This is a genomic window from Streptomyces sp. NPDC052225 (assembly GCF_040679615.1).
In the GTDB taxonomy this organism is placed as follows: domain Bacteria; phylum Actinomycetota; class Actinomycetes; order Streptomycetales; family Streptomycetaceae; genus Streptomyces.
On the sequence record NZ_JBFAVD010000029.1, the window covers coordinates 1 to 56,232 of the forward strand.

The following is a 56,232-nucleotide window of genomic DNA, read 5'->3' on the forward strand; positions in this document are numbered from 1 at the left end:
TTTGGTGTGCTCTCGGTCCCCCCGGGCGCCGGCGCGGCGGCGGGCGGGGGGGTCTGCGGTGGTGTGCGGGGGGGCGGCGCGGCCGGCGCCGCGCCCCGGCCCCTTTCCCCTCACACCTGGTCGACGGCGATCGCGTCGTAGTCGGTGTCCGGCGTGGGCACCTCCACGTCGAAGCGGGCGTTCGGCAGGTAGAGCCGCCGCCCGTACGCGGCGATGGTCGTCGGGATCCGGAAGAGCGGGTCCGTGATCCGGGCCACGGCGACCCCGCGCGTGCCGGCCGCGTCGAGCCGGAACACGTCGATCGCGTTCTGCCACTGCTGCGCCACGTACATCAGGCGCCCCAGGAGCAGGATCCCGTCCCCGTTCGGCACGGTCGCCCCGCCGAGGTCGACGGCGCGTGCGACGCCCGTACGCGGATCGACGCGCATCAGACTGCCGCCGCCCGCGATGGTGTTGACGACGATCAGCGCCCGCCCGTCGGGGGTGCGCGCGATGCCGTTGGCCGTGAAGTCGGGGCCCTGCTCCCAGTCGCCCTTCAACGGCAGGGTCCACACCCGGCCGGGCTCTCCGTGCCGGCCGAGCGCGAGCCCGTACAGCTGCGGCTTGTACGAGTCGGTGAACCACGCGGCGCCGGGCGTGAGGACCACGTCGTTCACCATCGTGCCGTCGGATCCGACGACGTACGTCTTCTCGATCCGGCCGTCGCGGGCCGACGCCACACGGATCTCGCGGCTGGTGCCGCCCGCGAGATAGAGCCTGCCGTAGTCGTTGATCTTGAGTCCGGCGGTGGGATGCGCCGCGCCCAGGCCGGTCGGGACGACTGCGCCGCGTCCCGTGGCCAGCGAAGCGCGGTACAGGTCGCCGCCCGCGAGGGAGCCGAAGTACGCGTACGGGGCCGTGCCGATGGCGATGCCCTCGGGCTGGAATCCGTTCGGCAGGGGGAAACGGGTGGGCCAACCGGCCGCCGTCGTACGGGAATCGGCCGCGCGGGCGGTGCCCGCGGCAATGCCCAGGAAGCCGGCCGCCGATGCGGCCATGAAGCTTCTTCGTGCGAAGGAACGGTGCATGGAGCGTCCTTCCGCGAGGGGCCGGAGCGGCGTTGCCGCCACCCGGCCGAAGGGTCAACAGACGCTCATACCCCACCACATGACCCATCTCCCCGCAGGCTTTGGCCGGTTTGTTGGGTGACATCGGTTTCCAGCCGAATTGCAGGGGGTTCCCCCTTCAACTTGATTTCAAACGCCCTTGGGAAATGAGGGGTTTACGAGTGGGCCGAGCCGTAGCAGGGTGAGCCCCGACGAGCGCGGCACAGCACGGACACACCCGTACGACCAGACAGGGCGAGGGGAGCTGTGGAGCGATGACCGACCAGCACGCGGAGCCGGCGCGAGGCCCGGGAGCCGCGGGTCCAGGACCGGACGGATCCGGTTTCACCTATCGCGGAGCCGAGGAGGAACTGATCGTCGTCGCGCGGCCGGAGGCCCGGCTGCGCGCCCAGACGGACGGGGTCCGCTCGGCCGCGGGCGCCGATGTATCGGCGCTGAACATGTTCCTCGGGGACGAACAGCTCGCCCTGGAGCCGCTGTTCGGCAGCGAGGAGCGGTTGCAGGGCGTCACCGAGGCGTCTGCGGCGGGGGCCGACTTCCCCGATCTGGCGCTGTTCTACCGGGTGCGCGGCGGCGCCGACCGCGCGCAGGAGCTGCGGTCACGGATCGCGGCGCTGCCGGAGATCGACACGGCGTACGTGAAGCCGGGCGCGGTGCCGGCCGGCTCGGCGGCCGAGTTCGACGAGGCCCGGCGGATGAAGGAGAAGTCGGCCGCGACGCCCGACTTCTCGGGCAGGCAGCGGTACCTGGGCCCGGCGCCCGAGGGCATCGACGCGCAGTGGGCGTGGCAGCGGCTCGGCGGCAGCGGCGAGGGCGTCACGGTGATCGACGTCGAGGGCGCCTGGCAGCTCGGACACGAGGACCTGTCGGCGAAGCTGGCCGGCGTCGTGGTCGGCACACCGATCGCGGACGTGGCGTGGCGCAACCACGGCACGGCCGTCCTCGGGGTGATCGGCGGTGACCGCGACGCGCGCGGGATCACCGGGATCGCGCCGGAGGCCGTGACCGCGGCGGCGTCGTTCCAGGGCATCGGCACGGCCGCGGCGATCCACGCGGCGGCCGAGCGGCTGAACCCGGGCGACATCGTCCTGATCGAACTGCACCGCCCGGGACCGCGGTTCGACTTCGCGCCGCGGGACGACCAGCGCGGCTACATCGCCCTGGAGTGGTGGCCGGACGACTTCGCGGCGATCTCGTACGCGACGGCGAAGGGCATCGTGGTCGTCGGCGCGGCGGGCAACGGCGCCGAGTCGCTCGACGACGCGGTGTACGAGCGCCGCCCGGAGGAGTTCCCGGCGTGGTGGCACAACCCGTTCAACCCGTCGAACCGCTCCTCCGGCGCGGTCCTGGTGGGCGCGGGCGCGCCGCCTCCGGGCACGCACGGCCGCGACCACGGCCCGGACCGCTCGCGGCTCGCGTTCTCCAACTACGGTGCCCGCGTGGACGCCCAGGGCTGGGGCCGCGAGGTCACGACGACCGGCGGCTCCTGGAACGGGCCCGGCGATCTCCAGGGCGGCGCCGAGGAGATCGCCTGGTACACCGACACCTTCTCCGGCACCTCGTCCGCCTCCCCGGTGGTCGTCGGCGCGCTGGCCGCGCTCCAAGGCATGCTCAAGGCCGGCGGCCGGCGCCCGATGACGTCGCAGCGGGCCCGCGAGGTCCTGCGGGCGACCGGCTCACCGCAGCAGGACGCCCCCGGCCGGCCCGCCTCGCAGCGGATCGGCAACCGGCCCGACCTCAAGGGAGCGGTCACGAACCTGCTGCCCTCGACGGTGGGCTCGGGCCAGGCCGAGCGGTACTGGGACGAGCTGATCCCGTATCCGTCCGAACTCCCGCCGCGGCTACGGCTGTTCGTGGCAGGCACCTGGCGCAACCTGAACCACCCGTCCCCCGAGATCCGGCAGGCGGTCCACTCCGCCTTCGCGGGCGGACAGCCGGACGTACGCGTCTGGTTCTCGGACGACGAGATCGTCGGCCTGGTGGTCACGGGCTGACGTACGGCACACACGACCACGACGACACCGCTACGACGACACGACGAGAAGGGGTACCCGCATGAGCACCACCCCGCAGATCGGTCAGCAGCAGCAACAGCAGCCCTATGGGCAGCAGCAGCCTTTCGGGCAGCAAGGCCAACAGGGCCGGCAGCAGGGCCTTCAGCCGATTCCGCGCAACGCCCAGCAGGGCCAGCAGCAGGACATCCAGGGTCCGAGCACCATGCCGCCGCAGTTCGGCCAGCAATCCGGACAGCAGCTTCCGCAGCACCTTCAGCAGCAGCTCCAGCAGATGGGCCAGCAGCAGCCCTTCCAGCAGCTGCTGCACCAGATGGGCCAGCCCGGCCAGCAGTCCGGCCAGCAGCAGTCCGGCCGGCAGAGCGAGGTGCCGCAGGCCGAGGTCCCGGAGGTCTCGACGCGGGCCCTGGTCACGGGCGTCGCGCAGAACTTCTTCGACTACGTGCAGCCACTGCCCGGTCAGGCCGAGCTCCTGTACCTGTTCGTCGACAACGCCTGGCGCGTCCTGGTGAACCCGGTCGACGAGACGCACCAGATGGTCCAGCAGGCGTTCGCCTACGGGCAGCAGGTCATCGCCTTCTACGACAGTGCCGCCAACCCCGGTCTCATCGTCGGCGTGGCCATCACCCGCTGACGTGATCCGACCGCGGCGCCGGGCGGGAGAGACGGCTACCCCGCCCGGCGCCGCTCCCTGTCAACTACCGCTGCCGCAGGCGAACTCGGCAGCCGCCCAGTCCCCGTGGTCCCCGGTCTTCGACCCGTTCGTGTCGGTCACCTTCAGGTGGACGTGGCGCGCGCCCGTCACGTCGACGTCGACCGGCACGGTCGCCGAGGCGCCCGTCACCTTCGGCGAGGTCCACAGCACCTTGCCGTCGGCCTCGACGGAGAAGGCGACCTCCCCGTACCCGTTGATCTCGTCGTCGATCCCGACATCGGCGGTCAGCTTCGTGCACTGCCCGCCGAGGTAGACCTCGATGTCGGAGTCGGCGTGCACACCGATCCCCTTCGCGTACGTCTTCCCGGCGAGGGTGAGGGGGTGGCCGTCGGTGGCGCCGGACTCGCCGTTGCTGCGGTCGCGCTCGGCGGGCCCGTAGCCGTTGGTGGACCTCAGCCACACGAGGTCGCTCGCCCAGGCGTCACCGGTGGGCGGTGGCGGCATCACGGAGACCGCGAAGTGCCCCTGGGCGGTGCGCTGTTGACCGGCGGCACGATAGCGGGCGGTCGCGGTGAGCGCCTGCTCCCCCGCGGTGGCGCCGGCGGCCGGGGTGACGGCGACCTCGACGCGCCGGGTGGTGCCGGCCGGGATCCGGTCGACGGTGACGGCGTCGCCGACGCGCCAGCCCTCGGGTGCGTCGACGGTCACGGCGACGTCGGTGGCGTCGCGGGTGCCCGCGGTGACATCGACGGCGACGGTGCCGCTCGCACCCGCGCCCAACTCCTGCCCGGTCGGGGCCGCGACGGCCGCGACGGCGCCCTGGACGGCCCCGCCCACGGCCGCGGTGTCGCGCAGGTCGAGGGTGAAGGCGCGGCCGGTGGACAGCTTCCCGGTCTTCACGAGGACGACGCCGCCCCGCTCGTCCCGGTCGTAGAACCACCCGCTCCCGGCCCTGTCGTACGCGCTCCTCGAGTCGAGCCGCGCCAACTTCTTCCCATCCAGCTCGACTTGGGAGGGCGCGTCACCGGTGTGCACGGTGAACGCGTACGGCCGTGCGCTCTGCTTCCCCCGGTACGTCCCTTCGCTCGCACCGATCCGGACCCGCACGTCGCCGGGGCCCGACCTCGGGGCGGTGACGTCGGCGCGCTGGGTCGCGTAGGCGCCGTCGCGGTGTGCGCGGGTGACGCCGTCGTCCTCGTACAGGCGGAAGGACGAGGACCCTTGCGGGTACACGTCCCAGGCGAGCGGCGAGTCCGCGTTCCGGTCGGCGTACGAGCGGATGCCGGGCCACATCGGGACGGCGGCGCCGCCCTTCACGAACAGCGGCAGCGTGTCGAGCGGCGCGCTGTAGCCGTCGACCGTGGTCGGGCCCTGGTAGACGCGACCGGTCCAGTAGTCGGTCCACGTCCCCTTCGGCAGATAGATCCCGTCGCGGACGGCGGTGTCCTTGTAGACGGGCGCGACGAGGAAGTCCTCGCCGGTCAGGAACTCGTACTTGGCGGCGTCGGTCGCGGCCTTCGGGTCGTCCGGGTATTCGAGGGCGAGCGGCCGTACGGCGCCGACGCCGGTCTTCGTGGCCTCGTACGCGTACGAGTACAGGTACGGCAGCAGCGACTCGTGGAGCTTCTGGTACTTCCGGTTGATGGTGGTGTACGGCTCGCCCTGCCGGAACGGCTGCTTGTCGCTGGCCGCCCAGCCGTCCATCGTCATGGTCACCGGCAGCAGCGACTTCCACTGCAGATCGCGTACGTACGTCTTGGGGCTGCCGCCGAAGATGCCGTCGACGTCCCCCGTCGTGTAGGCGAGCCCGGACATGGTCGCGCCCGCGTAGGTGGGTATCTGCCAGCGGATGTACTCCCAGGACCCGGACTGGTCGCCGGACCACTGCACGCCGCAGCGCTGGGCGCCGGCCCAGCTCTCGGGGGCCCAGGTGAAGCCGCGGGCATCGGAGTTGTCCTCGATGCCCTGGTACGCGGCCTTGCAGCCGTCGAGCGCGAACTTGTATCCGGCGCCGACCCAGGCGACGTCGAGCTTGGCGACGCGCTGCCCGGCCTTCACCTGGTCGGCGATCTTGTCGATGCCGTCCTCGGTCCACAGGCCGAGCTGGGTCTTGTTGGCCTGGAGACCCTTCGCCGTCTCGGCGAGGTTCTCGTAGCCGCACCCGTACCCGTCGTTGACGAGCATCCAGCCGAGCGGCATGTCGTGCTCGACGTACTGGTCGGAGATCTTCACGGCGTCCAGGGTGTGGCGCTCGCCGCGGTTGGCGTTGTGCAGGTAGCAGTCGGCGTCGCCGATCTCCAGGCCGTAGACGGGCGGCAGGAACGGTTTGCCGGTGAGCTTCGTGTACTGCCCGATGACGTCCTTGGCGCTGTCGGTGCCGCTGCCCGCGAAGTAGTACGCGTCGAAGCGGCGCTCCTCGGCCGCGGCGGTGACGGGCTCGCCGAAGGTGTAGGTGTTCGGGGCGAAGGTGTTCCGGAAGACGCCGTACCCAGCCGAGGAGAGGTAGAAGGGAACGGAGTTGGGGTGGCCCCCGTCGTTCCAGTTGTAGTCGACCTCGGCCTCGACGGTCTGCCCGCGCAGGCTGGTGTTGCCGCGCCCGTTCTGCATGCCGACGCCGTAGAACTGCTCGTCGGCGCCGCGCCCGAGGCTCTGGGTCGTGGAGTCGGCGGACCAGCTCAGGGGCGCGCTCTCGGACCACAGCCGGGTCCCGTCGTTCCTGAACAGGGCGAAGCGCAGCGGGGACTTGTACGCGCGCAGCGTGACCTGGTCGCTGCTGAGCTCGTACCGGTCGCTCTTCTCCTTCCAGCGGGTGGCGGGCGGCGCGCCCTGCGGCAGGACGATGGCGTCCCCGGCCGGGTCGGTGAACTTCCCGTCCGGCGCCACCTCGATCCGGAAGCTCTCCCCGGACACGAAACTGACGCGGGCCTCGGCGCTCCCGGCGTCGAAGGTGTAGCGGGACCCGTCGGGGTGGAAGCCGGTGATGTCGCCGAGGGAGCCGCTCTCGTCGGCGGCCTGCGCGGGGTGACCAGGCCCGAGGAGCGCGGCGGCGAGGCCGAGCGCTGCGAGGGCGACCAGAGATCTGAGACGTCTACGGCTGAACGTGCTCAATGCTGATTGCATGGGCAGTGTTTAGCGCAGAAATGAACACGGCGCTAGGGTACGAGAAAGCCCCTCCGGCGATTGAGGAGCGGGGTCCGGGGCAGAGCCCCGCGACCTCAACTCCTCCCACCAGAGGGGCTGTTCACGCCGGAGAAGACCTACAGCGCGACCCCGAGCAACGCGTCGACGGCCCGGGACACCACACCCGGCGCCCCCTCGTCCGCACCCCCGTCGACGGACTGGGCGGCAGCCCAGCGGTCCACGGCGGCCAGCGCGGCCGGCGCGTCCAGGTCGTTCGCCAGCGCCGCGCGGATCTCCTCGACCAGGCCGTCCGCCGGGATCCCGTCGGGCCGCGACACAGCGGCCCGCCACGTGCCGAGACGCTCCACCGCGTCGGCGAGCACCTGGTCCGTCCACTCCCAGTCGGCCCGGTAGTGGTGGGCCAGGAGCGCGAGCCGGATCGCGGCCGGGTCGACGCCGTCGCGCCGCAGCGCGGAGACGAAGACGAGATTGCCCTTGGACTTGGACATCTTCTCGCCGTCGAGAGCGACCATGCCGGCGTGCACGTACGCCTTGGCCATCGGGAACTCGCCGGTCAGGACCTGCGCGTGCGAGGCGCCCATCTCGTGGTGCGGGAAGGCCAGGTCGGATCCGCCGCCCTGGACGTCGAAGCCCATGCCGAGGTGGTCGAGGGCGATGGCGACACACTCGATGTGCCAGCCGGGGCGCCCCCGGCCGAGCGAGCCGCCGTCCCAGCTCGGCTCGCCGTCGCGGGCGGCCATCCAGAGCATCGGGTCGAGCGGGTTCTTCTTGCCCGGACGGTCCGGGTCGCCGCCCCGCTCGGCGGAGAGCAGCCGCATCGCGGCAGCGTCGAGGTTCGAGACGGACCCGAAGTGCGGGTCGGCCTCGACGGAGAAGTAGATGTCGCCCTCGAGTTCGTAGGCGGCACCGGCGTCACGGAGCCGCTCGACGAGCGGCACGATGCCGGGTATCGCCTCGACGGCGCCTATGTAGTGCTGCGGCGGCAGCATCCGCAGGGCGGTCATGTCCTCGCGGAAGAGGGCGGTCTCGCGCTCGGCGAGACCCTCCCACTCGATGCCGTCGCGCACGGCCCGCTCAAGCAGGGGATCGTCCACGTCCGTCACGTTCTGGACGTAGTGAACCTGCCGCTTGGTGTCGAGCCACACGCGCTGCACGAGGTCGAACGCGTTGTAGGTCGCCGCGTGACCCATATGGGTCGCGTCGTACGGCGTGATGCCGCAGACGTAGATACGGGCGACGGGACCGGGGTCAAGGGTGACGAGCCCACCGGTCGCGGTGTCGTGGATCCGAAGGTCGCGGCCCTTGCCAGGCAGGGCGGGGACCTCAGAAGCGGGCCAGGCATGCATGACATGAGCCTAACCGGACGGTGCTTCCGTATACGAACCGGACCTGGTCCGATGGCCGACGAGGCCCTCTTGCGCGGCCGGACGGCACGTGTCAGCCCTCGACCGTGGCGCGGATGGCGTCCGAGAGGCCGAAGTGGCGTATGCCGTGCAGCAGGTGGGCGCGCAGCCCGCACACGAAGTACGTCCAGCCCTGTGTCTGGCCCACGGCGCGGGCCGCGCCCTCGATGCCGTCGCCCATCGGCTGCTCGGTGATGGTGAGCCGGGTGGCCCCGGAAGCCTCGTCGGTCTCCGCCAGATCGATCGTCACGTCGCCGCCGGGCCAGCTCCAGGAGATCAGCCGATCCGTCTCGATCTCGCCGATCCGCACCTCGAACGTCGCGTCGACATGTCCGAAGCGCCAGGTCACGGTCGTGCCCGGAATCATCGGGGCGGACGCTTCCGCGACGAAGAAACTCGACAGCCCCTCGGGGCTGACGATGGTGTTGAACACGTCCTTGACCGGGCGGTCGATCCGGTCCTCGACAATCAGCTTGGTCATGTCCTCGAACGTAGCGCCGCCCACTGACAACCGCCCCCGGGCACCGAAGAACCGCAGGTCAGATCGGCGGCCACGGGATCGCGGGCCACTCGCCGCTCGGCTCCCGGTGCCTGCCGCTCTTGAGCAGGCCGGCCACCCGTTCCCGTACGGCTTCCAGCTCGGCCGCCGTGATCAGCTCGCCGAGCCGCACGGCCAGGGGTTCGCCGTCCGCCAGGCGGGCGCTGAGCGCCTCCAGGGCCGCGCTCGCCTCCTCGGTCAGCGGCTCCCCCGCCCAGCCCCACAGCAGGGTGCGCAGCTTGTCCTCGGTGTTGAAGGTGACGCCGTGGTCGATGCCGTACAGGTGCCCGTCGGCGTCGACGAGCAGATGGCCGCCCTTGCGGTCGCCGTTGTTGATCACCGCGTCGAGGACGGCGAGGCGGCGCAGCCGGGCGTCGTCGGCGTGCACGAGCAGCGCCGTGCGCCCCTCGCCGACCTCCGCGAAGCCGATCGCCTTCCAGCCCTCGCCGGGCTCCTCGCCCTCGACGAGCGCGAGCAGCTTGTCGCCCTCGTTCCCGCCTTCGGGGCCGTCGATCCACAGCTGGCACATGCCCTCGCCGTACGGCCCGTCGCGCAGCACGGTCGGCGGCACGAGCCCCCAGCCGAGCGCCTCGGAGACCTCGTACGCGGCGACCTCGCGCTGCGCGAGCGTGCCGTCCGGGAAGTCCCACAGCGGGCGCTCGCCGCGCACCGGCTTGTAAACGCACGTCCCCTCGCGGTCCTCGTACGTGACGGTGCACAGCAGGACGGCGTTGGACGCCTCACGGATCTGCCCCTGCACCTTCAGCTCCCCGCGCGTGAGCAGCGCGAGGTCGTCGCGGTCGCTCACGCGCCGCGCCGGTATCCGTTCTGGCGCGGACATACATGTCCCTCCGGGTCGAGCGGGAGACTGCACAGGGGGCACGGCGGGCGGCCGGCGTTCACGACGTCCAGGGCCCGCTTGGCGAAGGCGCGGGCCTGCGGCCCGGTGAGGCGGACGCGCAGCATCGGCGGCCCGTTCTCCTCGTCCTGGAGAAGCCTTTCCTCGGCCTCGGCCAGGTCCTCCTCGGAGTCGGCGTCCAGCTCGACCAGGGCCTGCGCCTCGACGATCATGCGCTGCTCGTCGCCGTCCCAGGCGAGGGCCATCGTGCCGACGCGGAACTCCTCCTCGACAGGGCTCTCCAGGGGCGCCGTGTCGGAGATGTCGACGGGCGCCGTGGCGGGGACGGGAGCGGCGCCGCCGCTGCGCCGCACGACCTCGTCGAGCAGCTCGTCCATGCGCTCCGCGAGCGCGGCCACCTGCGTCTTCTCCAGCGCCACGCTGGTGACGCGGGATCCTGCCGTGGCTTGCAGGAAGAAGGTGCGGCGCCCGGGCAGCCCGACCGTACCGGCCACGAAACGCTCCGGAGGGTCGTAGAGGAACACCTGACGGGACACGTCCTGTCTCCATGAGATCGGGGGGTCGACTGGCTTACCGGTGCTTCACCCTACTGCGGCCGACGATCACGGTGCGCCCGCGCCGCCCCCGACGGGTGCGTCCGGGCCCGGCGGCTCCGCGCGCGGCGCCAGGGACGCGAAGTCCCCGGTGTCACCGAGGCGAACGAGAAAGGGGCGCAGTCGCGTGTAACGGATGACGGTGATGGAACACGGCTCTACAGAGATGCGTTGAAAGAGGTCCAGATGAAGCCCGATGGCGTCCGCCACAAGGGACTTGATGATGTCGCCGTGCGAGCACATCGCATACACGGCGTCCGCGCCGTGGTCCCGCTCCACGCGCGCGTTCCACTCGCGCACCGCCTCCGCGGCCCGGTGCTGCATCTGCCGCATCGACTCGCCGCCGGGGAACGCGGCGGCCGTCGGGTGCTGCTGCACGACCTCCATGAGCGGTTCGTCGGCGAGTTCGGAGAGCTTGCGGCCCGACCAGTCGCCGTAGTCGCACTCGCCGATCCGGTCGTCGGTGTGCGGGGTCAGTGCGGGCCGCGCGGCGAGCAGCGGCGCGACGGTCTCCTGACAGCGCTGCAGGGGGCTGGTGACGACCTCCGCGAGGGGCACGTCCCGCAGTCGCTCGGGCAGGCGCGCGGCCTGCGCGGCGCCGCGCTCGTCGAGCGCCACGCCGGGGGTCCACCCGGCGAGCAGACCCGCGGTGTTGGCGGTGGACCGTCCGTGCCGGACAAGGATGAGCGTGGGCATGGGAGCCAGCCTAAAGCTCCATCGACGTGCGACCCCCGTACCCCCTGGGAAGAATGCCCCTCATGATCGTCGACTGCGCCATCTACAAGGACGGCCGCCGGACCGAGGGCCCGGGGGACTTCTCCGACGCGCTCGACGAGGCGCGGGCGGCGGGTGACGCCTTCGTGTGGATCGGGCTCCACGAGGCGACCGAGGACGAGTTCGACCGGGTCAGCCAGGAGTTCGGGCTGCATCCGCTCGCCGTGGAGGACGCCCTGAAGGCGCACCAGCGGCCGAAGCTGGAGGTCTACGACGACTCGCTGTTCGTGGTCCTCAAGCCGGTCGTGTACGAGCCGAACAGCGACAAGGTGTCCACCGGTGAACTGATGCTCTTCCTGGGCGACTCGTTCGTGGTGACGGTGCGGCACGGCGAGGGCGCGCCCCTGAAGACCGTACGGCAGCGCCTTGAAGCGGAGCCCGACGTCCTCAAGCAGGGCCCGACGGCGGTCTTCTACGCGATCGCCGACGCCACCGTCGACCACTACCTGGAGGTCGCGAACGAGCTCCAGACCGACCTGGAGGAGCTGGAGGCGGAGGTCTTCTCGCCGGACGGCGGCGGTTCGCGGGACACGGCGTCGCGGATCTACACCTTCAAGCGGCAGATCCTCGAATTCCGGCGCGCCACCGGGCCGTTGGCGATGCCGCTGGCCCGGCTGGCGGGGGTCGGGCCGTGGGGGCTCGCCCCGGTGCCGTTCGTCAACGAAGAGGCGAAACCGTTCTTCCGTGACGTCAACGACCACCTGACGCGGGTCAACGAGTCCGTGGACAGCCTCGACCGGCTGGTGTCGGACATCCTCTCCGCGCACCTGGCGCAGATGAGCGTGCGGCAGAACGACGACATGCGGAAGATCTCCGCGTGGGCGGCGATGGCCGCCGTGCCGACGATGATCGCGGGCATCTACGGCATGAACTTCGACCACATGCCGGAGCTGCACTGGGTCTGGTCGTACCCGGCGGTGATCATGCTGATGGCCGTGCTCGAACTGCTCCTTTTCCGCCTCTTCAAGCGACGCGGCTGGCTCTGACGGCCTTCTGGGTCACGCGAACTCCACGGACGTGGTCGCCGGTCCGCCCAGCGCGTCGCGGCGCTCCGGCATCTTCAGGGACACCATGCGCCGCCAGCCGCCGAGGCGCTCGTACGCGTACACGGCGTGGATCCCGGCGGCGAGCACGGCCGCCTTCGGCTTCGGCCAGCCCAGGATGCGCCCCATGCGGTCCATCACGGCGAGCGAGACGTCCCGGTAGACGGCGATCTCGGCGAGGGCGCACGCGCGCAGGGTGCGCTGGATCGTGCGGCCGTGGCCCGCGTAGGCGAAGCGGAGCAGTTCCTCGTGGCAGTAGGCGAGGTGGTTGTCCTCGTCGTTCGAGATCATCCGCACCGCGCGGCCGATGTCGGGGTGGCGCGCGAAGTGCTTGCGCAGCAGCTCCATCTGCTCGGAGGCGCGCTGTTCGGTGACGCGGCTGTGCGCCAGGTACGTGACGATGTCCTGCACCGTGAGCGGCTCGTCGCGCTTGAGCCGCTCGTGCGCGAGGCCGATGCCCTGCCGCTCCAGGAGCATCGTGTAGTCGGCCTCGTCGGGTACGGGCACCGGCTCCAGGCCGCGCTTTTTCATCAGGGCGTTGAAGATGCGCCCGTGTTTGTCCTCGTCGGCGCCGTGCCGCGCCACCTTGGGGGCGAGGGCGCGCTCGCTCTCGGGGACGAGCGCGGCGATCCGCCCGTTCTCCCAGCCGCCCTGGGCCTCGCCGCCGGCCGCGATGGAACAGAACAGCCGGAACGACTCGTCGTCGTCGAGGATCTCCTGGAACAGACTCTTGGCCGACAGCATCGTGTGTCCCTCCGTGCTCCACGCGGTTTTCCGCGGGTCCGCAAAGAACGAGTCAAATGCGGTGCATGGATCGGGGCAACATGTATGCGGGTCAACTCGGCCGAACGAAGGACCCCGGGCGAAGAGCCGGGCCGTAACCGCTCGCGCGGTGACGCGTTGTGTTCCGTGACGGCCGTGGCGGGGAAGACCCCCCGAGCCCCCACCACGGCCGCTGAAACGTCCTCCCCAGTGCTACGCCAGCCCGGCGCGCTCCACGGCCTCGACGCCCGCGCGCAGCGAGGCGAGGCGCTCGTCCAGGGTGAAGCCCGCCGGAGACAGCGTCAGCGTGGTGACGCCGGCAGCGGCGTAGGCCTGCATCCGCTCGGCGATCCGGTCCACGGAACCGAGCAGCGTGGTGGAGTCGATGAGCTGGTGCGGGATCGCCGCGGCGGCGCCGTCCTTGTCGCCCGACAGGTACTTGTTCTGGACCTCGGCGGCTTCCTTCTCGTAGCCCATGCGCTGGGCGAGCTGGTTGTAGAAGTTCTGCTTGGCGCTGCCCATGCCGCCCACGTACAGCGCCGTGTACGGGCGGAAGCCGTCGGCGAGCGTGGTGACGTCCTTGTCGTCGCCCACCGCGATCGGCACGGTCGGGCAGACGTCGAAGCCCTCCATCGTCTTGCCGGCCTTCTCGCGGCCCGCGCGCAGGTGCGCGATCGCGGTGTCCTCCAGGTGCTCGGCGGACGGGAAGATGAGCAGGGCGCCGTCGGCGATCTCGCCGGTCTGCTCCAGGTTCTTGGGGCCGATCGCGGCGATGTAGAGCGGAATGTGCTCGCGCTGCGGGTGCACGGTCAGCTTCAGGGCCTTGCCCGGGCCCTCGGGCAGCGGCAGGGTCCAGTGCGCGCCTTCGTAGGAGACCCGCTCACGGCTCATCGCCTTGCGCACGATGTCCACGTACTCACGGGTGCGCGCCAGCGGCTTGTCGAACTTCACGCCGTACCAACCCTCGGAGACCTGCGGTCCCGAGACGCCGAGGCCGAGGCGGAAACGGCCGCCGGAGAGCGTGTCCAGGGTCGCGGCGGTCATCGCCGTCATCGTGGGCTGGCGGGCCGGGATCTGCATGATGGCCGAGCCGACGTCGATCCGCTCGGTCTGAGCGGCCACGTACGAGAGCACGGTCACCGTGTCGGAGCCGTAGGCCTCGGCAGCCCAGCACACCGCGTAGCCGAGCTTGTCGGCCTCCTTCGCGACGGCCAGATTGTCGGTGTCCATGCCCAGGCCCCAGTACCCGAGGTTGATGCCGAGCTTCATTGACCACATCCCCTTAACGCCGTGCGGATCCGCTGGTTTACCCATCGGTAATGTCTCTCGCCGGGCACCCTAGCGCGGCGGGTCCGGCGACAGATATCCACAGGGGGCCCGATCCTGACCTTGGGCCAGTAATCTCAGCGCCCATGGAGCAGAGGCATCTCGGCCGTACCGGCCTGCGCGTGTCCCGGATCGGACTCGGCACCCTCACGTGGGGGCGGGACACCGACGAGCACGACGCCGCCGACCTGTTGAAGACCTTCTGGGAGGCGGGCGGCTCCCTCGTCGACACGGCCGACGTGTACGGGGACGGGGAGTCGGAGTATCTGCTCGGCCGGCTCGTCGAGGGCCTCGTGCCGCGCCGTGATCTGGTCATCTCCACGAAGGCGGGCAGCGTGCCCGACCCCGAGCGCCGCTTCGACGGCTCGCGCGGCCACCTGCTCTCCGCGCTCGACGCGTCGCTGGCCCGGCTCGGCACGGACTACGTCGACCTGTGGCAGGTCCACGCGTACGACACGGAGACACCGCTCGACGAGACGTTGCAGGCCCTCGACATCGCGGTCAGCAGCGGGCGGGCACGGTACGCCGGAGTCTCGAACTTCTGCGGCTGGCAGCTGGCGAAGGCGGGCACCTGGCAGCTCGCGGCGCCGGGTGTGCGCACGCGTCTGGCCAGTACGCAGATGGAGTACTCGCTGCTGCAACGCGGCGTGGAGCGGGAGGTGCTGCCCGCCGCGCTCGACCTGGGGATCGGGCTGCTGCCGTCGTCGCCGCTGGGCCGCGGCGTGCTCACCGGCAAGTACCGCGGCGGTACGCCCACGGACTCGCGGGGCGGCTCCGACCACATGGCGCCGTTCGTCGCGCCGTATCTGGACGAGGCCGCCGGGCACATCGTGGACGCGGTCGCCATAGCGGCGGACGGCCTCGCCGTGACACCGCTCCAGGTCGCTCTCGCGTGGGTGCGGGACCGGCCCGGGGTGGCAGCGCCGATCGTCGGCGCGCGCAACGCGCAGCAGCTCACGGCGGCGTTGTCAGTGGAGGCCCTTAGTCTTCCTGACGAGATCTGCCAGGCGCTCGACGATGTGTCGGCGCCCGTGCACCGCTATCCCGATCAGGACTGGAGCACGTTGTGAGTACGGAGTCCGCTGCCGCGGAGAACGAGTCCGGGGCCGGCCCCGACGCCGGGCCGGACGAGACACCTGCCACCACGGAGACCGAGAGCGCCGAAGCCACCGTCGCTGAAGCCACCGCCGGCGAGGGCACCGCCGAAGACGCGGCCCAGCCGTCCGAGGCAGAGGCCGAGTTGGCCGCGCAGCGGGAGCTCCTGGAGCGGATCGCACAGCGCAAGGCCGCCAAGGAAGGCCCGATCGACGCCGGCGCGAAGCTGAGCGGCACGGCCGCCGACCTGCTGGCCGCCGTACGGGCCGTGGAGAGCGGGGAGAAGCCGGCCGCCGCCGTGTTCGCGGAGCCTGCCCCCGAGCCGCGCCGGGTCGTCACCGCCGAGCCGGTGCGCAGGCCGCAGCCGGTCACGCCCGCCGTCGAGGCCGGGCCCGACGGCGAGACCGTGGCCGCGGTGCGTGCCGTTCTCGGTGAGGGCGGGGCGCCGGACGCACTGGCCACGTCGGCCGCCGCGACGCTGGGTGAGAGCGCCGACGAGCAACTGCGGGCGGACCCCTGGCAGTTGCTGCGGGTCGCCGGTGTCCGTCCCGAGCAGGCCGACGGTTTCGCGCGGGCGCTGCTCGGCGCCGACTGCGCGCCGGACGACGAGCGCCGGGGCCGCGCCCTGACCGTATGGCTGCTCGAACAGGCCGCCGTCGCCGGACACACGGCGCTCGACCTGCCCGTGCTGACCGAGGCGCTCGGCAAGCGCGGGGTGGCCGACGCGGACGACGCCGTGCAGAGCGCCGTGGCCGAGGGCGACGCGCTGATCTTCCAGGACGCCCTGGAGGACGCCCCCGCCCCTGAGCCCGCCGAGGGCGAGGAGGAGGCCGAGCGGCCCGTACGGGTCCTGGTCGGCCTGGAGCGGTACGCGCTTGCCGAGGAGAGCCTCGCCGACGGACTCGCCCGGCTGATCAACTCGGGCCCCAAGGACGGCGGTTCGCTCGACGAGAACTGGGAGGGCGCCGCGGGCGCCGCGCGCGGCTCCACGGCCGAGCTGATCCGGGCGATCGGCGGGCACCGGCTCGTGCTGCACACCGGCGGGGAAGCCGCCCGCGCGGAGCCGATCGGTGCGGCGGCGGCCGCGGCCCGGCTCGGCCTGCGGGTCTGCGTCGCCGCGCACGGCACGGACGGGCGGCGGCGCGCCGCCGAGCTGCTCGGGCCCGACGCCCCGGAGAGCGCGGCGGCCACCGTCGCCGGGCTGCTCTCGGGCACCGAGGGCCCCGCGCGGGACGGCGAGGGAGCGTTCGCCCTTGACCTCCTGGTCGTCCTGGACGCGCCGCAGTTGGACGTGGAGGGCGCGGCGATGCTCGTCGAGCTGCTCGCGGACGGCTGCACGCTCGTGCTGAGCGGCGACCCGGGCACCTTGTGGTCGGCGGGACCCGGCCGGGTCTTCGCGGATCTCCTGGCCGCCGCGATCTGCCCGCGCATCGCCTCGCGCACCCCGGACCCGGGCCCCATCGGCGAGCTCGTCTCCGGTATCGGCATCGGTGAGCTCAACCAGGTGGAGGCGCCCGGCAAGGAGGTCGTGATCGTGCCGGTGCGGGACGCCGCCGAGGCGATCCACCGCACCGTGCAGCTCGTCGCGGACTCGGTGCCGCGGGCGATCGGCGTGCCGGCCGACCAGACGCAGGTGATCACTCCGGGACACGGCGGCGCCGCGGGCACGCGTGCGCTGAACGCGGCGCTGAAGGAGCGGCTGAACCCGGGCCCCGGCCGGTTCGGCGGCTTCGACCCGGGCGACGCGGTGGTGTACGTCCCGGCGCCGGGGCGGATCCGTCCGGGCCGTGTCGTCGGCGCCGATGCGCAGGGGCTGCGCCTGGAGTGCGACGGCGAGCCCGTCCTCGTACCGAAGGACCAGGTCGAGCAGGCCGTGCGGCACGGGTGGGCGGTGACCGGGCACCAGGCCGTCGGGCTGCGCTGGCCCGCGGCCGTGGTCGTGCTGCCGGGCGACGCGACGCAGGCGCTAAGCCGGCCCTGGGTGTACACGGCGTTCGGGCGCGGTGAGCGGCATCTGTCGGTGGTGCACGGGGCGGACGCGGCGCTGCCGCGGGCCGTCGCGGAGGTGGCCGCGAAGCCGCGTACGACCCGGTTGCCGGTCCTGGTCCGCGCCCAGGTGCCCGGAGCCTAGGCACGAAAAGGGCGTCTCCGTGGCGGAGACGCCCTTTCCCGCGGGACGGTCGCGGGACTGCCGGTTACCGGTCCACTTCCTCCAGCGTCTCGGCGTCCGTGATGTCCACCTCGTCCACCTCATCGACCTCGTCCGACACGTCGTCCAGGTCGTCGTCGAAGACCGCGCTCACGTCGAAGCGGCAGACGACTCTCTGCGGGTCGGCCTGGTCGAAGGGTGCGTCCAGCCACTCCCCCGGCTCCGGCGGGTCGTCGGACGCCGTGACCCACAGCGTGGAGTCGCCCTCCTCCAGGCCGAACTCCTTGTGCCGCGAGGCGATCTCGTCCGGTTCGAACTCGCCGAACAGGACGCCGAGGGCGGCGTGCACACTGCTGCCGGCCCCGGTCTCGGCGTCGGCGTCCAGGTCGGCGACCCGGCCCGCCTGGGCGAGGAGTCGCTGCGGTTCCACCACGGCGTAGTCGCGTCGGATCAGCACGCTCAGTGCGTTCGGTTCCTCCGGCCCGGTGTACGGGGGCAGCGAATCCTCGCCGCCGGGGATCTCGAAGGGGGTGACCTCGTCATAGCGGTCATAGAGGAGTTCGTCGTACTCCTCGGCCGCCGCGGCGAGTTCGTTGAACGCTTCGTAGACGGCCGGGTCGTCCTCTCCCGACCTGCGCTCGACAGCCGCCAGGTGGCGGTCGAGCGCAGCCTTGACCGCCTCGGCGGCGGCGCGTACCTCGGCAGCGGTGGGCTGCGCAGCATCAGACATAGTGCAGACGCTATCCGTACCGGGCCCGTGCCCGCACAATAGATGCGATGCCGGAATACGAATTTGTCGACGTGTACGTACCGCGCGGGGTCTCCCGCAAGGAGGCGACACGTCTGCTGACGGACCATGCAGAGTACGGACACTGGGAGTTGGACCGATTGAGCCTGCGCCGCGACGGCAGTCGTCGCGTACGCCTTCGCCGACGGATCATCCGCCAGGTGCGGGCCACATGGTGACCTGAACCTGACGGGTCGGCGACCGAAAACGGAGCGGGCCCCGCCGATGCGGGGCCCGCTCCGTTCGTACCGCTGGTGCGGTTCAGGCTGCCGTCACGCGGCGGCCCTGGCACGCCGGTAGAGCACCGCGCCCGCGAGCAGTGCGCCCGCGCCCACCGGGATGACCGCGCCGATCGGCAGCGAGCTGCCGGTCATCGCGAGCTGGGACTCGCCCTTGGGCTGGGTGACGGTCTGCGTCCCCGGCTTGTTGGGGGTGTCCGTTCCCGGCTCGCCCGGGGAGCCCGGAACGCTGCGGTCCGGCGGCGTCCCCGGGTTGCCGGGGGTGTGCGGGTTGCCCGGGTGCTCCGGGCCACCCGGCGGCTGCTCGTGGCCACCGGGGGGCGTGGTGGTGCTCCCGCCGCCGTTCGAGCAGTCGTTGCCGGAGGCCGGGTTGCCGACGCCACCGACGTTGATCGAGTTCCCGCACGCGTTGACCGGCACGTCGACCGGCACCTGCACGTGGTTGCCCGAGCCGACGCCCGGCGAGTCGCTGGTGTGACCGCCGGCCTGCGCACCGCCGCCGGACGGCTGCTGCGACCCGCTGCCGCCGTCGTCGGAGGTGTTGGCGCAGCTGTTGCCCGCCGCCGGGTTGAGCAGCCCGATGACGTTGACGGTGTTGCCGCACAGGTTGACCGGGACGTCCACCGGGACCTGGACCGCGTTGCCGGACACGACGCCCGGCGAGTCCGACGCACTGCCGTTCGCACCGGAGTCGGCGTGCGCGTAGCCGCCGGTGACGGCGAGTACGCCGGACGCGGCGGCCACGGTGATCAGGCCTTTGCGCATGACCTGTCGCATAGCTTTCCCTGCCTTAGAACTTTGCCTAAGCACCTTCTGGAAAAGCGCGGGGGCGGTGTGCCCCCGCGCCGAATGCCCGATCGGCCCCGGAGTGCATGGCGCGTACTCCGGGGCCGACGGACTCAGACCCTCAAGGGGTGAGGCACAACAGCGTCAGCTGTTGGTGCAGGTGTTGCCGAAGGCGGGGTTCAGCAGCCCGATCACGGAGACCGTGTTGCCGCAGACGTTCACCGGCACGTGCACGGGCGCCTGGACGACGTTGCCCGAGAGCACGCCGGGAGACTTCACGGCGGCACCCTGGGCACCAGCGTCGGCGACGGCCATACCCGCACCAGCGAGAACCAGGCCACCAGTGGCAGCCGCAGCAGCGACGACCTTCTTGATCATTATTCCTCCTTGTTGGCAAATGCAGTCCCAGCCGCGGACTGCACTCCCTGTAACGAAGAGGAACGTATGGGGCTACGAGCGTATGGTTCCTTTCACTCTTTTCAGTCAAGTACGCACGTGCGGACGATTGTTGGGATGCCGCGCCTCAGGACGCGTCGATGAACCGGTCGAGCACGCGCACGCCGAACTTGAGGCCGTCCACCGGCACCCGCTCGTCGACGCCGTGGAACATGCCCGCGAAGTCCAGCTCGGGCGGCAGTTGCAGCGGCGCGAAGCCGAAGTTGCGGATGCCGAGCTCGACGAAGGACTTGGCGTCGGTGCCGCCGGAGAGCATGTACGGGATGGCCTTGGCGATGGGGTCCTCGGCGACGAGCGCGGTCTGCATGGCCTCGACGATCGCGCCGTCGAAGTCCGTCTCGACCGCCTTGTCGCTGTGCACGTCCTCGCGCCGCACGTTCGGGCCGAGGATGCGGTCGAGATCGGCGAGGAACTCCTTCTCGTGGCCGGGCAGATAGCGGCCGTCGACGTGCGCGGTGGCCTCGCCGGGGATGACGTTCACCTTGTAACCGGCACCCAGCTGCGTGGGGTTGGCGGTGTTGCTGAGGGTGGCGCCGATGAGCTTGGCGATGCCTCCGAGCTTCGCGATGGTCTCCTCCATGTCCTCGGGGTCGAGCTCGGTGCCGAGCGCGTCGCCGAGTTCGTCGAGGAAGTGGCGGAGCGTCTTGGTGACGCGGACGGGGAACCTGTGACGGCCGAGGCGGGCGACGGCCTCCGACAGTTCGGTGATCGCGTTGTCCCGGTGGATCATCGAACCGTGCCCGGCGGTGCCGGCCACGGTCAGCTTCATCCAGTGCATGCCCTTCTCGGCGGTCTGGACGAGGTAGAGCCTGCGCTGCTCGTTCACGGTGAACGAGAACCCGCCGACCTCGCTGATCGCCTCGCTGACGCCCTCGAAGAGTTCCGGGTGGTGGTCGACGAGGTGATGCGCGCCGAAGACGCCGCCCGCCTCCTCGTCGGCGAGGAACGCGAGGACGATGTCGCGCGGGGGCTTGCGGCCGGTGCGCAGCCGGTCCCGCACGACCGCGAGGGTCATCGCGTCCATGTCCTTCATGTCGACCGCGCCGCGGCCCCAGACACAGCCGTCGGCGACCTCGCCCGAGAAGGGGTGATGGGTCCAGTCCGCCGCGTTGGCGGGCACGACGTCGGTGTGGCCGTGGATGAGGAGCGCGGGCCGCGTCGGGTCCTCGCCCTCGATACGGGCGACCGTGGACGCGCGCCCCGGGTGCGATTCGAAGATCTTCGGTTCGAGGCCCACCTCGGCGAGCTTCTCCGCGACGTACTCGGCGGCCTTGCGCTCGCCGGGACCCGAGTGGTCGCCGTAGTTGCTGGTGTCGATCCGGATCAGGTCGCGGCAGAGGTCGACGACCTCGTCCTGACCGGAGACGGCCCTGCCCGTGCTCGGCTCGCTCACACTTGTTCCTCTCTCCGTGGGGGTGCCCCTGTGGATGTCCCCATCCTCTCTCCCCGGCCGTCCGCACCCAAGGCCGGGCGCCTCTCGTCACGCGCCGTTCACAGCGCCGACCTGCGGAAAGGGGGTGTGATCGAGGCACTCCGAAACCCTGGTAATGTTCTCTGTGTCGCCGCGGGAAACACCCCGCACAAAGCGGCAGACACCTTGTCCGGGTGGCGGAATGGCAGACGCGCTAGCTTGAGGTGCTAGTGCCCTTTATCGGGCGTGGGGGTTCAAGTCCCCCCTCGGACACAGAGAAAGACCCCAGCCTAGCTGGGGTCTTTTGCGTTGCCCGTGGTGGCTGTCCGGCGGGCGAAGACCAAGGGGCGGGCCGTGCGGAGGGACGTGGTCAGGGCTCCTAGGAGGACCGCGTCGTCGCCTGTTGTGGTCGGCTCGACTCGGGGGCGCAGGGGCGTGAGGCGGTGGAGGGTTTCGGTGACCGTCGTGAGGAGGAGGTCGGCGGCGCGGCCCACGCCTCCGCCCAGGACGACCAGGTCGGGGTCGAGGACCGCCGTGACGGCGGCTACGGCGAGGGCGAGGCGTTCGCCTTCCTGGCGTACGGCGGTGGTCGCGGCCGGGTCGCCGGTGCGGGCGGCGTCGAAGACTCGCTTGGCGGTGAGGGGGCCCCTCATGCCGAGGGCGCGGGCGGCGCGGACCACGGCGTCGGCGGAGACGGCGTCCTCCAGCATGCCGCGGCGCGGGGCCTGACCGGAGTCCGGTACGCCGTCCAGGGGCAGGAAGCCGATCTCTCCGGCCGCTCCGTGGGCGCCGAGGAAGAGTTCGCCGTCGGCGACGACGCCCATGCCGAGGCCGGTGCCGATGAGGACGTAGACGAAGAGGCGGCTGCCGGCGCCCGCGCCGAACGTGTATTCGCCGAGGGCGGCAAGGTTGGCGTCGTTGTGGACGGAGAGCGGGGTGCCGAGGCGCTCGCGCATGCGTTCCACGAGGCCGGGGCGGCCCCAGCCGGGCAGGTTGACGGCGTAGCGGACGCGGCCGGTGTGGCGGTCGAAGACTCCGGGGGTGCCGACGGCGGTGTGGACGATGTCGGTGGGGGTCAAGTGGGCGTCGGACAGGGCCTGTTCGGCGCAGGCGACCGCCGTGTCGGCGACGGTGGTGGCGGCGCGGCCGCGGTTGGGCACCTCGGTGCGGGCGACGATCGTGCCGGACAGGTCGGCGACGGCGGTGCGCAGGCGGGCGCGGCCGATGTCGATGCCGAGGACGTGGCCGGCGCGCGGGTCGGGCTCGTACAGGACGGCGACGCGGCCGCGGCTCTGGGCGTGGGTGCCCGCCTCGCGGACGAGCCCCGCGCGTTCCAGGGCGGCGAGCGCCGAGGAGACGGTGGGCTTGGACAGGCCGCTGGCGCGGGCGAGTTGGGCCCGGGACGCGGGGCCTTCGAGACGTAATCGCTCCAGGAGGAGCCATTCGTTGTTGCTGCGCAGGCGCTGCCGGTTCCAGGGGGGCACGGTCATGGCGCCGTCACATGGCAGGCCGCCGTGTGGCCCGCGTCGACCGGTTTCAGGCGCGGGGTCTCGTGGTGGCAACGGTCGGTCGCGAGGGGGCAGCGGGCGCGGAAGCGGCAGCTGGGGACCGGGTCGATGACGACGGGCGGGTCCGACTTGGCGGTGGCCGCGTCGATGTCGAGGGGGGCGCGGGGGTCGGGGACGGCGGACAGGAGCAGGTCGGTGTAGGGGTGGCGGGGCGCGGCGAGGACGGCTTCGGTGGGGCCGGTCTCGACGACGTGGCCGCCGTACATCACCGCGATGCGGTCGGAGAGGTAGCGGGCGCTCGCGATGTCGTGGGTGATGTAGAGGATCGAGACGCCTTCGGTGGCGCGCAGGTCGGCCATGACGTTGAGGAGGCCGATGCGGATGGAGACGTCGAGCATGGAGACCGGCTCGTCGGCGAGGATGAGTTTCGGGCGGTGGGCGAGGGCCTGGGCGAAGCCGATGCGCTGGCGCTGGCCGCCGGAGAGTTCGTACGGGAAGCGGCTGAGGACCTCGGCGGGCGGGGTGAGGCCGACGGCCTCGACCACGCGTTCCGCCTCCGACTGCCGCTCGGCGGAGGTCAGTTCGGGGCGGTGGAGCTTGAGGCCGCGCAGGATGCCGTGGGAGACGCGGTAGGCGGGGTTGAGGGACGAGAACGGATCCTGGAAGACCATGGGGACGGCGCCGCGGTAGGCGAGGCGGTCCTTGCGGCGGCGCATGCCGCTCAGCGGGCGGCCCCGGTAGCGGATCTCGCCGCGGGTGGGCGGGTGGACCTGGGCGACGAGGCGGGCGAGGGTCGACTTGCCGCTGCCGCTCTCGCCGACGAGCGCGACGATCTCGCGTTCGCCGATGGCGAGGTCGACGTCGTCGACGGCGTGCAGGAGGCTCCGGGTCAGGCCGGTGCCGACCTTGAAGTGGCGGGTGAGGCCGGCCAGTTCGAGGAGCGGGGTGGCGTTCACAGCGGTCACCGGGCCACCTCCGTGTGCAGCAGGCAGCGGGCGCGGGCCGCGCCCACGTCGTAGAGGGCGGGTTCGGTGACGTGACACGCGTCGTGGACGAGCGGGCAGCGCGGGTGGAAGCGGCAGCCGGCCGGCGGCGCGGACAGGTCGGGCGGGCTGCCGGGGATGCCCTTCAGCGGGACGCGCGGGCCGCGGATGGAGGGGAACGCGTCGAGGAGGCCGCGGCTGTAGGGGTGTTCGGGGTGGTCGAAGACGGTGCGGGTCGGGCCGGTCTCGACGACCTGGCCCGCGTACATGACGAGGAGCTGGTCGGAGAAGTGCGAGACGAGGGACATGTCGTGGGTGACGAACACGACGGCGAAGCCCAGGAGTTGCTGGAGTTCCTTGATCTGCACCATGAGGGAGCGCTGGGCGACGACGTCGAGCGCGGATGTCGGCTCGTCCATGAGGATCAGGTCGGGGGTGAGCAGCAACGCCATGGCGATCATGGCGCGTTGGCGCATGCCGCCCGACAACTGGTGCGGGTAGCTGCGCAGATGGACCGGGTCGATGCCGACGAGGTCGAGGACCTCGCGACTGCGGGCACGGATCTCCTCACTCGTGTACGTGCCGTGCGCGGCCATGGCGTCCTTGTACTGGGCGGCGAGGGTGGCCACCGGGTTGAGGGCGTTCATGGCGGATTGCAGGACGACGGAGAAGTCGCGCCAGCGCAGGGCGTTCAGTTCGCGTTCGGTGAGGGTGACGAGGTTGTCGCCGCGGAAGCGGACGGTGCCGGTGGTGATGCGGGCGGGCGGGTTGAGGAGTCCCGCCACGGCGAACATCAGGGTGGACTTGCCGCAGCCCGACTCGCCGACGATCGCCGCGAACTCCCCTGCATGGACGGCGAGTTCGACGTGGTCGACGGCGGTGACGGGGCCGCGGGCGGTGTCATAGGCGACGCTGAGGTCCGTGACGGACAGGAGGGGTTCAGGCATGGGGGCGCCCCTTCTTGACAGCCTTGACCGTCTTGACCGTCTTGACCGGGCGCAGGGCCGGGTTGCCGATCTCGTCGAAGGCGTAGTTGATCAGGGCGAAGGCGACGCCGAGCAGGGCGACGCACAGGCCCGGCGCGATCGACCAGAGGGGCGTGCCGGTCTGGAGGGCCTGCTGGTTCTGGGACCAGTAGAGCATCGTGCCCCAGCTCTGCGAGTTGGGGTCGCCGAGGCCGAGGAACTGGAGGCCCGCGGCGGTGAGGACCGAGTACAGGGCCGCGCCGAGGAAGTTGGCGACGATGAGGGACGTCATCGTGGGCAGGACCTCGCGGACGATGATGTACGAGCGCCGCTCGCCGCGCACCCGGGCCGACTGGAGGAAGTCGCGGCCGCGCAGGGACATGGCCTGGGCGCGCATCTGGTTGGCGCCGTAGGACCAGCCGGTGAGGACGAGGACGGCGAGGATCACCTTCAGGGAGCCCTTGCCCGCGTACTTGGCGAGGATGATCACCAGGGGGAACGCGGGGATGACCAGGACGACGTTCGTGAGCAGGGACAGCAGGTCGTCGGCGATGCCGCCCAGGTAGGCGGCGGAGACGCCGATGACGACGGACAGGACGGTGGCGAGCGCTCCCGCGACGACGGCGATGATCAGTGACTCCCTGGTGCCGTAGATGAGTTGGGAGTAGATGTCCTGGCCGAGGCCCGTGGTGCCGAGGAGGTGGGCGGTGGAGGGGTCCAGGCGTGGGGCGAAGTTCAGTTCGTCGGGGTTGTCGACCGTGGTGAACAGGCCCGGGAACGCGGCGATGAGCGTGAACGCGAGCAGGATGATGGTGCCGGCCAGGGCTTTGCGATTGCCGCGGATTGCATGCCAGAGATTCGCGCCTGCGCCGTTTCGGGGGATCGCCGGTTCGGCGGGTGCCGGTTGCGTCGTGGCTGGGCGCGCAGTTCCCCGCGCCCCTGAAGGGGCGCTCACCTCGCCCTCGCCCTCGGGTCGAGCCAGACCGTCGCCAGGTCGACGGCCAGGAGTGCTACCAGTACCGCCACCGTGAACAGCATGAACAGGGCCTGCATCAAGGGGTAGTCGACGTTCTGGACCGCGTTGTAGAGGAGGTAGCCGACGCCGGGGTAGTTGAAGACGTACTCGATGAGGATCGCGCCGGAGATGACGAAGCCGAGGGACATGGCGAAGCCGGCCAGGTTGGGCAGGATCGCGTTGCGGGCCGCGTAGCCGTACATGATGCGGCGGCCGGTGAGGCCCTTGGCGCGGGCCATCCGGACGTAGTCCTCGGCCAGGGTCGTGATCATGTTGTTCCGCATGGTGAGGATCCAGCCGCCGACGGTCGTGATGAGGAGCGTGGCCGCCGGGAGGATCGCGTGGGACAGGACGCTGCCGACGAAGCCGGGTGAGAAGCCGGGGACGATGGACGTGTCGTAGTTGAAGTTCGCGGGGAGCAGGCCGCCCGTGCCCTCGGAGAAGACGAGGATGAGGAGCAGGCCCACCCAGAAGTAGGGCAGCGCCGACGTGACGACGAAGACGGGCGGCAGGATCGCGTCGAGGGCGCCGCCGCGACGCCAGCCCGCGACGGTGCCGATGAGGGTGCCGAGCAGGAAGGCGAGCACGGTCGTCGTGCCGACGAGGCCGAGGGTCCAGGGCAGGGCGCCGCCGATCAGCGAGGTGACCGGCTCGCCGAGCGTCTGGCCGATGGAGCGGCCCCAGTCGCCGGTGAACATGTGGCCCAGGTAGTCGACGTACTGCACGAACACGTTCTGGTCGGGCTTGAAGCCGAACGACGTCAGCATCTGCTCCAGGGCCTCCCGGGAGACCCGGCCGCGCGTGCGCACCGTCAGCGCGTCGACCGGGTCGCCCGGCATGAAGCGCGGGAGGAAGAAGTTCAGGGTGAGCGCCGCCCAGAGGGTCAGGAGGAAGAACCCCAGGCGGCGCAGGAGGTAGCGCACCGGTCACCTCACCGCCTACTGGGCCGACTTGGAGTACAGGTGGGTGAGCACCTGACCCGTGTCGGGGAAGTTGTAGGCCGCCGGCTGCGCGTACGGGTTGTCCTCGGTGGGCCAGCCGCCGATGTCCTTGGTGTTGTACTGGAACCAGTCCACGGCCTCGACGACGGGGATCACCGGGACGTCGTCGATCATGTGCTGGGCGACGGCCTTGACGATCTCCACCTGGCGGCTCTCGTCGGCGGACGCGTACTCGTTGAGGAGCTTGTCGACGTCCGGGTTCTTGTAGCGCTCCCAGTTGCTGACGGCGTTCTTGCCGAGCGGGGCCGTGTTCGCGGAGTGCAGCGACTGGCGCAGTTCGTAGTACGGGGTCGGCCCGCTGGACTGCTGCGTGTAGTACGCCAGGTCGTAGTCGCCGGTGTACAGGCGGCCGACGTACGTCTGCTGGGCGAGGGTCTGCACGGTGAGGTCGATGCCGACGGCCTTGAGGTCCTGCTTGATGACCTTGAGGGAGGCGTCCCAGTCCGTGTAGCCGGTGATGGAGAGGATCTTCAGTTTGAGGGGCTTGGACGGGGAGTGGCCGAGGCCGGCCAGGAGCTTCTTCGCGCGGGCCGGGTCGGGCTTGTCGAAGCCGGCCTTCTTCACGGCGGCCGCGTCGTAGTACTTCTCGAACGTCGGCATGACGACGCCGGACTGGTTGGCCGCGGGGACCTGGCCGCCGACGCCGATCTTCGCGACCTTCTCGCGGTCGATGGCGTACGAGATCGCCTGGCGGACCTTCAGGTTGCTGGAGTCCTTGTGGGACGGGTCGAGGTTCGGGTAGATCCCGACGTTCAGGACGGGCGGCGACCACGTGTGGTTGTCGGACGACTTGTCCAGGTAGAACTGCTTGATGCCGGGGATGAACTGACTCCCCCACTGCGCCTTGCCGTTGGCGAGGTCGAGGTTGGCGGGGCCGTTGTCCAGGTAGGCCGGGTACTGCACCTTCTGGATGTACGGCTTGCCCTGCTGCCAGTAGTCGGGGTTGGCCGTGTACTGGATGTTGTTCGGTGTACAGGGGTTCACCTCGAACGGGCCGGTGCCGACCGGCTTCCTGTCGACCCAGGTGTCGGGCTTCTTCGCGGCCTCGCCGGCGCCGAAGACGTGCTCGGGCACGATGGCGACCTGGTGGGCGAACGCGTAGAAGTAGGGCTGCGCCGCCTCCTTGAACTTCAGGGTGACCTTGTCGGTGCCGGACGTCGTGACGGACTGGAGCCCGGCGGTGGTCCACAGGGCGTAGAGGTCCGTCGACGGGGTCTTCTTCATGAGGTTGAAGGTGAAGGCGACGTCCTTGGCGGTGAACGGCTTGCCGTCGTTCCACTTCACGCCGGAGCGGATGGTGAAGTCGATCCGCGTCTTGTCGGCGTTCCACTTGTAGCTCTTGGCGAGCATCGGCGTCTCGGCCTGGTCCTTGAGCGCGTTCACGAAGATCAGGGGTTCGTAGACGAAGCCGATGGAGGTGTTGTAGACGGCCGGGTTGAACGGGTTGAAGTTGCACGTCCACGTCTGGCCCGCCGTGTTGGCGATGGTGACGGTGCCGCCCTTCTTCTTCGGGCCGCTGCTCTCCGAGGCGTTGTTGCCGTTGTTGTCGTCGGATCCCTTGTGTTTCGTCTCCGAGCAGGCCGTCGCGGTCACGGCGAGCGCGATGACGACCGCGGTGGCGAGGATGCGCGTGGGCCTCATTCCTGCCAGTCCCTTCATGGGTCTTCTAAGTACGGGGACGCGCGGCCTCGACGGCCAGCGTCAGTGCCCCGAGCAGGGGCGCGTCGTACGGGTGCGCGGCGGGTGCGAGCGGGGGCGGATAGGGCACGGCCGCGTCGAGGGCCCGGCGCAGCGGGTCGTGCAGCGCGTGCCAGGAGCGGACCATGCCGCCGCCGACGACGATCCGCTCGGGGTCGACGGCGATGGTGAGGTTGACGAGGTGGAAGGCGAGTTCGGTGAGGAACTCCCTCGTGGGCACGCCCTGTTGAAGGGCCTTGCCGCTGACGGCCGCCTCCAGCGGGAGGTGGTCGGTGCGGCCGACGTCGTCGAGCCCGCGCAGGTTGTAGCCGATCTCGCCGGACGCGCCGTGCCGCCCGGCGAGGACGGTTCCGTGGGCGACGACGGCGACGGCGAGTCCCGTGCCGAGGTTCACGTACAGGCCCGGGTCGCATCCGGCGAGGGCGCCGGACGCGTACTCGTGGGCGGCCGCGGCCTTCACGTCGGTGGCGACGCGGACGGGCGACCGCGGGAACTCCTTGGCGAGTTCGCGCTCCAGCGGGAGCCGGTCCCAGCCCGGGATGTTCGGTGCGAGGGCCACTCCGTCGGGCCCGGGGATGCCGATGGTCGACACTCCGACGGCCAGGGGTTCGCGGCCGGCGAGGAGGGTGCGGGCGGCGTCCAGGGCGCGCCGCAGGTCACTGTCCGCCTGGATCGTGCGGTCCTGGAGACGGGTTCCGTGGGGGTCCGCGACGGTCAGGGCCGTCTTGGTGCCACCGAAGTCGAGGGCGAGAAGGACGGGGCGCGCCGATCCTGGGGATGCTTCTTGCGTACGGGATGGCGTACGGGACACGGGAAGCTCCTCGGTAAAGTTACGTAACTAAACGAGGTGCTACGAGACTGTACGCGCGGCGGATGCCGCGCGTAAGTCCCCGTGCAACAGCCGGAGTTGGCCCCGGCGTCGGACCGGTCAGCCGGTGAAGCCGGCCGTGATCTTCGTGAACTGCCAGTTGTCCTGGCTGATGCCGGAGCAGTTCTCTGCGACGCCGCCGCCCGCGCACGGCCGGTCGCGGTTGACCGACCAGAAGGCGAGCCGGGCGAGGTGCTTGCTGTTCGCCCAGTCCTTGATCTGGGTCCAGATCGCCGGCGTGGTGGTCTCCTGCTGGTCGCTGAGACCGTTCATGCCGGAGATGCCCATGTGGGCGTAGGCGGTGGCGTCGTCCCAGCCGTAGACCGACTTGAGCTTGGTCTTGAGGCCCTCGGCGGCGTTCACCGTGTTGCCGTACATGTCGGAGCCGCCGCCGAAGTCGAACGGCATGATCGTGAAGACGTCGATGTTGGCGTTCAGGGCCTTGGCCTGCTCGATGAGGCGGTTGCCGTAGTAGGTCGGGCCCGTGGTGGAGGTGCCGAAGGTGAGGATGGTGCGCAGGCCGGGGTTGTTGGCCTTGACGATCTTCAGGGCGTTCAGGATGCGGTCCTGGACGGCCGTGTTCTCGAACTCGTCGCTGTTCTCGATGTCGACGTCGATCGCCTTGAGGCCGTACGCGTCGATGACCTTCTGGTACGCGCCCGCGAGGGCTTCCGGGGTGGAGCAGTTGGGGCCGAGCTTGTTGCCGCTCCAGCCGCCGATGGACGGGACGATGTCGCCGCCCGCCGAGCGGATCGCGTTGATCGCGCTCTGGTCCTGGCCGCCGGTGAGCGCGCGCTGGCCGTCCCAGGCCGGGTTGCAGCCGCCGGAGGAGAGGATGAACGCCATGGTGAACCACTTGATGCCGGTGGAGCTCATGACGGTGGTGGGGCTCGGCGGGTCGCCCCAGCCGGTGTAGAAGTAGGGCGCGGCCTGCTTGAAGCCGGTGCCGGGGTCGGAGCCCGCGCTCGTCGTCACGGAGACGGCGTTCGAGGCGGCCGAGGAGTTGCCGGCCGCGTCGTGCGCCTTGACGGTGAAGCTGTACGCGGTGGACGGGGACAGGCCCGCGACGGTGGCCGAAGTGCCGCTGACCGTCAGGAGTTTGTTGCTGCCGCCGCTGTAGATGTCGTAGCCGGTGACGCCGACGTTGTCGCTCGCCGCGCTCCAGGACAGGGAGACGGAGTTCGACGTCTTGCCGGTGGAGGTCAGGTTCGCCGGGGCGGTCGGGGCCTGGGTGTCACCGGGGGTGCCGCCGGGACCGTCGAGGCTGATGTCGTCGGCGTAGTAGGTGCCCTGCGCGTACCAGCCCTGGGTGTAGATCGTGGCGCTGGTCTGGGAAGCGCCGGTGGTGAAGGAGACCTTCAACTGGCTGTACGCGGAAGGCGATTGGGTCCACGTCGAGGCGCCGCCGTCGACGCCGAGGTAGACGTAGTTGCCGCGCATCCAGCCGGAGAGGGTGTACGCGGTGTTGGGCTGGACGGCGACGGTCTGGGTGCACTTGGCGTTGTCGCTCGAACTCGCGGCGCCCGCAAGGGCCTTGGCCCCGGAGTGCACGGGGCTGGACACGACGGAGCCGAGGCCTCCGGAGCAGGTCCAGGGGCCGAGGGAGCCGGACTCGAAGCCGGGGTTGGACAGGACGTTGGCCGCTTGGGCGGGTGTGGCGGGCAGGGCGACCGCGCCGGCGAGGGCGAGGGCGGCGGCGCCGAGGAGGGCGAGGACGCGGGGTCTGCGTCTGCGACGGTCGGAGGTTCTCGGGTGTGGGGACACACGAACTCCCTGTGGACGGAGGGGATTTGGGGACGTGCGTGAACCGTTCCGTTTCTTGCTGCCTCCTTAAGTTGGTATGGACCAATGCGCTTGTCAAGGTGGCGGGGATGGTCCGTGGGGGCGCGTGATGCAATGGAGGTGTCACGGAGCGGATACGGGGTGGAGAGCGCGTGTTGACGAACGGCGGGCCCGGCGCGGAGAGTTTCCGGCCACTGGAGGACACCGACCCGCGGACGGCGGGCGCGTACCGCCTGATGGCGCGGCTCGGCTCGGGCGGCATGGGCCGGGTCTATCTCTCGTACACCCCGGGCGGCCGGGCCGTCGCCGTGAAGGTGATCCGGCCCGAGCTGGCGGAGGACCCCGAGTTCCGGCGCCGGTTCCGCGCGGAGGTCGCGGCGGCGAGCCGGGTGCACGGCCTGTACACGGCGCCGGTCGTCGACAGCGACACGGAGAGCGCGGTGCCCTGGTGCGCGACCGCGTATGTGCCGGGGCCCTCGCTCGCGGAGGCGGTGCGCGAGCACGGGCCGCTGCCGCAGGACACCGTGCTGCGGCTGATCGCCGGGGTGGCGGAGGCGCTGCAAGCCGTGCATGCCGCGGGCATCGTGCACCGTGACCTGAAACCGTCGAACGTGCTGCTCGCCGACGACGGGCCCCGCGTCATCGACTTCGGCGTGGCCCGCGCCGCCGACGCGACGTCCGTCACGCAGAGCGGCACGGCCGTGGGCACGGTCGCCTACATGGCGCCCGAGCAGGTGCTCGGCGGGGAGGCGAGCGGCTCGGCGGACGTCTTCGCGCTGGGGCAGACCGCGGTGTTCGCGGCGACGGGGCGGGCGGCGTTCGGCGAGGGCGAGCCGCACGCGGTGCTCTACCGGGTCGTGCACGAGGAGCCGGACCTGTCCGAAGTGCCGGACGTACTACGGGACTTGACAGCCCGGTGTCTGCGCAAGCCCGCCGCCGAGCGGCCGTCCGTCGAGGACGTGATCCGTACCGTGCGGGAGATACGCGAGGCGCGCGGCCTGGAGTCCGGGGCGTGGCTGCCGGGCGAGCTGGCGGCGGGGATCGCGGCGCGGGCGGAGGGCGCGCGGGTCGCGGGGGCGACGCCGACCGGCCCCGGACACCCGGCGCCGGGCCCGGGGTTCGGGCCGCCGCCCGCCTGTCCGAGCTCGCCGTCCCATGCGGCGCTGCCGGGCCCGTTCGTGATGGGGCAGCAGGCGTACGCGCCCACTCCCCCGCCCGCCGCCGAGCCGGACACCGGACACAGGCGTTCTCGTACGTGGCTGCTCGCGGCGGCCGCCGTCGCGCTGGTCGCCTGTGGTGCGGGCGTCGCGCTGTGGCTCGTACCGGGCGGCAAGAAGACGGACGACAAGGCCGAACAGGCGGCGCGGAGCCAGTCCGCTGCCGCGTCGTCCGCGAGCCCGTCCGCCTCGGTCCCGAAGTCGGCGAAGCCGCACAAGTCGAAGAAGTCCAAGGCGCCGGAAGCCTCCGAGTCGGCGTCGGCGCCCACCCGTTCGGCGCCCCCGAAGACGACATCCGCTCCCCCGGCGCCCACCACGACGAAGCCCGTGCCGTCGAAGGCTCCTGTCCCCTCCACGTACAGCGGCATCGTGATGACGAAGAGCCACGATCTGTATCTGGCGGACTCCCCCGTGCGGTCCAGGGCCGACGACGGGCGGGCGAACGAGGACCTGACGTACGCCGTGTACGCGTCCGGCGACGTGCTCGCGCCCGGGACCACGTCGGGCAGTTCGCTCGCGGTGCTGCCGGCGGGGCGGCAGGGCGGGCTCGACGCGTGCCGGGCCGCGACCGGCTACAAGAGCTACATCTGGGTCAGGGATCTGGCGGCCGGTCAGCAGCTGTGCGTGATCAGCGGGACGGGGCACGTCGGTCTGGTGACGTACCGCGGGGGCACGGCCTCCTCGTCGGTCACGCTCGACGTGAAGGTGTGGCGGGACGCGGCATGACGCGGCCCCGCGTCCTCTCGGAGGGCGCGGGGCCGGGTGACCAGAGCAGTCGGTGCTGCTTCTTCGCTACTTCTTCTCGACCGCGTGGCCGCCGAACTGGTTGCGCAGCGCGGCGATCATCTTCATCTGCGGCGAGTCGTCCTGGCGGGACGAGAAGCGGGCGAAGAGCGACGCGGTGATCGCGGGCAGCGGCACGGCGTGGTCGATGGCCGCCTCGACGGTCCAGCGGCCCTCGCCGGAGTCCTGCGCGAAGCCGCGCAGCTGCTCCAGGTGCTCGTCGTCGTCCAGGGCGTTGACGGCCAGGTCGAGGAGCCAGGAGCGGATGACCGTGCCCTCCTGCCAGGAGCGGAAGACCTCGCGGACGTCCGTGACGGAGTCGGCGGCCTCCAGGAGCTCCCAGCCCTCGGCGTAGGCCTGCATCATGGCGTACTCGATGCCGTTGTGGACCATCTTGGAGAAGTGACCGGCGCCGACCTTGCCGGCGTGGACGTAGCCGTAGTCGCCCTCGGGCTTGAGCGCGTCGAAGATCGGCTTGACCTTCGCGACGTTCTCGTCGGTGCCGCCGACCATCAGCGCGTAGCCGTTCTGGAGGCCCCACACGCCGCCGGAGACACCGGCGTCGACGAAGCCGATGCCGCGCTCGGCGAGCTCGGCCGCGTGCTTCTCGTCGTCCGTCCAGCGGGAGTTGCCGCCGTCGACGACGATGTCGCCCTCGGAGAGCAGGCCCTTCAGCTCGTCGACGGTGGACTGGGTCGCGGCACCGGCCGGGACCATCACCCAGACCACGCGCGGGCCTTCGAGCTTCTCGACGAGCTCGGCGAGGGAGGCGACGTCGGAGATCTCGGCGTTGCGGTCGTAGCCGATGACGTCGTGGCCGGCGCGGCGGATGCGCTCGCGCATGTTGCCGCCCATCTTGCCGAGGCCGATGAGTCCAAGCTGCATGTCAGTTCACTTGCTTTCTGATGAGTCGGTACGTCAGGCGGTACGGCCGCGCAGGGCGCGGTACGTGGCGACCAGGGACTGCGTCGAGGCGTCGAGGCCGGGGACCTCCGCGCCGTCGGTCAGGGCGGGCTCGACGCGCTTGGCGAGGACCTTGCCCAGTTCGACGCCCCACTGGTCGAAGGAGTCGATGTTCCAGACGGCGCCCTGGACGAAGACCTTCTGCTCGTAGAGCGCGATGAGCTGGCCGAGGACCGAGGGGGTCAGTTCCCTGGCGAGGATCGTCGTCGTGGGGTGGTTGCCCTTGAACGTCTTGTGCGGCACCAGGTCGTCGGCGACGCCTTCGGCGCGCACCTCGTCCGGCGTCTTGCCGAAGGCGAGGGCCTGCCCCTGCGCGAACATGTTGGCCATGAGCAGGTCGTGCTGGGCCTTCAGTCCCTCGCTCAGCTCGTCGACCGGGTTCGCGAAGCCGATGAAGTCCGCCGGGATCAACTTCGTGCCCTGGTGGATGAGTTGGTAGTAGGCGTGCTGGCCGTTCGTGCCGGGGGTGCCCCAGACGACCGGCCCCGTCTGCCACTCGACGGCGCGGCCCTCGCGGTCCACGGACTTGCCGTTGGACTCCATGTCGAGCTGCTGGAGGTACGCCGTGAACTTGGACAGGTAGTGGCTGTACGGCAGCACGGCGTGCGACTGGGCGCCGTGGAAGTTGCCGTACCAGATACCCAACAGGCCGAGGATCAGCGGGGCGTTGGCCTCCGCGGGCGCCGTACGGAAGTGGTCGTCGACGAGGCGGAAGCCGTCGAGCAGCTCGCGGAAGTGGTCCGGGCCGATGGCGATCATCAGCGACAGGCCGATGGCCGAGTCGAAGGAGTAGCGGCCGCCGACCCAGTCCCAGAACTCGAACATGTTGGCCGTGTCGATGCCGAAGTCCGACACCTTCTCGGCGTTGGTCGACAGGGCGACGAAGTGCTTCGCCACCGCCGCCTCGTCGCCGAGACCGGCGAGCAGCCAGGTGCGGGCCGCGGTCGCGTTGGTGATCGTCTCGATCGTCGTGAACGTCTTCGAGGCGATGATGAACAGCGTCTCGGCCGGGTCCAGGTCGCGGACGGCCTCGTGCAGGTCGGCGCCGTCCACGTTCGACACGAAGCGGAACGTCAACTCCCGTGCGGTGAACGGGCGCAGGGCCTCGTACGCCATCGCGGGGCCGAGGTCGGAGCCGCCGATGCCGACGTTGACGACGTTCTTGATGCGCTTGCCGGTGTGGCCGGTCCACTCGCCGGAGCGGACCTTGTCGGCGAAGACGGCCATCTTGTCGAGGACCTCGTGCACCTTCGGCACGACGTTCTCGCCGTCGACCTCGATCACGGCGTCGGCCGGGGCGCGCAGGGCCGTGTGCAGCACCGCCCGGTCCTCGGTCGTGTTGATCTTCTCGCCGCGGAACATGGCGTCGCGCTGCCCGAACACGTCGGTGGCGGTGGCCAGTTCCTGGAGGAGGGCGAGGGTCTCGTCGTCGATCAGGTGCTTCGAGTAGTCGATGTGCAGGTCGCCGACCTGGACGACGTACCGCTCGGCGCGCGCCGGGTCGGCGGCGAACAGCTCGCGCAGGTGCGTGCCGTTGAACTTGGCGCGGTGGTCATCGAGCGCGGTCCACTGCGGGCGCCGCGTCAGCAGAGGTGCGTGGTCAGGCATGTTGAACAGACTCCTTGGATGCCTTGGTCGACGGGGCCTTCGCCGACGGGGCGCCGCCGTTCGCGTCGCCGTGCAACGCGACGGCGTACATCTCGTCGGCGTCCAGGCGGCGCAGCTCCTCGGCGATCAGCTCGGCGGTCGAGCGGACCTTCAGGGCGAGGGTGCGCTCGGGCTGGCCGGGCAGGGTGAGGGTGGCGAGCGGCCCGTCGGGGCGGTCGATGCGGATCTCTCCGTTCGCCGTGCCGAGGCGGACCGCGGTGACGACGGGGCCGTCCGTGGTGACGCGCTCGACCTTGACGCCGAGGCGGGCGCCGAGCCAGCGCGCGAGCAGCTCGGCGCTGGGGTTCTCGGCCTCGGACTCGACGGCCGCGGAGACGATGTCGGTGCGGGCCTGGTCGAGGGCGGCGGCCAGCATGGAGCGCCACGGGGTGAGGCGGGTCCAGGCGAGGTCGGTGTCGCCGGGGGCGTAGGACCTGGCGCGCAGTCCGAGGGCCGCGATCGGGTCCTCGACGGCGTACGCGTCGGTGATGCGGCGGGCGGCGAGCGCGCCGAGCGGGTCCTTGGCGGGCACGTCGGGGGCGTCCACCGGCCACCAGACGACGACGGGTGCGTCGGGCAGCAGCAGCGGCAGGACGACGGAGTCGGCGTGCCGGCCGACCTCGCCGTACAGGCGCAGGATCACGGTCTCGCCGGTGCCGGCGTCGGAGCCGACCCTGACCTCCGCGTCGAGGCGGTTGCCCTGCCGGTCGCGCGGCGAGCGGGCGGTGCGCCGGATGACGACGAGGGTGCGCGAGGGGTGCTCGCGGGACGCCTCCTGGGCGGCCTTCGTCGCGTCGTACGCGTTCTCCTCGTCCGTGACGATGACCATCGTCAGGACCATGCCCACGGCGGGCGTCCCGATGGCGCGGCGCCCCTCGACGAGCGCCTTGTTGATCTTGCTTGCCGTGGTGTCGGTCAGGTCGATCTTCATGGCCTGCGCCAGCTCCGTCCGTCTCGTGCGAGCATCTCGTCCGCTTCCTTCGGCCCCCAGCTGCCCGAGGCGTACTGGGCCGGCTTGCCGGTGCGGTCCCAGTTCTCCTCGATGGGGTCGAGGATGCGCCAGGACTCCTCGACCTCTTCCGTGCGCGGGAAGAGGTTGGCGTCGCCGAGCAGCACGTCCAGGATCAACCGCTCGTAGGCCTCGGGGCTGGACTCCGTGAACGACTCGCCGTACGCGAAGTCCATGGACACGTCGCGGATCTCCATCGACGTACCCGGGACCTTGGATCCGAAGCGTACGGTCATGCCCTCGTCGGGCTGCACGCGGATGACGATCGCGTTCTGGCCGAGTTCCTCCGTGGCGGTGGAGTCGAACGGGGAGTGCGGGGCGCGCTGGAAGACGACCGCGATCTCCGTGACGCGGCGGCCGAGGCGCTTGCCGGTGCGCAGGTAGAAGGGGACGCCCGCCCAACGGCGGTTGTCCACCTCCAGCTTGACGGCGGCGTAGGTGTCGGTCTTCGACTCCGGGTCGATGCCGTCTTCCTGGAGGTAGCCCCTGACCTTCTCGCCGCCCTGCCAGCCGGCCGCGTACTGCGCGCGGACCGTGGACTTCTCCAGGTCGGCGGGGAGCCGGACGGACTTGAGGACCTTGAGCTTCTCGGTGACGAGCGACTCGGCGTCGAACGCGGCCGGTTCCTCCATGGCGGTGAGCGCCATGAGCTGGAGCAGGTGGTTCTGGATGACGTCGCGGGCGGCGCCGATGCCGTCGTAGTAGCCGGCGCGGCCGCCGATGCCGATGTCCTCGGCCATGGTGATCTGCACGTGGTCGACGTAACTGCGGTTCCAGATCGGCTCGTACATCTGGTTGGCGAAGCGGAGCGCCAGGATGTTCTGGACGGTCTCCTTGCCGAGGTAGTGGTCGATACGGAAGACCTGGTCGGGGTCGAACACGTCGTGCACGATCGCGTTCAGTTCCTTGGCCGACTCCATGTCGTGCCCGAACGGCTTCTCGATGACGGCGCGCCGCCAGGAGCCCTCGGGCGCGTCGGCGAGGCCGTGCTTCTTGAGCTGCCGCACGACCTTCGGGAAGAACTTCGGCGGTACGGAGAGGTAGAAGGCGTAGTTGCCGCTGGTGCCGCGCTTCTCGTCCAGCTCGTCGACGGCTTCGCGCAGTTGCTTGAACGCGGTGTCGTCGTCGAAGTCGCCGGGGATGAAGCGCATGCCCTCGGCGAGCTGCTGCCAGACCTCTTCACGGAAGGGGGTACGAGCGTGCTCGCGGACCGAGTCGTGGACGACCTGGGCGAAGTCCTGGTCCTCCCACTCGCGGCGGGCGAACCCGAGGAGCGAGAAGCCCGGCGGGAGCAGACCGCGGTTGGCGAGGTCGTAGACGGCCGGCATCAGCTTCTTGCGGGACAGGTCGCCCGTGACGCCGAAGATGACGAGCCCGGAGGGGCCCGCGACGCGCGGCAGACGCCGGTCGCGGGGGTCCCTCAGGGGGTTCTGCCAGTCGGCCGGGAGGGCCGAAGGGAGGGAGCTCACTTGGCCTCAGACCCTTCGAGGCGGGACGTGACGGTGGCGAGCAGGTCGTTCCAGGCGATCTCGAACTTGGAGACGCCCTCGTCCTCGAGCTGCTGGACGACCTCGTCGTAGGAGATGCCGAGCTTCTCGACGGCGGCGAGCTCGGCGCGCGAGGCGTCGTAGGTGCCGGTGACGGTGTCGCCGGTGATCTCGCCGTGGTCGGCGGTGGCCTTCAGGGTGCCTTCCGGCATCGTGTTGACGGTGCCGGGGGCGACCAGCTCGACGACGTACAGGGTGTCCTTGTACGCGGGGTCCTTCACGCCGGTGGAGGCCCACAGCGGGCGCTGCTTGTTGGCGCCCGCCGCCTCCAGGGTGGTGGCGCGCTCGGTGGCGAAGACCTGCTCGTAGGCCTCGTAGGCGAGCCGGGCGTTGGCGAGGGCGGCCTTGCCCTTGAGGGCCTTGGCCTCGTCGGTGCCGACCTTGTCGAGGCGCTTGTCGATCTCGGCGTCGACGCGCGAGACGAAGAACGAGGCGACCGAGTGGATCGTGGAGAGGTCGATGCCGCGCTCGTGGGCCTTCTCCAGGCCGGCGAGGTAGGCGTCCATGACGGCCTTGTAGCGGTCGAGGGAGAAGATCAGCGTGACGTTGACCGAGATGCCGAGGCCGATGACCTCGGTGATGGCCGGCAGACCAGCGAGGGTCGCCGGAATCTTGATCATGACGTTCGGGCGGTCGACGAGCCAGGCCAGCTGCTTGGCCTCGGCGATGGTCGCCTCGGTCTCGTTGGCCAGGCGCGGGTCGACCTCGATGGAGACGCGGCCGTCGCGGCCGGCCGTGGCGTCGTACACGGGGCGCAGGATGTCGGCGGCGGCGCGGACGTCGGCCGTCGTCATCATGCGGACGGCCTCGTCGACGGTGACCTTGCGGACGGCGAGGTCGGCGAGCTGCTCCTCGTAGCCCTCGCCGGAGCCGATGGCGGCCTGGAAGATCGAGGGGTTCGTGGTGACGCCCACGACGTGACCGGTCGCGACGCTCTCGGCGAGCGAGCCGGACTCGATGCGCGTGCGGGACAGGTCGTCCAGCCAGATGGAAACGCCTTCGTCGGACAGGGACTTGAGCGGCGACGAGGTGGTGGCGTTACTCATGGTGTGCTTCATCTTCTTTCTTGCGTGCTTACTGCGTGGGAGGCGTACGGGGATCAGGCGCGGGCGGCTGCGAGGGACTCGCGCGCCTTGTCGGCGACGTTCTCGGCGGTGAAGCCGAACTCACGGAACAGGACGTTCGCGTCGGCCGAGGCACCGAAGTGCTCCAGGGAGACGATGCGTCCGGCGTCACCGACGTACCGGTACCAGGTCAGGCCGATGCCCGCCTCGACCGCCACGCGGGCCTTCACGGACGGCGGCAGGACGGAGTCCTTGTACGCCTGGTCCTGCTCCTCGAACCACTCGACGGACGGCATCGACACGACGCGGGTGGCGACGCCCTCGGCCTCGAGGGTCTCGCGGGCGGCGACGGCGAGCTGCACCTCGGAGCCGGTGGCGATGAGGACGACGTCCGGGGCCCCGGCCGACGCCTCGGCGAGGACGTAACCGCCCTTGGCGGCGGCCTCGTTGGCCTCGTACGTGGGCACGCCCTGCCGGGTGAGCGCCAGGCCGTGCGGGGCCGGCTTGGCCGAGCCGCGGCGCAGGATCTCGCGCCAGGCGATGGCGGTCTCGTTGGCGTCGGCCGGGCGCACGACGTTCAGGCCCGGGATGGCGCGCAGGGAGGCGAGGTGCTCGACGGGCTGGTGGGTCGGGCCGTCCTCGCCCAGGCCGACGGAGTCGTGGGTCCAGACGTACGTGACGGGCAGCTGCATCAGCGCGGACATGCGGACGGCGTTGCGCATGTAGTCGGAGAACACGAGGAACGTGCCGCCGTAGATACGGGTGTTGCCGTGCAGCGCGATGCCGTTCATCTCGGCGGCCATCGAGAACTCGCGGATGCCGAAGTGGACGGTGCGGCCGTACGGGTCGGCCTCGGGCAGCGGGTTGCCCTTCGGCAGGAACGACGACGTCTTGTCGATCGTCGTGTTGTTGGAGCCGGCCAGGTCGGCGGAGCCGCCCCACAGTTCGGGGATGACCGGGCCGAGGGCCTGGAGGACCTTGCCGGACGCGGCGCGCGTGGCGACCTTGGAGCCGGTCTCGAAGGCGGGCAGCGCCTGCTCCCAGCCCTCGGGGAGGCGGCCTGCGACGATGCGGTCGAGGAGCTGCGAGCGCTCGGGGTCGGCGTTCCGCCACTCGGCGAGCTGCTTGTCCCAGGCGGCGTGCGCCTCGGCGCCGCGGTCGAGGGCCTTGCGGCTGTGCGCGATGACCTCGTCCTCGACGATGAAGGACTGCTCGGGGTCGAAGCCGAGGACGCGCTTGGTGGCGGCGATCTCGTCGGCGCCGAGCGCGGAGCCGTGGGAGGCCTCGGTGTTCTGCGCGGTCGGGGCGGGCCAGGCGATGATCGTGCGCATGGCGATGATCGAGGGGCGCTCGGTCTCGGCCTTGGCGGCGGCGAGGGCCTCGTACAGGGCCTTGACGTCGGTGTTGCCGTCGGCCTGGGGCTCGATGCGCTGCACGTGCCAGCCGTAGGCCTCGTAGCGCGCGAGGACGTCCTCGGAGAACGCGGTCGCGGTGTCGCCCTCGATGGAGATGTGGTTGTCGTCGTAGACGAAGACCAGGTTGCCGAGCTTCTGGTGTCCGGCGAGGGAGCTGGCTTCGGCGGAGACGCCTTCCTCCAGGTCGCCGTCGGAGACGATCGCCCAGATGGTGTGGTCGAACGGGGAGGCGCCCTCGGGGGCCTCGGGGTCGAACAGGCCGCGCTCGTAGCGGGCGGCCATGGCCATGCCCACGGCGTTGGCGACGCCCTGGCCGAGCGGCCCGGTCGTGGTCTCGACACCGGCGGTGTGCCCGTACTCGGGGTGGCCCGGCGTCTTCGAGCCCTGCGTGCGGAACGCCTTCAGGTCGTCGAGCTCCAGCTCGTACCCGGACAGGAAGAGCTGGGTGTAGAGGGTGAGGCTGGTGTGGCCGGGCGACAGGACGAAGCGGTCGCGGCCGGTCCACTCCGGGTCGGCCGGGTCGTGGCGCATCGCCTTCTGGAAGAGGGTGTACGCGGCCGGGGCGAGGCTCATCGCCGTACCCGGGTGCCCGTTGCCGACCTTCTGCACGGCGTCGGCCGCGAGGAGCCGGGCGGTGTCGACGGCACGCTGGTCGAGGTCGGTCCACTCGAAGGGGCGCGCGAAGGGGTCGAGTCCGTTCGGTGTCTGAGTGCTCATCTGTACAGCTTCCTTCGCATCCGTTGCATGTCCGTCGTGCCGTAAGACACAGCAGGCCGGGACCAAAGTCCCTGGTCGAACCACCTACGAACTTAAAGGTCATACTTTTCGCCAGGTAGGTGCGCCCGTGCCAGTGTTCGGTGAAAATGGGACACCTACAGGAGTGGAAGCCAAGGAAGGTTCATGACGGAGCAGGGCCCCGCGCAGACGAGCGCACATCTGGGAGCGACCCCCGGAGATCGAGCGCACATCCGCACCTATCCCTTCGACCCGAGCGCGAGCGTCTCCGGGGTCGGGATACAGATCGGCCCGATGGGCACCGAGGGGCCGTGGGCCGGCGGAGTCGGCCTCTCCCGCCGCGTCCACCGCATCGACTTCCACGTGCTCCTCTTCTTCCGCGCGGGCCCCGTACGCCACATGATCGACTTCACGGAGTACGAGGTGGGGGCCGGGGACATCCTGTGGATCAGGCCCGGCCAGGTGCACGGCTTCTCGACGACGGAGGACTACGCCGGCACGGCCCTGACGATGCAGCCGGGCTTCCTGCCGCGCGCGATCGTCGAGGCGACGGGCCTGTACCGCTACGACCGCCCCCCACTGCTGCGCCCGGACGCGCCCCAACTGGCGGCGATGAACGCCTCGTTGGGGCAGTTGCAGCGCGAGTACCTGGACACCTCCACGCTCCCGCTGAGCCTGCACACCTCGGTCCTGCGGCACTCCCTCACGGCGCTGATGCTGCGCGTGGCGCATGTGTCGGCGCAGGCCGCGGCGGACGAGTGCGCGCCGCAGCCCGACACGACGTTCACCCGCTTCCGCACCGCGGTCGAGAAGGAGTTCACGACCAATCACAGCGTCAGCGCGTACGCGGACGAGCTGGGTTACTCGCGCCGCACCCTGGTCCGCGCGGTGCGCGCCGCGACCGGCCAGACCCCGAAGGCGTTCATCGACCGCCGCGTGATTCTGGAGGCGAAGCGCCTGCTCGCCCACACGGAACTCCCGGTCGGCCGGATCGGCGTGGCCGTCGGCTTCGGCGACTCGGCGAACTTCTCGAAGTACTTCCAGCAGCACACGGGCGTGACCCCGGCCGCGTTCCGGGCGGAACAGGTCTGACGTCCGCGCCGGGACAGGTCCGCCGTCCGCGCCGGATAGGGTCGCCCGCATGGCACGCCACACCCCCACCACCTGCCCCTGCGGACTCCCGCAGCCGTACGAGAACTGCTGCGGCCGGTACCACTCCGGCGCCGCCGCCGCGCCGACCGCGGAGGCGCTCATGCGCTCGCGGTACGTCGCCTTCGTACGGCGCGACGCCGCGTATCTGCTGCGCAGTTGGCACCCGGACACCCGGCCGCCGGTGATCGAGTTCGACCCGGGGCTGACCTGGACCGGCCTGGAGATCCTCGGCACGAGCGAGGGGACGGCGTTCCACCAGAGCGGCACCGTCACGTTCCGCGCGCGCTACCGGGACGACGGCCGGGCGGGTTCCCTGCACGAGCGCAGCCAGTTCCTGCGGGTGGGCGGGGCGTGGGTGTACGTCGACGGGGAGTTCATCCAGTAGCCCCCGGCGGCTCCTTACCCGTAGCCCCGTGGCCCGTGACGGGAAGTCCCTTACGGCACAAGGGAGTTCAGGGCGCCAGGATGTCCAGCTCCTGGAGCGCGCCGACCGCGATCTCACGCGTGAGCGCCTCCGCGCGCTCCGCGTCGCCTTCCCGTACGGCCTCCGCGACCTGGACGTGCAGGGTGACGGCCGCGGGGTCCGGGTCCTCGAACATGACCTGGTGGTGGGTGCGGCCCGCGAGGACCTCGGCGACCAGGTCGCCGAGGTGCGCGAACATCTCGTTGCCGGAGGCGTTCAGGACGATCCGGTGGAACTCGATGTCGTGGACGAGGTACTTCTCCAACTGCTGGCCGCGCGAACTGGCCACCATGCCGAGGGCGCACTCGGTGAGCGCGGCGCACTGCTCGGCGCTCGCGTGCCGCGCGGCGAGGCCCGCGGCGACCGGTTCGACCGCGGAGCGCAGGACCGTGAGCGAGCGCAGCTGGCGCGGCCGGTCTGCTCCCGCGAGGCGCCAGCGGATGACCTGCGGATCGTAGACGTGCCATTCCTCGGCGGGCCGCACCGTCACCCCGACGCGTCGCCGGGACTCGACCAGGTGCATGGATTCCAGGACGCGCACGGCCTCGCGCATCACCGAGCGGGACACCTCGTAGCGCTGGGCGAGTTCGTCCGTGCGCAGGACGCTGCCCGCCGGGTACTCCCCCGCTGTGATGGCGGGGCCGAGGCTGTCGAGAACGCGTGCGTGCAGCCCCTGGCCCTGTGTGCTCATGACGGAAGCCTAGACGGCGCGGAAGCCGGGGCGGGCAGGCGGGAACAAAAGGTCTGACTTTTATGTCACAGACTCTTGAATTAGTCAGACCTTTTGAGTTTCAGTGACGTGACACAGCGATGTCGATGAAGACAGCGAGGCAGTACGCGATGAGCACCCCCCACGTCGTCGTGGTCATGGGCGTGGCAGGCACCGGCAAGACAACGATCGGTCCCCTGCTCGCCGAGCGACTCGGCGTCCCCTACGCCGAGGGCGACGACTTCCACCCCCAGGCCAACATCGACAAGATGTCGGCGGGGACCCCCCTGGACGACGACGACCGCTGGCCGTGGCTCGAAGCCATCGGCAAGTGGGCCCACGGCCGGGCCGGCCGCGGCGGGGTCGTCTCCAGCTCCGCGCTCAAGCGTGCCTACCGGGACCGGCTGCGCGCCGAGGCCCCGGACGCCGTCTTCCTGCACCTGACCGGCAGCAGGGAGCTCATCCTCGACCGGATGAGCCACCGCGAGGGCCACTTCATGCCGACCAGCCTGCTGGACTCCCAGTTCGCCACGCTCCAGCCCCTGGAGCAGGACGAGGCGGGCGTCGCCGTCGACGTGTCGGGCTCCCCGGAGGAGATCGCCGACCGGGCCGCCGAGGCCCTGGCCGCGCTCGACACCCCGTAGCCGCCGCCACCCCCCTCAGTCCCCCTCCCCACTCCTCGTACAAGGGATAAGACCGTGACCAGTCTCAGCGTCGAGATGCTGGCAGCGGACACCGTCGAGCCGATCACGTCCGCTGGCCATGCCCAGCTCGGGATCGCCGTGCTCGCGGGCATCGCCGTCATCGTCCTGCTCATCACGAAGTTCAAGCTGCACGCCTTCCTCGCCCTGACCATCGGCTCGCTCGCGCTCGGCGCGTTCGCCGGGGCGCCGCTCGACAAGGCCATCGCCAGCTTCACCGCGGGGCTCGGCTCCACGGTCGCCGGTGTGGGTGTGCTGATCGCGCTCGGCGCGATCCTCGGCAAGCTGCTCGCCGACTCCGGCGGCGCCGACCAGATCGTCGACACCATCCTCGCGAAGGCCGGGAAGTCCGGCGGCAGGGCCATGCCCTGGGTGATGGTCCTCATCGCGGCCGTGATCGGTCTGCCGCTCTTCTTCGAGGTCGGCATCGTGCTGCTGATCCCGGTCGTCCTGATGGTCGCCAAGCGCGGCAACTACTCGCTGATGCGCATCGGCATCCCGGCGCTCGCCGGTCTGTCGGTCATGCACGGTCTGATCCCGCCGCACCCCGGCCCGCTCGTCGCGATCGACGCGGTCGGCGCCAACCTGGGCATCACGCTCGCGCTCGGCATCGTCGTCGCCATCCCGACGGTGATCATCGCCGGTCCGGTCTTCTCGCGGTACGCCGCGAAGTGGGTCGACGTCCCGGTGCCGGACAAGATGCTTCCGGCGCGCGCCTCCGAGGACCTGGTCAAGCGCCCGAGCTTCGGTGCCGCCCTGGCCACGATCCTGCTGCCGGTCGCGATGATGCTGTCCAAGGCCCTGGTCGACATCATCGTGGACAACCCTGAGCACACGGTCCAGCGCGTCTTCGACGTCGTCGGCTCCCCGCTGATCGCGCTGCTCGCGGCCGTCATCCTCGGCATGTTCACGCTGGGCCGGGCGGCCGGCTTCAGCAAGGGCCGGCTCCAGGCGACCACCGAGAAGTCCCTCGCCCCGATCGCGGGCATCCTGCTCATCGTCGGCGCGGGCGGCGGCTTCAAGCAGACCCTGATCGACTCGGGTGTCGGCCAGATGGTCCTGGACATCTCCAAGGACTGGAACATCCCGGCGCTGCTCCTCGCCTGGCTGATCGCCGTCGTGATCCGTCTGGCCACCGGCTCGGCGACCGTCGCGACCGTCTCGGCCGCCGGTCTGGTCGCGCCCCTCGCCGCGAACATGAGCGACTCCCACACGGCGCTCCTGGTCCTCGCGATCGGCGCGGGCTCGCTGTTCTTCAGCCATGTCAACGACGCCGGGTTCTGGCTGGTCAAGGAGTACTTCGGGCTGAGCGTCGGGCAGACGCTGAAGACCTGGTCGGTCATGGAGACGCTCATCTCCGTGGTCGCGGGAGGCGTCGTCCTGCTCCTGTCGTTGGTGATCTAGCCACCGAACGCCTTCGGTTGAACGTCAAGGGTCCGTGCCAGGTGCACGGGCCCTTGACTTCGAGAGCACTCCAACACGTTGACTGTGCGCCCATGCGATACACCCAGCTCGGACGCACCGGACTCAAGGTCAGCCGACTCGTGCTCGGCACGATGAACTTCAGCGGCGAGGCCGACGTCACCGACGAGAAGACCGCCCACGCGCTGATGGACGCCGCTCTCGACGCGGGCGTCAATTTCTTCGACACGGCGAACATCTACGGCAACGCCGAGGAGAAGGGCGCCACCGAGCGCATCATCGGCAACTGGTTCGCGCAGGGCGGCGGCCGGCGCGACAAGGTCGTCCTCGCCACCAAGGTCTACGGCAACATGACGCAGGACGGCACGGGCTTCAACCACGAGTCGTGGCCGAACCACATCAAGCTCAGCGCCCTCAACATCCGCCGCGCGGTGGACGCTTCGCTCCAGCGCCTGGGCACCGACCACATCGACCTCTACCAGTTCCACCACGTCGACCGGGACACCCCGTTCGACGAGATCTGGCAGGCGATGGACGTCCTCGTGCAGCAGGGCAAGATCCTCTACGCGGGATCGTCGAACTTCCCCGGCTACAAGATCGCCCAGGCCAACGAGACCGCCGCGCGCCGCGGCCGGCCCGGCCTGGTCAGCGAGCAGTGCCTCTACAACCTCTTCGAGCGGCGCGCCGAGATGGAGATCATCCCGGCCGCACGGGAGTACGGCGTCGGGGTCATCCCCTGGTCGCCGCTGCACCAGGGCCTGTTGGGCGGCGCGGTCCGCAAGCAGCGCGAGGGCACGGGCACCCGGACCAACATGGGCCGTTCCGCCACCGGGCTCGGCGACCCGGCGGTGCGGGCGCGCGTCGAGGCGTACGAGAAGGTCGTCGCCGAGCACGGCATGGAGCCCGGCGAGGTCGCCCTGGCGTGGCTCCTCACCCGGCCCGGGGTGACGGGTCCGATCGTCGGCCCGCGCACGGCGGAGCAGCTGGAGTCGGCGCTGCGGGCGGTCGAACTTGAGCTGCCGGAGGGGCTGTTGGCAAGGCTGGACGAGATCTTCCCGGGGCCGGGGGCGTCGCCGGAGGCGTTCGCGTGGTGAGGTGGTTGGCCGGGTGAGGCGGTTCGCCGAGTGAGGTGGCTCGCCGGGTGAGGTTGTTGGCCGGGTGAGGTGGGCGCTCAGTTCAGCCACTCGCCGTGTTCGCGTTCGGCCCAGTCCCGTCGTACGAAACCGGTGCGCATGCCCGTACGCGCCTCGGGGTCGCCGGCCGCCATCCCGATGTGGCCGGCGATCACGACGCCGAGCGCGAGCGACAGCCAGTCGTGCACGAAGGTACTGGCGGTGCGCCAGGCCAGCGGGGCGAGATGCGTGAACCACATCAGCAGTCCGGTGCCGAGCATGACGAGGACGGCACCTGCGAGCCAGGCCGCCCACAGTTTCTGACCGGCGTTGAACTTGCCTGCCGTACGGCCCCGTCGACGCCTCAAGGTCGCGCGCAGCCACGCCTTGTCGCGGGGGCCGAAGCGGTTGAGGCGGTGCAGGTCGCGGCGGAAGGCGCGGGAGGCGAGGCCCAGCAGGAACGGTGCGGGCAGCAGCAGTCCCGCCCCCTCGTGGAGCCGGACCACCAGGTCGCGGCGGCCGACGAGCTCGGCGAGCTGGGGCAGGTAGAGGCAGGCCGCGGTGACGACGCAGACGCCCATGAGCGCGGCGGTCGTGAGGTGGACCCAGCGTTCGGCGCGGGTGAACCGTTCAACTCGTGGGTGCATCGCCCCGCCCGTTCGACTTGCCGACCCAGGCGTCTACGTCGTAGCCGCGCTCTTCCCAGTAGCCGGGTTCGACCTGGTCGGTGACCGTGATCCCGGAGAGCCACTTGGCCGACTTGTAGAAGTACATCGGCGCGACGTACAGGCGGACCGGGCCTCCGTGGCTGTGCCCCAGATCCTTGTCCCGCATCTTCAGGGCCACCAACACGTCGGCGCGGCGGGCCTGTTGGAGAGTCAGGCTCTCGCTGTACGCACCGTCGAAGCAGGTCAGCCGTACGGCCTTGGCGCCGGGCCGCACGCCCGCCGCGTCCAGGAGCCGTGAGAGCCGTACGCCCTCGAAGGGGGTGCCCGGGACGCGCCAGCCCGTGACGCACTGGACGTCGCGGACGAGGCGGGTCTGGGGCTGCGCCCGCAGGTCGGCCAGCGTGTAGGTGGCGGGGGTGTCGACCAGGCCGTCGACGGTGAGGCGGTAGTCCTGGGCGGACTTGTGCGGGACAGAGGCGGCGACGGAGTAGTACCGGAAGCCGCCGCCGTTCGGGAACAGGTCCGTCAGGCCCGTGGGGTCCTTCTGCGCCACGTCCTCGAAGGCGGTCTGCAGCGCGGGGGCGGCGGCCATGCCGAGCGCTGCCGCGCCGAGCATGCCCAGGATCACTCGGCGTCCTACGGGGGCGCCGGGTTCCCTTTCGGGCGGGGGTTCTTGGTGCGGGGTCACGCTTTGATTCGAGCACCGGACGCTGACGGGGGCCAGGGGTTCCCGGCCCCCGTCAGCAATTCGTCATCTCTGCGCCGGCCTGCCGGCGGGGCGAGTCAGTCAAGCCCTTGGGGCGTCCGGGGCAGAGCCCCAGGCCTCAGCGCCGTTGCCGGTCGCGCTTTCGTCGGCGGGTGCCGCGCCGTCGTGGTTGCTCGCGCAGTTCCCCGCGCCCCTGGCGGGGCTGCGGAGCCGCAAATCGAAACAGTCCCGCGCCCCTTACGGGGCTGGGCACATCAAGCCCCTGCGGCGATTGAGCAGCGGGGTCCGGGGCAGAGCCCCAGGCCTCAGCGCCGTTGCCGGTCGCGCTTTCGTCGGCGGGTTGCCGCGCCGTCGTGGTTGCTCGCGCAGTTCCCCGCGCCCCTGACGGGGCGCAGCTCCGTCGCGGTTGGTCGCGCCCACGCGGCGGAGCCGCAAATCGAAACAGCCCCGCGCCCCTGGCGGGGCTGCGGAGCCGCAGATCGATACAGCCCCGCGCCCCTTACGGGGCCGTCCTCAGCCCGCGCGCTTTTCGAGCTGGAACGCCTCGTTGCCCAGGCCGATGCGGGCGTGGGCCTCCGGGTTGCGGGCGCGGAGCAGGACGCTGTAGGCCACGCCGATCAGTGCGGCCAGGGCGATGATGCCGGGGAGGATCCAGTTCAGGGAGGAGTCGGGGCCCGAGCCGACCAGGACGTCGAAGTCCTTGATCGTGTAGCCGGCGATGACCAGGAGGGCGAGGCCGGCGAGGCCCGAGGAGATGATGCGCCACAGCTGCGCGCCCGCGGCACCGCGCTTCACGAAGAAGACGATGACGGCGAGGGACGCGGTGGCCATGAGGAGGATGACGCCGAGGGCACCCACGTTGCCGCCCCACGTGAACAGGTGCAGGACCGGCGCTGTCGGGTCCCCGGCGGGGCCGTCGTCGGCGATGGCGAAGCCGATGACGATGATCAGGGAGACGACGGACTGAAGGACGGAGCCCGTGCCGGGCGCCCCGGTCCCCGTGTTGGTGCGGCCGAACCGCGCCGGCAGCAGCCCCTCGCGGCCCATGGCGAACGCGTACCGCGCGACCACGTTGTGGAAGGAGAGCAGCGCCGCGAACATCCCGGTGACGAAGAGGACGTGGACGATGTCGGTGAACGTGCCGCCGAGCCGGTCCTCGGTCAGCCCGAACAGCAGGCCCGCCGACTGCTTCTGCGCGGCGCCGACGATCGACGCGGGTCCGGTGGCGACGGTCAGCGCCCAGGAGCTGATGGCGAAGAAGACGGCGACGCCGCCGACGGCCAGGAACATGACGCGGGGCACGAGGATGTGCGGGCGGCTCGTCTCCTCCGCGTAGACCGGTGCCTGCTCGAAGCCGGTGAACCCGGCGATGCAGAAGCACAGGGCGGTGCCGAGGCCCACGCCGGAGAGCGTGTCCGGGTTGAACGCGTGCAGGGACAGGCCCTGCGCGCCGGGGTCACCGATCGCCGCGATGTCGAAGACGACCACGACGGCAACCTCGATCAGGAGCAGCACGCCGAGGACCTTCGCGTTCACGTCGATCTTCAGCAGACCGAGCACGCCGACGGCGACGACGGCGAGCAACGCCGGTATCCACCAGGCGAGTTCGATGTCGAGGTACTGCTGCGCGAGCCCGGCGACCTCGAAGCCGAACATCCCGTAGATGCCGACCTGGAGCACGCTGTACGCCACCAGCGCGACGAGGGCGGCCGCGGCGCCCGCGGTCGGGCCGAGCCCGCGGGATATGTACGCGTAGAACGCGCCGGCGTTGTGCACGTGCCGGCTCATCTCCGCGTAGCCGACGCTGAAGAGGGCGAGGACGACGCCGAGGATGAGGAAGAGGAGGGGCTGCCCGACGACGCCCATGACGGCGTACGTCGTCGGCATCACACCGGCGACCACCATCAGCGGGCCGGTCGCGGCGAGCACGGACAGGAGCAGCCCCGCCGTCCCGAGCCGCCCGGCGCGCAGCGCGCTCTCCTCTCCCAGATACGTGCTGATGCCCGGCTCGGCACCGGCCGTCACGCCGGTGGTTCTGCCGGTCGCACTCGAACTACCCGTCGTCATCGCGGGGTTGTCCCTTCCCATGGATGCTCACTGAAGTGGTCACGCCGAGCCGAGCGCGGCACTGCGCGCGGCACGGAACGCTTCGTTCGGGTCCCGGTCCGGATAGGACCAGGGGGCCGGGGTGGCATGGTGGCCGATCCGGTGGAACAGGGCGGCCGCCTCGGCGGGACGGCCCTCGCAGTACTTGGCGTGGGCGAGGAAGTTGAGGTCGATGCGGCCGCGCGGGTGCGTGACACCGGCCCGGTCGTGCGGGTCGCCCCACTCCAGCCACCAGTCGAACGCGGCCTTCATGACGAGCCGGGCCCGCCGTCCGGTCCAGTGCCCGGAGGCCTTGGGGTCGTCCGGTTCGCTGCCCGCCTTCGCGAGGACGCGGTAGCGCTCGGCGTGGGCGACGACCGGGAGCACCGCCAACGGCGAGGCGGACGGCGCCTGTTCGGCCGCCCAGGACGCGAAGTCGTACACCTCGTGCAGCGGGTCCTGACCGGCCTCGGGACGCCGCTCGGCGAGCCGGGCGACCATCAGGTGGTGCGCGTGATGGTGCCAGGGGTGACGGTGACGCACCTCGTCGAAGAGGCGTACGACGTCCTCCTCGCGCCCCAACTCCCGCTCCAGGAGCAGCAGTCCGAGCCAGGGCGTGGGGTCGGCGGGCACCAGGGAGGCCGCGTCGAGGCAGGCGTCGCGGGCCCTGTCGGGGCGCTCCTTGCCGGCCACGGCGCGGTACACGGCGGCGCAGGCGAGCAGCACGGGCGCGTCCGTCGACTCGGGCTCGGCCAGATGCCAGTCGCGCACCCAGGCGGCCGCGGTGGGTTCCTGCGCGAGGACGGTGACGCGGTGGCCGCGCCGGTCCCAGTCGTCCCCGGTGGCGGCGAGCAGCGCCCGCACCTCGGTCCAGCGCCCCTGCGCGAGCGCGGTGCGGGCGGCGACGAGCGCGGAGTCGTCGAGTGCGGGATCGCCGATGCCCGCCGATTGCGCGGCCTTCTTGCGGGAGCGCCCGAGGGGAGGCGGGGGTGGGGACACCGCGGCGGTTCCTCTACGACTGTTCAGATCTGGGGTGCTGCTGACGGCTCCGACGGCGCGACGCTGCGCGGCCGGGCGGATGATCACGCACAGCAAAGCGGTACGGGGTGCTCCGCGTCAAGGGCTGTCGGGTGACGGGATTCACCAACTCGCCTCGGGCCCGGCGCAGTTCATCCGAGGGGCCCGTCAACCGCCTCCTTGAGCAGGGGTGTTGTCCGAGTGACACGAGTAGGTTGCGGTCCGGTGTCGAGCCGCTCGGGCGGGGCACTCGTGGAGCGCGGGGCGTCCCGGGGCGCTATCGTCGGCCCCATACCACCAGCCCTGCCCGATCCAGCAGTCGTCCGAGGTGCGCAGCGTGTCGGTTCTCGTTCTCGTCCTCGCCGTGAGCGCCGCCTGCTGCCTGGGCGTGGGTTTCGTCCTCCAGCAGAACGCGGCGCGGCACGCGCCGCTGGGCGACTTCCTCTCCCCGCGGCTCCTCCTCGATCTCGTACGGGTGCCGCGCTGGCTGGGCGGCATCGGCCTGATGGTGTGCGGCATGGTGCTCGGGGCAATCGCGCTCGGGCAGGGCGAGGTCACCCTCGTGGAGCCGCTCCTCGCCACGAACCTGCTCTTCGCGCTCGCCCTCTCCCGCCACCAGACGCGACAGCCGCTCGGCCGACAGGGCTGGGCGGGGCTGCTGCTGCTCGCGGGCGGCGTGACCGCGTTCATCGTCGCGGGGCAGCCGCGCGGCGGCAGCGCGGTCACGGATCCGCTGCGGCACTGGCTGATCGTGGGCGTGATGGTCGGCGGCGCCCTGTTCCTCGCGGCGCTCGCCAAGCGGTCCCGGCTGAGCGCGGGCCCGGTCCTGCTCGCGGTGGCGGCGGGCCTCCTGTACGGGGTGCAGGACGCGTTGACGCGGGTGAGCGGGCAGCGGTTCTCGTCCGGGGGCCTCGTCGAGCTGTTCACCGGGTGGCAGCCGTACGCGGTGGCCGCGCTCGGGGTGACGGGGCTCGTCCTCGTACAGAGTGCGTTCGAGACGGCGCCGCTGCGGATGTCGTTGCCGGCGCTCACCGCTGCGCAGCCTTTGGCGGGGATCGCGTGCGGGGTGGGTTTTCTGGGGGACCGGTTGCGGACGGATGTCGGGGCGCTCGTGTGGGAGGCGGTGGGGTTGGCCGGGATCGTGGTGGGGGTGGTGTTGCTCGGGTTGCACCCCGCCATGCCGGGCGCTGCCGCGCGGGGGCGGGACCATGTGGGGGCCGGGGCCTAGGGCGCCTTCCCGTCTGCCGGGTTCGGGTGGTCGGGCGGGTGGGGCTTTCGTCGTGGCTGGTCGCGCAGTTCCCCGCGCCCCTGAGATGCGCACCTTCGGTGCGACATCTCATCGGGCGCGTTCGCGTCGGGGAAATGCGGCGCGAAGCGTCTGCATTTCAGGGGCGCGGGGAACTGCGCGATCAGCCCCCACCCACCCGCACCCGGCAACAAAAGGGAACGGCCCGCGGCGCGTAGCCTCGCCCCCATGAATCCCGCCGAAGAGATCCTCGACATCGTCGACGAGCACGACCGCGTGATCGGCCAGGCACCGCGCGGCGAGGTGTACGCCCGAGGGATGCGGCACCGGTGCGCGTTCATCCTGGCCACCGACCCGGAGGGCCGCGTCTTCGTGCACCGGCGGACCAGGACCAAGCTGGCGTTCCCCGGGATGTACGACATGTTCGTCGGCGGGGTCGTCGGCGCAGGCGAGTCGTACGACGAGGCGGCGCTGCGCGAGGCGGAGGAGGAGCTCGGGGTGTCCGGGCTGCCGCAGCCGACGCCCCTGTTCAAGTTCCTGTACGAGGACGGCGGGGGCGGCGCCTGGTGGTCGTACGTGTATGAGGTGACCGTCGAGGGGGCGGTGCATCCGCAGGCCGAGGAGATCGACTGGCACGCGTTCCTGAGCAGGGACGAGCTGGAGGGGAAGATCGGCACGTGGGAGTGGACGCCGGACGGCCTCGCCGCGTACGAGCGCTGGAAAAGGCACCGGTAATGTCCTGCGGGTGATCGAATTCGCGCGCAACGTCCGGCTCTGGTTCGCACCGGAGCGGATCAGGGACGAGGGTGACACGCCCGACTACCGCTTCTCGCTGGCCAACGAGCGGACCTTCCTCGCCTGGGTGCGCACGGCGCTCGCGCTGATCGGCGGTGGCTTCGCCGTGGACCAGTTCCTGCCCGACCTGCGCTGGGGCTGGCGGGTCGGGCTCGCTCTCGCGCTGCTCGCGGCGGGCGTGCTGTGCTCGCTGCGGGCCGTGAGCCACTGGGTGCGCTGCGAGCGGGCGATGCGGCGCGGCGAGGACCTGCCGGCGTCCCGGTTCCCGGCGCTGCTCAGCGTGGTGGTCGCCCTGGTCGCCGTGGCGATGGTGTTCGTGGTGCTGCTCGGGTGGGAGGGCTAGCCGTGGGCGGGCCGGTGCGCGATCCGGGGTTGCAGCCCGCGCGGACGCGGCTCGCGTGGCGCCGTACGACCCTGTCCTGCACCGTCGCCGCCGTGCTCGCCGTGAAGGCCGCGCTCCAGAGCTCCGGCGGGCGGACGCTGGGGCTGGTCGCGGCGGCGCTGGTCCTGCTGGTGTGGCTGGGGTTCCTCGCGGTCGCGCACCGGCGGATCACCGGGCTCGCCCTGAACGAGGCCGAGCCGCCGCTGATGACCCGGCGCGGGGCCGCGACGGCGGCGCTGTGCGTGGTCGCCATGGCGGTGTTCGCGGCGGCACTCGTGGTGTGAGACCGGAAAGCGGCGTAACGCCGCCTTCAGGACATTCCGGGCTAGCCTGAAGGCGTCAGCCACGGACGTCACCGAAGGTGAGCACCATGACCACCCTCCACCAGGAGCACCCCGTCCACGAGCACGCGCACGGCCCCTCCTGCGGGCACGAGGCCGTGCGGCACGGGGACCATGTCGACTACGCGCACGACGGGCATCTGCACGCCGAGCACGACGGCCACTGGGACGAGTGCGAGCCCGGCGGTCACGTCGCGCACGAGGGACACGAGCACCGGCACGGCGCCGACTGCGGCCACCCCGCGGTCACGCACGGCGACCACGTCGACTACGTGCACGACGGCCACCGGCACGCGGAGCACGACGGTCACTGGGACGACCACTGATCCCGCACACGCGCACCGGGCCCGGCAGTTGCTGCCGGGCCCTTTCGCTCGTCGGCGCGGCAGGGCACCGTAGGCACGTAATGACGATCACGTTTTCCTGAGCCACTGGACGACATACCGACTGGTCGGCATGATGAGGGGCACCCTGCCACTCGCCCCCGGAGGACCGCGATGAGTCACCCCCCAGGCCTCGACCTCGACCAGCTGCGCGCCCACCTCGACCGCGAGCGGCCCGGTCTGGTCGGCGGCCCGCTGTCCGGGCGGCTCATCGAGGGCGGGCGCTCCAACCTCACGTACGAGGTGAGCGACGGGACCACGAAGTGGGTGGTGCGGCGGCCGCCGCTCGGCCACGTCCTGGCGACCGCGCACGACATGAAGCGCGAGCACCGGGTGATCGCGGCGCTGCACCCGACGAAGGTGCCGGTGCCCGAGCCGCTGCTGCTGTGCGAGGACGACAGCGTGCTCGGCGCGCCGTTCTACGTCATGGAGTTCGTGGACGGGACGCCGTACCGGACCGCGGAGCAGCTCGCGCCGCTCGGCGCCGAGCGGACCCGGGCCGCCGTGTTCGGGCTCGTGGACACGCTCGTCGATCTGCACGCGGTCGACCCTGCGGCGGTCGGGCTCGAGGACTTCGGGCGCCCGGACGGCTTCCTGGAGCGGCAGTTGAGGCGCTGGGGCAAGCAGCTCGACGCGTCCCGCAACCGCGACCTCAAGGGGATCGACGAGCTCCAGGCGTCCCTGGCCCGCACGCTCCCCGTCTCCCCCGCGCCGACGATCGTGCACGGCGACTACCGTCTCGACAACGTCCTTGTACGGCAGGACGCCGATGGGGCCGACCGCATCAAGGCGATCCTCGACTGGGAGATGTCGACGCTCGGCGACCCGCTCACCGACGTGGGCCTGCTGGTGATGTACAGCGCGCCGCTGGAGCTGCCCGACTCCCCCATCTCCACGACCGCCACGGCGGCCGGGCACCCGTCCCCCGCCGAGCTGGTCGAGCGGTACGCCGCGCGCTCGGGGCGCGACGTGTCCGCGGTCGCCTGGTACACGGCGTTCGCCTGGTTCAAGCTCGCGGTGATCCTCGAGGGCATCCACTACCGCTACACGCTCGGCCGGACGGTCGGCGCCGGCTTCGACCGGATCGGCGAGCTGGTCCCCGTCTTCATCGAGCACGGTCTCACCACCCTTCAGGGTCTTCACGGTCTTCAGGAAGGCTGATCCCACCATGGACTTCGCATTCGACGCGCGTACGCAGGAGCTGCGGGAGCGGCTGCTCGCCTTCATGGACGCGCATGTGTACCCGGCGGAGGCCGTCGCCGCCGAGCAGCGCGCGGCACTCTCCTCGCCGTGGCAAACCCCGGCCGTGGTCGAGGAGTTGAAGGCCGAGGCGCGCAGGCAGGGCCTGTGGAATCTGTTCCTTCCCGACGCCGAGCACGGGGCCGGGCTCACCAATCTCCAGTACGCGCCGCTCGCCGAAATCACCGGCCGCAGCCCGCAGTTGGCGCCGACCGCGCTCAACTGCGGAGCCCCGGACACCGGGAACATGGAGGTGCTCGCGCAGTTCGGCACCGAGGCGCAGAAGAAGCAGTGGCTGGAGCCGCTGCTCGCCGGGGAGATCCGGTCGGCGTTCGCGATGACCGAGCCGGAGGTCGCCTCCTCCGACGCCACGAACATCACGACGCACATCGAGCGCTCCGCGGACGGCACGGACGAGTACGTCATCACGGGCCGCAAGTTCTACATCTCGGGTGCCATGAACCCGGACTGCAAGG

Annotated in this window: 51 protein-coding genes and 1 tRNA gene (1 of these 52 only partly in view); 20 read left to right on the forward strand and 32 right to left on the reverse strand. The window is 71.2% G+C overall.

The window, feature by feature from the left end; translation table 11 throughout:
- Window positions 1-110: 110 nt before the first annotated feature.
- On the reverse strand, window positions 111-1,067 hold the full coding sequence (locus AB0L37_RS31870; protein WP_365513251.1) for a superoxide dismutase: 957 nt from the start codon (window positions 1,065-1,067) through the stop codon (window positions 111-113).
- A 293-nt stretch (window positions 1,068-1,360) separates the two neighbouring features.
- Between AB0L37_RS31870 and AB0L37_RS31875 the strand changes: the two genes are divergently transcribed.
- Window positions 1,361-3,100: a S8 family peptidase gene (locus AB0L37_RS31875; RefSeq protein WP_365513253.1), complete on the forward strand. Its 1,740-nt coding sequence runs from the start codon at window positions 1,361-1,363 to the stop codon at window positions 3,098-3,100.
- Between the two features lie 61 nt (window positions 3,101-3,161).
- Window positions 3,162-3,752, forward strand: a complete 591-nt coding sequence (locus AB0L37_RS31880) for a hypothetical protein (protein WP_365513256.1) — start codon at window positions 3,162-3,164, stop codon at window positions 3,750-3,752.
- A gap of 60 nt (window positions 3,753-3,812) precedes the next feature.
- On the opposite strand, the gene AB0L37_RS31885 is transcribed toward AB0L37_RS31880, so the two are convergent.
- The 6 genes from AB0L37_RS31885 to AB0L37_RS31910 form a co-directional block, all read right to left on the reverse strand.
- The gene (locus AB0L37_RS31885; protein ID WP_365513259.1) at window positions 3,813-6,893 is read right to left on the reverse strand and encodes an NPCBM/NEW2 domain-containing protein; all 3,081 of its coding nucleotides are present in this window, start codon (window positions 6,891-6,893) and stop codon (window positions 3,813-3,815) included.
- Window positions 6,894-7,030: 137 nt separating this feature from the next.
- On the reverse strand, window positions 7,031-8,260 hold the full coding sequence (gene mshC, locus AB0L37_RS31890; protein WP_365513262.1) for a cysteine--1-D-myo-inosityl 2-amino-2-deoxy-alpha-D-glucopyranoside ligase: 1,230 nt from the start codon (window positions 8,258-8,260) through the stop codon (window positions 7,031-7,033).
- Window positions 8,261-8,351: 91 nt separating this feature from the next.
- Window positions 8,352-8,798: an SRPBCC domain-containing protein gene (locus tag AB0L37_RS31895; RefSeq protein WP_365513264.1), complete on the reverse strand. Its 447-nt coding sequence runs from the start codon at window positions 8,796-8,798 to the stop codon at window positions 8,352-8,354.
- Window positions 8,799-8,856: 58 nt separating this feature from the next.
- Window positions 8,857-9,696, reverse strand: coding sequence for an SCO1664 family protein (locus AB0L37_RS31900; protein WP_365513266.1), 840 nt, complete (start codon window positions 9,694-9,696; stop codon window positions 8,857-8,859).
- Window positions 9,660-10,250, reverse strand: a complete 591-nt coding sequence (locus AB0L37_RS31905; RefSeq protein ID WP_365513268.1) for a DUF3090 domain-containing protein — start codon at window positions 10,248-10,250, stop codon at window positions 9,660-9,662. The genes AB0L37_RS31900 and AB0L37_RS31905 overlap by 37 nt, the downstream gene beginning before the upstream one ends.
- 66 nt (window positions 10,251-10,316) lie before the next feature.
- The gene (locus AB0L37_RS31910) at window positions 10,317-11,003 is read right to left on the reverse strand and encodes a histidine phosphatase family protein (RefSeq protein ID WP_365513271.1); all 687 of its coding nucleotides are present in this window, start codon (window positions 11,001-11,003) and stop codon (window positions 10,317-10,319) included.
- 62 nt (window positions 11,004-11,065) lie between these two features.
- Between AB0L37_RS31910 and corA the strand changes: the two genes are divergently transcribed.
- Window positions 11,066-12,067, forward strand: coding sequence for a magnesium/cobalt transporter CorA (gene corA / locus AB0L37_RS31915; RefSeq protein ID WP_365513274.1), 1,002 nt, complete (start codon window positions 11,066-11,068; stop codon window positions 12,065-12,067).
- A gap of 12 nt (window positions 12,068-12,079) precedes the next feature.
- Here corA and AB0L37_RS31920 read toward each other — a convergent pair whose 3' ends face one another.
- On the reverse strand, window positions 12,080-12,868 hold the full coding sequence (locus AB0L37_RS31920; protein ID WP_365513277.1) for a ferritin-like domain-containing protein: 789 nt from the start codon (window positions 12,866-12,868) through the stop codon (window positions 12,080-12,082).
- Between the two features lie 231 nt (window positions 12,869-13,099).
- Window positions 13,100-14,155: an LLM class F420-dependent oxidoreductase gene (locus AB0L37_RS31925; protein WP_365513280.1), complete on the reverse strand. Its 1,056-nt coding sequence runs from the start codon at window positions 14,153-14,155 to the stop codon at window positions 13,100-13,102.
- Between the two features lie 143 nt (window positions 14,156-14,298).
- Between AB0L37_RS31925 and AB0L37_RS31930 the strand changes: the two genes are divergently transcribed.
- Window positions 14,299-15,282, forward strand: coding sequence for an aldo/keto reductase (locus AB0L37_RS31930; RefSeq protein ID WP_365513283.1), 984 nt, complete (start codon window positions 14,299-14,301; stop codon window positions 15,280-15,282).
- Entirely contained in the window at window positions 15,279-17,438 is a 2,160-nt protein-coding gene (locus tag AB0L37_RS31935; protein WP_365513286.1) for a helix-hairpin-helix domain-containing protein, read from the forward strand. Before AB0L37_RS31930 ends, AB0L37_RS31935 begins: the two co-directional genes overlap by 4 nt.
- A gap of 64 nt (window positions 17,439-17,502) precedes the next feature.
- On the opposite strand, the gene AB0L37_RS31940 is transcribed toward AB0L37_RS31935, so the two are convergent.
- On the reverse strand, window positions 17,503-18,186 hold the full coding sequence (locus AB0L37_RS31940; protein ID WP_365513289.1) for a hypothetical protein: 684 nt from the start codon (window positions 18,184-18,186) through the stop codon (window positions 17,503-17,505).
- A 47-nt stretch (window positions 18,187-18,233) separates the two neighbouring features.
- Here AB0L37_RS31940 and AB0L37_RS31945 point away from each other — a divergent pair, with 47 nt between their 5' ends.
- Window positions 18,234-18,422, forward strand: coding sequence for a DUF5703 family protein (locus AB0L37_RS31945; RefSeq protein ID WP_018535088.1), 189 nt, complete (start codon window positions 18,234-18,236; stop codon window positions 18,420-18,422).
- A gap of 93 nt (window positions 18,423-18,515) precedes the next feature.
- Here AB0L37_RS31945 and AB0L37_RS31950 read toward each other — a convergent pair whose 3' ends face one another.
- The 3 genes from AB0L37_RS31950 to AB0L37_RS31960 all read right to left on the reverse strand — a co-directional run bounded on the left by AB0L37_RS31950 (window position 18,516) and on the right by AB0L37_RS31960 (window position 21,117).
- Window positions 18,516-19,259: a chaplin family protein gene (locus AB0L37_RS31950; protein WP_365513292.1), complete on the reverse strand. Its 744-nt coding sequence runs from the start codon at window positions 19,257-19,259 to the stop codon at window positions 18,516-18,518.
- A gap of 153 nt (window positions 19,260-19,412) precedes the next feature.
- Complete coding sequence (chpH, locus tag AB0L37_RS31955; RefSeq protein ID WP_365513295.1) at window positions 19,413-19,646, reverse strand: chaplin ChpH; 234 nt, start codon at window positions 19,644-19,646, stop codon at window positions 19,413-19,415.
- Between the two features lie 145 nt (window positions 19,647-19,791).
- Entirely contained in the window at window positions 19,792-21,117 is a 1,326-nt protein-coding gene (locus AB0L37_RS31960) for a M20/M25/M40 family metallo-hydrolase (protein WP_365513298.1), read from the reverse strand.
- A gap of 206 nt (window positions 21,118-21,323) precedes the next feature.
- Between AB0L37_RS31960 and AB0L37_RS31965 the strand changes: the two genes are divergently transcribed.
- A tRNA-Leu gene (locus tag AB0L37_RS31965) sits at window positions 21,324-21,408 on the forward strand.
- A gap of 17 nt (window positions 21,409-21,425) precedes the next feature.
- On the opposite strand, the gene AB0L37_RS31970 is transcribed toward AB0L37_RS31965, so the two are convergent.
- The 8 genes from AB0L37_RS31970 to AB0L37_RS32005 form a co-directional block, all read right to left on the reverse strand.
- Window positions 21,426-22,625, reverse strand: a complete 1,200-nt coding sequence (locus tag AB0L37_RS31970; RefSeq protein WP_365513300.1) for an ROK family transcriptional regulator — start codon at window positions 22,623-22,625, stop codon at window positions 21,426-21,428.
- Entirely contained in the window at window positions 22,622-23,608 is a 987-nt protein-coding gene (locus tag AB0L37_RS31975; protein ID WP_365513303.1) for an ABC transporter ATP-binding protein, read from the reverse strand. The genes AB0L37_RS31970 and AB0L37_RS31975 overlap by 4 nt, the downstream gene beginning before the upstream one ends.
- A complete protein-coding gene (locus AB0L37_RS31980; RefSeq protein WP_365513306.1) occupies window positions 23,605-24,573 on the reverse strand; it encodes an ABC transporter ATP-binding protein in 969 nt (322 codons plus the stop codon). The genes AB0L37_RS31975 and AB0L37_RS31980 overlap by 4 nt, the downstream gene beginning before the upstream one ends.
- Window positions 24,566-25,546 (reverse strand): ABC transporter permease, encoded by a 981-nt coding sequence (locus AB0L37_RS31985; RefSeq protein ID WP_365513308.1) that lies wholly within the window; start codon window positions 25,544-25,546, stop codon window positions 24,566-24,568. The genes AB0L37_RS31980 and AB0L37_RS31985 overlap by 8 nt, the downstream gene beginning before the upstream one ends.
- Window positions 25,543-26,529 (reverse strand): ABC transporter permease, encoded by a 987-nt coding sequence (locus tag AB0L37_RS31990; protein ID WP_365513311.1) that lies wholly within the window; start codon window positions 26,527-26,529, stop codon window positions 25,543-25,545. Before AB0L37_RS31990 ends, AB0L37_RS31985 begins: the two co-directional genes overlap by 4 nt.
- Before the next feature lie 15 nt (window positions 26,530-26,544).
- The gene (locus AB0L37_RS31995) at window positions 26,545-28,248 is read right to left on the reverse strand and encodes an ABC transporter substrate-binding protein (protein ID WP_365513314.1); all 1,704 of its coding nucleotides are present in this window, start codon (window positions 28,246-28,248) and stop codon (window positions 26,545-26,547) included.
- 25 nt (window positions 28,249-28,273) lie between these two features.
- Window positions 28,274-29,116, reverse strand: coding sequence for an ROK family protein (locus tag AB0L37_RS32000; RefSeq protein ID WP_365513317.1), 843 nt, complete (start codon window positions 29,114-29,116; stop codon window positions 28,274-28,276).
- Window positions 29,117-29,233: 117 nt separating this feature from the next.
- Window positions 29,234-30,937, reverse strand: coding sequence for a carbohydrate binding domain-containing protein (locus AB0L37_RS32005; RefSeq protein WP_365513320.1), 1,704 nt, complete (start codon window positions 30,935-30,937; stop codon window positions 29,234-29,236).
- Between the two features lie 170 nt (window positions 30,938-31,107).
- Here AB0L37_RS32005 and AB0L37_RS32010 point away from each other — a divergent pair, with 170 nt between their 5' ends.
- A complete protein-coding gene (locus tag AB0L37_RS32010) occupies window positions 31,108-32,898 on the forward strand; it encodes a protein kinase (RefSeq protein WP_365513323.1) in 1,791 nt (596 codons plus the stop codon).
- 66 nt (window positions 32,899-32,964) lie between these two features.
- Here AB0L37_RS32010 and gnd read toward each other — a convergent pair whose 3' ends face one another.
- From gnd to tkt, 6 genes are read right to left on the reverse strand one after another with little or no spacing between them, the layout of a single operon-like run.
- On the reverse strand, window positions 32,965-33,840 hold the full coding sequence (gene gnd / locus AB0L37_RS32015) for a phosphogluconate dehydrogenase (NAD(+)-dependent, decarboxylating) (protein ID WP_365513326.1): 876 nt from the start codon (window positions 33,838-33,840) through the stop codon (window positions 32,965-32,967).
- Between the two features lie 33 nt (window positions 33,841-33,873).
- Window positions 33,874-35,526, reverse strand: a complete 1,653-nt coding sequence (gene pgi, locus AB0L37_RS32020) for a glucose-6-phosphate isomerase (RefSeq protein ID WP_365513329.1) — start codon at window positions 35,524-35,526, stop codon at window positions 33,874-33,876.
- A complete protein-coding gene (opcA, locus tag AB0L37_RS32025; protein ID WP_365513332.1) occupies window positions 35,519-36,496 on the reverse strand; it encodes a glucose-6-phosphate dehydrogenase assembly protein OpcA in 978 nt (325 codons plus the stop codon). Before opcA ends, pgi begins: the two co-directional genes overlap by 8 nt.
- On the reverse strand, window positions 36,493-38,043 hold the full coding sequence (gene zwf, locus AB0L37_RS32030) for a glucose-6-phosphate dehydrogenase (RefSeq protein ID WP_365513335.1): 1,551 nt from the start codon (window positions 38,041-38,043) through the stop codon (window positions 36,493-36,495). Before zwf ends, opcA begins: the two co-directional genes overlap by 4 nt.
- On the reverse strand, window positions 38,040-39,167 hold the full coding sequence (gene tal, locus AB0L37_RS32035; RefSeq protein ID WP_365513337.1) for a transaldolase: 1,128 nt from the start codon (window positions 39,165-39,167) through the stop codon (window positions 38,040-38,042). The genes zwf and tal overlap by 4 nt, the downstream gene beginning before the upstream one ends.
- A gap of 53 nt (window positions 39,168-39,220) precedes the next feature.
- Window positions 39,221-41,317: a transketolase gene (gene tkt / locus AB0L37_RS32040; protein WP_365513340.1), complete on the reverse strand. Its 2,097-nt coding sequence runs from the start codon at window positions 41,315-41,317 to the stop codon at window positions 39,221-39,223.
- A gap of 183 nt (window positions 41,318-41,500) precedes the next feature.
- On the opposite strand from tkt, the gene AB0L37_RS32045 reads away from it, so the two are divergent.
- Both AB0L37_RS32045 and AB0L37_RS32050 read left to right on the forward strand, forming a co-directional pair.
- The gene (locus AB0L37_RS32045; protein ID WP_365513342.1) at window positions 41,501-42,427 is read left to right on the forward strand and encodes an AraC family transcriptional regulator; all 927 of its coding nucleotides are present in this window, start codon (window positions 41,501-41,503) and stop codon (window positions 42,425-42,427) included.
- A gap of 49 nt (window positions 42,428-42,476) precedes the next feature.
- Window positions 42,477-42,872, forward strand: coding sequence for a YchJ family metal-binding protein (locus tag AB0L37_RS32050; protein ID WP_365513345.1), 396 nt, complete (start codon window positions 42,477-42,479; stop codon window positions 42,870-42,872).
- 67 nt (window positions 42,873-42,939) lie between these two features.
- Here AB0L37_RS32050 and AB0L37_RS32055 read toward each other — a convergent pair whose 3' ends face one another.
- A complete protein-coding gene (locus tag AB0L37_RS32055) occupies window positions 42,940-43,641 on the reverse strand; it encodes an FCD domain-containing protein (protein ID WP_365513348.1) in 702 nt (233 codons plus the stop codon).
- 149 nt (window positions 43,642-43,790) lie between these two features.
- On the opposite strand from AB0L37_RS32055, the gene AB0L37_RS32060 reads away from it, so the two are divergent.
- The 3 genes from AB0L37_RS32060 (at window position 43,791) to AB0L37_RS32070 (ending at window position 46,876) form a co-directional block, all read left to right on the forward strand.
- The gene (locus AB0L37_RS32060) at window positions 43,791-44,303 is read left to right on the forward strand and encodes a gluconokinase (RefSeq protein WP_365513351.1); all 513 of its coding nucleotides are present in this window, start codon (window positions 43,791-43,793) and stop codon (window positions 44,301-44,303) included.
- 54 nt (window positions 44,304-44,357) lie between these two features.
- Window positions 44,358-45,764: a gluconate:H+ symporter gene (locus tag AB0L37_RS32065; protein WP_365513354.1), complete on the forward strand. Its 1,407-nt coding sequence runs from the start codon at window positions 44,358-44,360 to the stop codon at window positions 45,762-45,764.
- A 92-nt stretch (window positions 45,765-45,856) separates the two neighbouring features.
- On the forward strand, window positions 45,857-46,876 hold the full coding sequence (locus tag AB0L37_RS32070) for an aldo/keto reductase (protein ID WP_365513356.1): 1,020 nt from the start codon (window positions 45,857-45,859) through the stop codon (window positions 46,874-46,876).
- 77 nt (window positions 46,877-46,953) lie between these two features.
- On the opposite strand, the gene AB0L37_RS32075 is transcribed toward AB0L37_RS32070, so the two are convergent.
- From AB0L37_RS32075 to AB0L37_RS32090, 4 genes are all read right to left on the reverse strand, one after another.
- Complete coding sequence (locus tag AB0L37_RS32075; protein ID WP_365513359.1) at window positions 46,954-47,541, reverse strand: cytochrome b/b6 domain-containing protein; 588 nt, start codon at window positions 47,539-47,541, stop codon at window positions 46,954-46,956.
- A complete protein-coding gene (locus AB0L37_RS32080; RefSeq protein ID WP_365513362.1) occupies window positions 47,525-48,250 on the reverse strand; it encodes a molybdopterin-dependent oxidoreductase in 726 nt (241 codons plus the stop codon). Before AB0L37_RS32080 ends, AB0L37_RS32075 begins: the two co-directional genes overlap by 17 nt.
- Before the next feature lie 531 nt (window positions 48,251-48,781).
- Complete coding sequence (locus tag AB0L37_RS32085; protein WP_365513470.1) at window positions 48,782-50,335, reverse strand: APC family permease; 1,554 nt, start codon at window positions 50,333-50,335, stop codon at window positions 48,782-48,784.
- A 39-nt stretch (window positions 50,336-50,374) separates the two neighbouring features.
- Complete coding sequence (locus AB0L37_RS32090; RefSeq protein ID WP_365513365.1) at window positions 50,375-51,352, reverse strand: hypothetical protein; 978 nt, start codon at window positions 51,350-51,352, stop codon at window positions 50,375-50,377.
- A gap of 355 nt (window positions 51,353-51,707) precedes the next feature.
- Between AB0L37_RS32090 and AB0L37_RS32095 the strand changes: the two genes are divergently transcribed.
- From AB0L37_RS32095 to AB0L37_RS32125, 7 genes are all read left to right on the forward strand, one after another.
- Window positions 51,708-52,598, forward strand: coding sequence for a DMT family transporter (locus AB0L37_RS32095; protein ID WP_365513367.1), 891 nt, complete (start codon window positions 51,708-51,710; stop codon window positions 52,596-52,598).
- Window positions 52,599-52,844: 246 nt separating this feature from the next.
- The gene (locus AB0L37_RS32100) at window positions 52,845-53,351 is read left to right on the forward strand and encodes an NUDIX domain-containing protein (protein WP_365513370.1); all 507 of its coding nucleotides are present in this window, start codon (window positions 52,845-52,847) and stop codon (window positions 53,349-53,351) included.
- A 10-nt stretch (window positions 53,352-53,361) separates the two neighbouring features.
- Window positions 53,362-53,754: a DUF202 domain-containing protein gene (locus tag AB0L37_RS32105; protein ID WP_365513373.1), complete on the forward strand. Its 393-nt coding sequence runs from the start codon at window positions 53,362-53,364 to the stop codon at window positions 53,752-53,754.
- Window positions 53,755-53,756: 2 nt separating this feature from the next.
- Window positions 53,757-54,077, forward strand: a complete 321-nt coding sequence (locus tag AB0L37_RS32110; protein ID WP_365513376.1) for a DUF202 domain-containing protein — start codon at window positions 53,757-53,759, stop codon at window positions 54,075-54,077.
- A gap of 86 nt (window positions 54,078-54,163) precedes the next feature.
- The gene (locus AB0L37_RS32115; protein WP_365513379.1) at window positions 54,164-54,460 is read left to right on the forward strand and encodes a hypothetical protein; all 297 of its coding nucleotides are present in this window, start codon (window positions 54,164-54,166) and stop codon (window positions 54,458-54,460) included.
- Between the two features lie 171 nt (window positions 54,461-54,631).
- On the forward strand, window positions 54,632-55,678 hold the full coding sequence (locus AB0L37_RS32120) for a phosphotransferase family protein (protein ID WP_365513382.1): 1,047 nt from the start codon (window positions 54,632-54,634) through the stop codon (window positions 55,676-55,678).
- A gap of 7 nt (window positions 55,679-55,685) precedes the next feature.
- A protein-coding gene (locus AB0L37_RS32125; protein WP_365513385.1) for an acyl-CoA dehydrogenase family protein crosses the window boundary here: on the forward strand, window positions 55,686-56,232 show its start. Its footprint extends 677 nt past the window's final position; only the first 547 of its 1,224 coding nucleotides appear in the window; its start codon is at window positions 55,686-55,688; its stop codon lies off the right edge, out of view.

Coding starts and splice junctions, on each gene's coding strand:
- AB0L37_RS32100 (WP_365513370.1), top strand. CDS start 52,845: ATGAATCCCGCCGAAGAGATCCTCGACATCGTCGACGAGCACGACCGC.
- AB0L37_RS31945 (WP_018535088.1), top strand. CDS start 18,234: ATGCCGGAATACGAATTTGTCGACGTGTACGTACCGCGCGGGGTCTCC.
- tal (WP_365513337.1), bottom strand. CDS start 39,167: ATGAGTAACGCCACCACCTCGTCGCCGCTCAAGTCCCTGTCCGACGAA.
- mshC (WP_365513262.1), bottom strand. CDS start 8,260: ATGCATGCCTGGCCCGCTTCTGAGGTCCCCGCCCTGCCTGGCAAGGGC.
- AB0L37_RS31995 (WP_365513314.1), bottom strand. CDS start 28,248: ATGAGGCCCACGCGCATCCTCGCCACCGCGGTCGTCATCGCGCTCGCC.
- AB0L37_RS32075 (WP_365513359.1), bottom strand. CDS start 47,541: ATGCACCCACGAGTTGAACGGTTCACCCGCGCCGAACGCTGGGTCCAC.
- AB0L37_RS31880 (WP_365513256.1), top strand. CDS start 3,162: ATGAGCACCACCCCGCAGATCGGTCAGCAGCAGCAACAGCAGCCCTAT.
- gnd (WP_365513326.1), bottom strand. CDS start 33,840: ATGCAGCTTGGACTCATCGGCCTCGGCAAGATGGGCGGCAACATGCGC.
- AB0L37_RS31875 (WP_365513253.1), top strand. CDS start 1,361: ATGACCGACCAGCACGCGGAGCCGGCGCGAGGCCCGGGAGCCGCGGGT.
- opcA (WP_365513332.1), bottom strand. CDS start 36,496: ATGAAGATCGACCTGACCGACACCACGGCAAGCAAGATCAACAAGGCG.
- AB0L37_RS32120 (WP_365513382.1), top strand. CDS start 54,632: ATGAGTCACCCCCCAGGCCTCGACCTCGACCAGCTGCGCGCCCACCTC.
- AB0L37_RS31940 (WP_365513289.1), bottom strand. CDS start 18,186: ATGTCTGATGCTGCGCAGCCCACCGCTGCCGAGGTACGCGCCGCCGCC.
- AB0L37_RS31920 (WP_365513277.1), bottom strand. CDS start 12,868: ATGCTGTCGGCCAAGAGTCTGTTCCAGGAGATCCTCGACGACGACGAG.
- AB0L37_RS31980 (WP_365513306.1), bottom strand. CDS start 24,573: ATGCCTGAACCCCTCCTGTCCGTCACGGACCTCAGCGTCGCCTATGAC.
- AB0L37_RS32070 (WP_365513356.1), top strand. CDS start 45,857: ATGCGATACACCCAGCTCGGACGCACCGGACTCAAGGTCAGCCGACTC.
- AB0L37_RS31950 (WP_365513292.1), bottom strand. CDS start 19,259: ATGCGACAGGTCATGCGCAAAGGCCTGATCACCGTGGCCGCCGCGTCC.
- AB0L37_RS31970 (WP_365513300.1), bottom strand. CDS start 22,625: ATGACCGTGCCCCCCTGGAACCGGCAGCGCCTGCGCAGCAACAACGAA.
- AB0L37_RS32055 (WP_365513348.1), bottom strand. CDS start 43,641: ATGAGCACACAGGGCCAGGGGCTGCACGCACGCGTTCTCGACAGCCTC.
- AB0L37_RS31870 (WP_365513251.1), bottom strand. CDS start 1,067: ATGCACCGTTCCTTCGCACGAAGAAGCTTCATGGCCGCATCGGCGGCC.
- AB0L37_RS32045 (WP_365513342.1), top strand. CDS start 41,501: ATGACGGAGCAGGGCCCCGCGCAGACGAGCGCACATCTGGGAGCGACC.
- AB0L37_RS31885 (WP_365513259.1), bottom strand. CDS start 6,893: ATGCAATCAGCATTGAGCACGTTCAGCCGTAGACGTCTCAGATCTCTG.
- chpH (WP_365513295.1), bottom strand. CDS start 19,646: ATGATCAAGAAGGTCGTCGCTGCTGCGGCTGCCACTGGTGGCCTGGTT.
- AB0L37_RS32085 (WP_365513470.1), bottom strand. CDS start 50,335: ATGACGACGGGTAGTTCGAGTGCGACCGGCAGAACCACCGGCGTGACG.
- AB0L37_RS31900 (WP_365513266.1), bottom strand. CDS start 9,696: ATGTCCGCGCCAGAACGGATACCGGCGCGGCGCGTGAGCGACCGCGAC.
- AB0L37_RS31895 (WP_365513264.1), bottom strand. CDS start 8,798: ATGACCAAGCTGATTGTCGAGGACCGGATCGACCGCCCGGTCAAGGAC.
- AB0L37_RS31910 (WP_365513271.1), bottom strand. CDS start 11,003: ATGCCCACGCTCATCCTTGTCCGGCACGGACGGTCCACCGCCAACACC.
- AB0L37_RS32115 (WP_365513379.1), top strand. CDS start 54,164: ATGACCACCCTCCACCAGGAGCACCCCGTCCACGAGCACGCGCACGGC.
- AB0L37_RS31930 (WP_365513283.1), top strand. CDS start 14,299: ATGGAGCAGAGGCATCTCGGCCGTACCGGCCTGCGCGTGTCCCGGATC.
- AB0L37_RS31925 (WP_365513280.1), bottom strand. CDS start 14,155: ATGAAGCTCGGCATCAACCTCGGGTACTGGGGCCTGGGCATGGACACC.
- pgi (WP_365513329.1), bottom strand. CDS start 35,526: ATGCCTGACCACGCACCTCTGCTGACGCGGCGCCCGCAGTGGACCGCG.
- corA (WP_365513274.1), top strand. CDS start 11,066: ATGATCGTCGACTGCGCCATCTACAAGGACGGCCGCCGGACCGAGGGC.
- AB0L37_RS32060 (WP_365513351.1), top strand. CDS start 43,791: ATGAGCACCCCCCACGTCGTCGTGGTCATGGGCGTGGCAGGCACCGGC.
- AB0L37_RS32050 (WP_365513345.1), top strand. CDS start 42,477: ATGGCACGCCACACCCCCACCACCTGCCCCTGCGGACTCCCGCAGCCG.
- tkt (WP_365513340.1), bottom strand. CDS start 41,317: ATGAGCACTCAGACACCGAACGGACTCGACCCCTTCGCGCGCCCCTTC.